We start from the raw sequence: 43,584 nt of genomic DNA on the forward strand, positions 1-43,584 counted from the left end.
CCGCGCGCCACGCGGAGGCGGCGGCGCCGTCCGGAAGCCCTCGGTCGGCACTTCCTCCGTCGGCATGGCGCGCGTGGACGTGGCCGGGCGCCAGCTCTGCCCGGCCCCCGGCTCCGGCGTCCACTTCCGTTTGCGCCCCACGCGTCAATCTTGCCTCATGACCAGGCCAGAAGGCGGCCCGATCAGGAGGTTGCCACGAATTTCACCCGGAACAGGCTCGGCCAGTACTTGCCGGTGAGCAGGAACTCGTCGGTCCCCGGCACCGCGGCGATGCCGTTGAGCACGTCGGCCTGCTGCCGCTGCGCGTCCGTGAGCAGGCCCGACGCGTCGATCAGGGCCTCGACCTCGCCGCTCGCCGCGTCGATCCGCAGGATCGTGTCGGTCTGCCACACGTTCGCGTACACGTCGCCGCCGACGCACTCCAGCTCGTTGAGCTGGTCGAACGTCTGGTTCCCCGCGTGCACGGTGACGGTGCCGAGCGGGGCGAACGTGACCGGATCGCGGAAGGTGAGCCGGCTGGAGCCGTTGCTCATCACCAGCCGGTCCCGCTGGTGGCACAGGCCCCAGCCCTCACCCTCGTACGGCACCCGCCGCAGCTCGGTGAGCGTGTGCGCGTCGCGCTCGATCGCGACGCCGTTCTGCCAGGTCAGCTGCCACAGCTTGGTGCCGACGACCGTGATCCCCTCGCCGAACAGCGGATTGGGCAGCGCGGCCCGGACGGCGGGCGCGGCGCCCGGCGGTCCGGCCCGCACCTCCGAGCTGCCGACCATCCCGGTGCCCTCGTACAGCGTGCCGCCGTCCAGTTCCAGGCCCTCCGTGAACGCGGACGTGTCGTGCGGGAGCGTCGCGAGCACGTCGGCACGCAGTCGCGGAACGGAGCCGTCCGCTCGCGGAGCGCTGGCGGCACAGGCCGTCAGAGCCGTGACCAGCGCGAGGAAGATCGAGACCAGGATGCGCACGGCCTTACCCTGACATGACGCCGGTAAATCCGCCGCTGCACAATGGCGTCATGACGCTCCTGCTCACCTTGGACGACGGTTCCGTCCAGCGGGCCCTCACCGACGCCGTCGACCTCGCTCGCGAGGCAGCGGTCGAGGAGGCCGGGCCGGAGCAGGTCGGCGCGCACACCGGCGTCCACTTCGAGGACGCGGTGTCGGCGAGCCACCTCTTCGAGGCGGCGGTGCCCGGCTACCGCGGCTGGCACTGGTCGGTGACGGTCGCGACGGCGGGCCCGGACCTGCCGGTGACCGTCAGCGAGGTCGTGCTGACCCCGGGGCCGGACGCGCTCGTCGCGCCGAAGTGGGTGCCGTGGGAGCGCCGCGTGCGCCCCGGCGACCTCGGCGTCGGCGACATCTTCCCGACCGACGCGGAGGACCCCCGGCTGGTGCCGGGCTACCTCCAGTCGGACGACCCGGCGGTCGAGGAGGTCGCGCACGAGGCCGGCCTCGGCCGGGTGCGGGTGCTGTCCCGCTACGGGCGGCTGGAGGCGGCCTCGCGGTGGCGGTCCGGCGAGTTCGGGCCGCGTTCGGACATGGCGCGCAGCGCGCCCGCTTCGTGCGGGACCTGCGGCTTCTACCTGCCGCTGGCCGGTTCGCTGCGGGCCGCGTTCGGGGTGTGCGGCAACGAGATCGCGCCTGCCGACGGGCACGTCGTGAACGTCGAGTACGGCTGCGGGGCGCATTCCGAGATCGAGGTGGAGACGACGTCGTCGGTGCCGGTCGCGGAGCTGGTCTACGACGACTCGCTGCTGGACATGGAACCGCTGCGTGAGCAGTGACCCGTTCGGCACCGAGGCCCTGCGTGCCGCGGTGCTGCGGGCCTGGGCGGATTCGCCCACTCGCCTGACCGAGGACACCAACGCCGAGCGCGATCTGCGGGTCGGCGCCTACCGGGACCGGCTGTTCGTCGAGCTGGCCCAGAACGCCGCCGACGCCGCGCTCGCCGCCGGGACGCCCGGGACGCTGCGGGTGTCCGTTGTGGACGGTGAGTTGCGGGTCGCCAACACCGGTGCGCCACTGGACGCCCGTGGGGTGGCTTCGCTGTCGTCGCTGCGGGCGTCGGCGAAGGAGGGCATGGTCGGGCAGTTCGGCGTCGGGTTCGCCGCCGTGCTCGCGGTGACCTCCGAGCCGCGGGTGATCTCGCGGACGGGCGGGGTGGCGTTTTCCGAGGCACGCACCCGGGAGGCCGTGGGGCGCGACGACGTGCCGGTGCTGCGGTTGCCGTGGCCGGTCGAGGAGCAGGTGCCCGAAGGTTTCGACACGGAGGTCCGCCTGCCGCTGCGCAAGGGTGTGGACGTCTCCGAGTTGCTGGCGCGGCTGGCGGACGAGGTCGAGGACCTGCTGCTGGTGCTGCCCTGGCTGGCGCGTGTCGAGGTCGCGGACCGCGTATGGGATCGGTCCGAAGTGGACGGTGTTGTCGAGGTTTCCGGGCGCCGGTGGCTGACGCAGGAGGCGCCGGGCGGGCTGTGGGCGGTGCCGGTCGACGGGCCGCTGACGGCTGACGTGCTGCACGCCCCGACGCCGACCGACGAGCGGATGTCTCTGCCGGCGCGGTTGATCGCACACGTGCCGTTGGAGCCTTCGCGGCGGCGCGTGCTGCCCGGCACCGAGTTGGCGGTGTTCGCCGAGTCGTACCCGGCGCTGGTACGGCAGCTGCCGCCTGAGCGGCGCTCGGAGATGGTGCCACGGCCCGGTTTCCCGTTGTCCGAAGTGGACGCCGAACTGCGGGACGCGGTGGTGCGGCAGTTGTCGGCGCAGCCGTGGTTGCCGGGGCGCGAGGAAGAACTGCCGGGCTCCGGGGCGCGCGTGCTGGACGTCGAGTCGCCGGAGCTCGTCGACCTGCTCGGGGAGGTCGTGCCGCGGCTGGTTTCGCTGTCCGGACCCGAGGTGGCGCGGGTGCTGTCGGCAGTCGGCGCCGATCCGCTCGGGGTGGCCGAGGTCGTCGAGGTCCTGACCGGGCTGGAGCGGCCGCCGTCATGGTGGCGCTCGCTGTACGACGCGCTGCTCCCGTTGCTGGAAGCGCATTCCGTGCAGGCCGACGAGCTCGGCGCGTTGCCGGTTCCGCTCGCCGACGGGCGGACGCTGCCCGGGCCGCGGGGTGCTTTCCTGTTCGGCGGTTCGGAGGAGTTGCTGGACCTGCTCGCGGAGGCCGAGGTCGTCGGGTTGCGGCTGGTGCACCCGGAGGCGGCGCACCCGCTGCTGGAGCGGCTGGGGGCGAAGCAGGCCGAGTCCGCGGATCTGCTGGAAGCGCCCGCGCTGCGTGAGGCTGTCGAGCGCAGTGTCGAAGATGCACTGTCTGGTTTGGACACTCGGCCGCTCGCGGATGCCGTGTTGCGCCTGGTTTCCGACACCTCGGCCGAGGGGCTGGGCGCGCTGGCGCTGCCGGGCGAGGACGGGTGGCGGCGGGCGGACGAGCTGTTGTTGCCCACTTCGCCGCTGCTGGACGTCTTCGACCCCGAAGTGTTCACAGAGGACGGTCCGTTTTCCTTGCTGGACGAGGATTTCGCGGCACGATGGCCTCGTGAGGCGCTTGTGGCGGTCGGTGTGGTGGACGGGTTCGTCGTGGCCGAGGACGGGATCCGGGACCTGGACCTCGTCGCGGACGACGCGTGGCCCGCGGCGCTGCGGTTGCTGGCGGCGGAGCGGGAGACGTGGCACGCGCTGGCGGGCCCGTCGGGCGAGTGGCTGGCGCGGAACGCGGTGCTGGCGGGGCGGGCGCCGGCGGAGTGGCGGCTGCCGGACGCGGACGGGCTGGCGGGGTTGTACGACCCGGTGCCGGACGTCGGGGTGCGGCCGGAGGTGCTCGCGCTGGCCGGTGTGCGGGCGGAGCTGGTGGTCGCGGACCTCGAGGACGCCGCCGACGTGCTGGACCGCCTGGGCGATCCGGAGCGGGTGATCGCGCCCGGGCTCGTGGGGCGGGCGTACCGGGCGGTGGCGGCGGCCGGGCTGGAGTGGCAGGAGCTGGACCCGCCGGAGCGCGTGCGGACGGTCGACGGTTCGGTCGTGGCGGCGGAGCAGGCGGCGGTGCTGGACCGGCCCTGGCTGGCGGCGGTGTGGCCGGCGGGGCGTTTGGTCGCGGTGCCGGAGGTGGGGTCGGTGCGGCGCGTGGGGGCGGGTCGGCCGGGGGTGGCTCTCGCGGGGTCGGCAGCGGAGGGGCTGGCGGCGGAGGAGCGCTCGGCGAGGCAGCTGGCGGGCGGAGGTCCGGCTGGGCTGGGGGCCCGACGTTCGGCGGTGCCGTTCGCGGGTGATGCGGATCTGGCTTCCCGAGGTCCGGCTGCGCCCGGGGCTGGAGGTCCGGCGGTGCCGTTCGCGGGCGATGCGGGGCTGGCGGGCGGCGGTTCGGCGGGCCGGTTCGCGGGCGATGCGGATCTGGCTTCCGGAGGTCCGGCGGCGCCGTTCGCGGGTGACGCGGATCTGGCTCCGGGAGGTCCGGCGGAGCACGCCTCAGGCGGGGAGGGGTTGCCTGGCCTGGCGGAGCGGCTGGCGGAGGTGCTGGACGTGCCGGTGCTGAGCGAGCTGGTGTCGGCGAGCCTGCCCGAGGGCGAGTACGTCCCGTGGTCCGAACTCACGGCGATCCGCCTGGTCGCGGAGCTGCTGGACATCCCGTTCCCCGACGGCGGGGTCGTGGTGCACGAGGAGTTGACGGTCGAGGTGGCCGGAGTCAAGCACGACGCGCCGTGGTGGGTCGATAGTGGCCGGTTTCACGGGGAACATCACGCGGCCGACACCCCCGAGGGCCTGGCGCGGGCCTTCGCCTGGGCGGCCGGTCGCTGGGAGGACCGGCATCTCATCGCGGCGCTGCTGGAGGAGCCGGATCCGCTGACCCTGCTGACCTGAGCCGGATGGCTGGTGGAGGCGGCGCACGAGGCCGATGTAGGCGGCCGAGCTGCTGAGGTGAGCTGGGTGGCTGCGGTCGGCAACGCGCGAGGTCGACGCAGGTGGCGGATCTGCTGACCTGAGCCGGATGGCTGCTGGCGGCGGCTCGTGCGGTGGATGCGGCGGTCGCGGGTGGCTGCTGACGTCGGCGAAGCAGTGCGGGTGATGGCAGCGGCTTGAGCCCGCAAGTCTCAGCGGACTGTGCCCGCAAGCCCCAGCAGCCCCACAAACCCCACAGGCCCCACCAGACCCGAACCTCAAAGCCCCGTCTGGGCCGCCCTCGAACCGCGCCTTGCGGCGGTTCTCTGCCAGGTCATGATGCCCATCCCGATGAGACTGATCACAACCCCCGCCCCGCACGTCCACAGCCACACCGACGCGGGCCGTCCCCCACCCCAGTCGTGCACGGCGAAAGCGACAAAACCACCCAACCAGAGCACGGTCCCGACGGTCACGAGGGGGAACATCGCCGTCAGTTGCCGAGGCAACTCGGGCACCGGGCGCAGCGAGCCTTTACCATCCCCACCGTTGTCGGTCACGCCTGGAAGGCTACCGGCCAGTTCCCGATGACCTCCACGAAGGCGGAAGCATGACCCAGCTGGGCAGCCGGTCGGCCCTCGACCGCTTCTTCAAGATCAGCGAGCGCGGCTCGACGACCGGCAGGGAAATCCGGGGCGGGCTGGTCACCTTCGTGACCATGGCGTACATCGTCGTGCTCAACCCCCTGATCATCGGCAGCTTCTCGCCCTCCGACGCCGGCGCCCACCGCGACGTGCTCGGCGGCATCCTGCCCGTCCCCGAGGTCGCGGCGGTCACCGCGCTCGTCGCCGGGGTCATGACGATCCTGATGGGCCTCGTCGCCCAGTACCCCTTCGCCATCGCGACCGGCCTCGGCATCAACAGCCTCGTCGCCGTCACCATCGCCCCGCAGGTCACCTGGCCCGAGGCGATGGGGCTGGTCGTGATCGAGGGCGTCATCATCGTCGTCCTCGTGCTCACCGGCTTCCGCACGGCCGTGTTCAACGCGGTCCCGGCCGCGCTGAAATCCGCCATCGCCGCGGGCATCGGGCTGTTCATCTGCTTCATCGGCCTCGTCGACGCCGGGTTCGTGCGACGGCTCCCGGACGCCGCCAACACCACCGTCCCCGTCGGCCTCGGCATCAGCGGCTCCATCGCCTCCTGGCCGACCGCGGTGTTCGTCGTCGGCCTGCTGATCACCGGCACGCTCGTCGCCAAGCGCGTCCGCGGCGGGATCCTGATCGGCGTGCTCGCCACGACCGTGCTGGCGATCGTCGTCGAAGCGATCGTGCACGCCGGCCCGTCGAACGGCACCAACCCCAAGGGCTGGAACCTCGGCTACCCCGCACTGCCGGACAAGGTCCTCAGCCTGCCCGACCTGTCGCTCGTCGGAGACGTCTCCTTCGGTGCCTGGACCCGGCTGCCGATCATCACCGTCATCCTGCTCGTGTTCACCCTGGTGCTGGCCGACTTCTTCGACGCCATGGGCACCATGACCGGCCTCGCCAAGGAAGCCGGGCAGCTCGGCCCCGACGGGCAGCTGCCCCGCGTCGGGCGCGCGCTGTTCGTCGAGGGGCTCGCGGGCGCCGCCGGCGGGCTCGGCTCCGCCAGCTCCAACACCGTGTTCGTCGAGTCGGCCTCGGGCATCGCCGAAGGCGCCCGCACCGGGCTGGCCAACATCGTCACCGGCGTGCTCTTCCTCGCCGCGATGTTCCTCACCCCGCTGTACCAGTCGGTGCCGGTCGAGGCCGCCGCGCCCGCGCTCGTCGTGGTCGGGGCGCTGCTCATCGCGCAGGTCCGCGACATCGACTTCACGGACTTCTCGATCGCGCTCCCGGCGTTCCTCACGATCGTGGTCATGCCGTTCACCTACTCGATCGCCAACGGCATCGGCGCCGGGTTCATCAGCTACGTCGTGATCCAGGCCGTGACCGGGAAGGCCCGGCGGATCCACCCGCTGATGTGGGCCATCGCTGTGGCGTTCGTCGCGTACTTCGCCGTCGGGCCGATCCAGGCCGCGCTGCGGTGAGCACGCACCGCCGATCGTAAGGTATGCTAACTATGTGCCCGAAATGCGTGAGCCCCAGCTGGCGAGCCGCCTCCGGCTCGCCGTCGTGCGGCTGAACCGCAAGCTCCGGGCACAGCGGACCGACCAGAACGTCTCGCTGACGCAGCTCGCCGCGCTGTCCACTTTGCACAAATGCGGGGCGCTGACGCCCGGCAAGCTGGCCGCGAAGGAGGGCGTGCAGCCGCCGTCGATGACGCGCGTCATCGCCGCGCTCGAGGACATGGGCTACGTCGAGCGCAGCGCGCACCCGACGGACGGGCGGCAGTCGATCGTCGCGCTCACGTCCAGTGGCACGGCGTTCGTCGAGGAGATGATCTCCGTGCGCGAGGCGTGGCTGGACCGCAAGCTGGCAGAACTGAGCGGCGACGAGCGGGAAGTGCTCGCCCGCGCCGCCGAGCTCATCGACAGAATGGCGGGGAACGAGTAACGGTGCGACCAGACACGGGTAGCCAGGCGAAGACTCATCCGACGACGACAGCTACCCGGGGTCAGGCTCCTCCACCGGCCGCCGAGCCGCCGAAGCCGAAGCCGGGCATGTTCGCCTCGCTGCGGGTGCGGAACTACCGGCTCTTCTTCTCCGGGCAGGTCGTCTCGAACATCGGCACCTGGATGCAGCGCATCGCGCAGGACTGGCTCGTGTTCGAGCTGTCCGGCAACAACCCGATCGCGCTGGGCATCGCGGTGGCGCTGCAGTTCACGCCGACCGTGCTGCTGTCGCTGTGGGCCGGCGTGCTGGCCGACCGGGTGGACAAGCGGAAGCTGTGCATCCTGATCCAGAGCGGGATCGGCGTGCAGGCCCTGGTGCTGGGGCTGCTGAACGTCACCGGCCTGGTGGCGCTGTGGCAGGTGTACCTGCTGTGCTTCGTGCTCGGCATCTTCAGCGCGCTCGACGTGCCCGCGCGGCAGTCGTTCGTCGCGGAGATGGTGGGGCGCAAGCAGATCCCGAACGCCGTCGCGCTGAACTCGTCGGTGTTCAACATGGCGCGCATCGTCGGCCCCGCCATCGCGGGGTTCGCGATCACGTGGGTCGGCACGGGCTGGATGTTCCTCGCCAACGCCGCCAGCACCCTCGCCGTGATCACCGGTCTCGCGCTGATGGACCCGGACAAGCTGTTCCGCGGCCCGGTCGTCGAGCGGGCGAAGGGGCAGCTGCGTGAAGGGCTCACCTACGTGCGCGGCCGCGCGGACCTGATGACCGTGATGGTGCTGGTGTTCTTCGTGAGCACGTTCGGCATCACGTTCTTCACGTCGCTGGCGATCGTGGCGGGCAACGTGTTCGGCACCGAGGCGGACGGTTACGGCCTGCTGTCGACGCTGCTCGCGGTCGGCACGTTCACCGGCTCGCTGATGGCGGCGCGGCGGATGACCAAGGGCGGGCCGCGGGTGCGGCTGCTGCTGATCTCCGCGTTCGCGCTCGGCGCGGTCGAGTTCGCGGCGGCGTTCATGCCGAGCTACCTCGCGTTCGGGATCGCGTTGATCCCGCTGGGTTTCGCGACGATCACGTTCCTCAACACGGCCAACTCGCTCGTGCAGACGGCGGTCAGCCCCGAGATGCGTGGCCGCGTGATGGGCATCTACGTGCTCGTGCTGATCGGCGGCAACCCGGTCGGCGGGCCGATGGTGGGCTGGATGGCTGACACCTTCGGCGGCCGGTCGCCGTTCTACATCGGCGGGGTGGTCTCCGCGCTGGCCGCCGTGGCGTGCGCCGCGGTGCTGGCCCGCCGCGGCGGCCTCGCGAAGGGCTACCGGCTGGCCGGGCTCCGCGTGCTGTCCCGGAAAGCGGCTTAAGCCACCACCCGGCGCAGGAACGGGAGTACGTCCGAAGCCCAGCGGGCGGCCTCCGGCGGGCTGAAGATGTGCCCGGCGCCGGGGTACTCGACCAGCTCGGCGCCGCGGATCCCCGTCGCGAACAGCCGGGCCGTGTCGGGCAGGACGATCCGGTCCTGCCCGCCGACGACGACGAGCGTCGGCACGTCGATCGCGCCGAGCAGCGGGGTGACGTCGGTCCGGGCGGCCAGTTCGGCGTGCGCCGCGCCGCCCGCCGGGTAGCCCTGGCGGATCTGCCGGACCGCCTCGGCGTGGTCGGCGGGCGAGAGCGCCGCCAGCGCCGCCGGTGAGCCGGCCGCGTGCAGCATCAACTCGGCGAGGGCGTCGAAGTCCTCGCGCTCGGCCAGCCGCCGCCAGACCGTCGCGTAGGCACGCAACTGCGCGTCGTGCCGCGCGACGCCGACGGTCAGCACCAGGCCGCTGACGTGCGAGGGGTGCCGGACGGCCGCGGTCACGGCGACAGCCGCGCCCAGGGACAGCCCGGCGACGGGGAACCGTTCGGCCCCCGTTTCCAGTGCCGCCGCGACGACCGTGTCGGCCAGGCGTTCGAGTGACAACGGCTCGGTCGCCAGTGGTGTCTTGCCCGCGCCGGGGTAGTAGGGCCCGACGAACCGGAGGTCCCCGGCCGCGGAGATGAGCGGGCCGAAGTTCTCCCGGACGCCCCCGCCCGCGCCGTGGGCGAGCGCGACGACCGGACCGGTGCCTTCGTCGACGACGTCGATGTCCTTCAGCAGTGCGGAAATCATGGCGCGAAGGTAAGCGTTGACGTCGGCGTCAAGGTCAAGGCGGAGGTGGGTGTGCGGATCGGTGAACTGGCCCGGCGGGCGGGCACGACCACGAGGGCGCTGCGGTACTACGAGGAGCAGGGGCTCCTGCGGCCGGACCGCACGGGCAACGGCTACCGCGAGTACGGCGAGGACGCGGTCGTCCGGGTGGCGCAGATCCGGGCTCTGCTGGACGCCGGGTTCAACTCGCGCACGGTGGCGCAGCTGCTGCCGTGCGCCAAGGGCAGCCGTCCGCACATCGAGCTGTGCCCCAGCGTCGTCGCGGCGATGCGCGGCACACTGGACCGCATCGAGGCCGAGCTGAAGGCGCTCGACAGCCGCCGCAGCGCCGTGACTGCGTTGCTGGGCGCGGAACCCGTCACCGGAGCCGCGCGTTGAGCCGCGCGGCCTGACGGGTGAGGTGGTCGCGCTCGGCGAGGTTCGTTGCCTTCGCTGCGGCCTCGGCGTACAGCTTCGCGGCCTTCGCCAGGTCGCCGTCGCGTTCGTGGAGGTAGGCCGCGGCGGCGGTGTGGCGGGGCAGCGAACCGTCCAGCTCGGCGAGCGCGGCCAGCCCGGCGCGGGGCCCGTCCGCCTCGCCGAGAGCGACCGCGCGGTTGAGCCGGACGACGGGGCTGTCGGTCAGGCGCACGAGCTCGTCGTACCACTCGACGATCTGCACCCAGTCGGTCTCCTCCGCGGTGGGGGCGTCGGCGTGCAGCGCGGCGATCGCGGCCTGCGCCTGGAACTCGCCCAGCTGGTCACGCGCCAGCGCCGCCTGCAGGATCCCGACGCCCTCGGCGATCAGCCGGGTGTCCCAGCGGCTCCGGTCCTGCTCGGCGAGCGGCACCAGGCTGCCGTCGGGCGCGATCCGGGTGGCCCGCCGCGCGTGGTGCAGCAGCATGAGGGCGAGCAGCCCCGCCACCTCGGGGTGGTCGACGACGGTCGCGAGCTGGCGGGTCAGCCGGATGGCCTCGGCGGCGAGGTCGACGTCACCGGAGTAGCCCTCGTTGAAGACGAGGTAGAGCACCCGCAGCACGGTTCCGACGTCGCCGGGCTGGTCGAACCGCACGCCGGAGACGGTGCGCTTGGCCCGGCTGATGCGCTGGGCCATCGTCGCTTCCGGCACCAGGTAGGCCTGCGCGATCTGGCGGGTCGTCAGCCCGCCGACGGCGCGCAGCGTGAGTGCGACTGCGGACGCCGGGGTCAGCGACGGGTGGGCGCACAGGAAGTACAGCTGCAGCGTGTCGTCCACTGTGGACACCGTCGGCGCTTCGTCCTCGACGACGTCCTCCCGGCGGCGGCGGGCGGCGTCCGCGCGGGTGGCGTCGAGGAACTTGCGCCACGCGACCGTGACCAGCCAGCCCTTCGCGTCCCGCGGCGGGTCGGCCGGCCACACGCGCAGCGCCTCGATCAGCGCTTCCTGCACGGCGTCCTCGGCCGCCGCGAAATCGGCTCCGCGGCGGACGAGGATGCCGAGCACCGCGGGCACGAGCTCCCGCAGCGAAGACTCGTTCACTCGGTCACCGTGGGCGGCTCGGTGAGGAACGGCCGCAGCTCCAGCCATTCGTGGATCGGCTTCCCGTCCTTCCCCGGCGCGGCCGACAGCTCCCCGGCGAGTTCGACGGCGCGTTCGTGGCTGTCGACGTCGATGATCATCCAGCCCGCGATGAGGTCCTTGGTCTCGGGGAACGGGCCGTCGGTCACGGGCGGCCGCCCCTCACCGTCGTACCGGACGAACACGCCGTCGGGAGCCAGCGCCTGCGCGTCCACGAACTCGCCGGTGCCCTCCAGCTTCGCCGCGAAATCACGCATGTACTGGACGTGCGCCGAGATCTCCTCCGGCGTCCACTGGTCCATCGGGACGTCGTTCTCGGGGGTGGGAGCGCCGCGGTAGTGCTTGAGCAGCAGGTACTTCGCCATCGTGTTCTCCTCGGTGCTGGTGCGGCCCATTGTGGTCGCTTTCAGCACGGGGACGGAGCGGAACACTGGATCTCGACATCAGGCGCGGAAGTTTTTCCGGAGTTCCTGATCGAGGGTCCGGAGCAGCTCACCGGCCCGGCCGCCGCCGGGCGGCGCGGGCGGGTAGCGGCGGAGCACGTCGACGACCGCGGGCGTCGCGAGCCGCAGCGCCCGTTCGAGGTGCTCCGGGGCATCACCGGCCGCTCGCGCCGCGTGGGCGGCCGCGCCGAGGATGTGTTTCACCTGGTTGGCGTCGGCCAGCGGGTGCAGGTACGCGGCGGAGGCGGCGAACATCGCGGCTCGTGCCGCGTCGCTCGCGGCCGGGGTCGCCGCTTCCTTGGCCGCCTTGAGCGCCGCCCACGCCGTGTCCCGCAGCGCCTTGCCGCGCTCGCCGCCCCGGGCGAACTCCCACGCGGTGTCGATCGCCTCGCGGGGGCGGGTGTCGGCGGGGTGCTCGGCCTCGAAGAGCGGCAGGACCTCCTGCGCGCAGGCCGCCGCGTACGCGGTGACGGCACGCAGGTCCTGCGGCTCCAGGATGATCAACGGCCCAGCAGCCGGGGCAACACGGCTTCGGCGAGGCCGCGCGGGTCCCGTGCGCCGGTGATCGTCAGCTCCTGCGTGCTGTCGTCGGTGAGTTTGATCGCCACGGTGTTGCCGGTGACCACCGCGGGCCGCCCGGCGATCTGCTCGGGGAAGACGCGCGGGGTGACCTTGTCCGTGTAGACCGCCTCGACGCCGCGCACCGTGCAGCGGCCGTCGAACCGCGGCCTGCCGGTGCCGCCCAGTGCCCGGCTCAGCTCGGCGCACAGCTGCCACGAGATCACCGGCCACGGCGCGTCCACGATCGCCACGGGAGCGGGGCGCTGCAGGGGGATCGAGCCGTCCGCGGCGCGGGCGGGCAGTGCGGGCCCGGGCGTCATCGCCGCCGACACGACCTCCCGCGCGATCGACTCGGTCAGGGTGTCGACCGCGCCGGTGCCCGACACCTCGACCCGCAGGAACGGGTGCACCTGGGCGCTGGCCGGCGCGTCGACGAGCCGGACGTCGAGCCGGGCGTTGACCTTCGGCGGCAGGTACTCCAGCTCGCCGGGGCGTCCGGCGACGTCGACCGAGGCCGGATCGCGGAGCACCGCCCCCTGCTCGTCGAGCGCGAGCAGCACCTCGCTCGTCGTCGTGAGGACGTGGCAGGCCCCGTCGCGCACCTCGCGCAGCGCCTTGCCACCGAGCAGCGCCTCCCAGCGTTCCTGGTCGAGGGTCTGGCAGAGCACCTGCCCGCCAGTCTGGGCGGGCAGCGCCGTCACCAGTTCCCCCGTCGGCAGCGGCACGGTGCGCAGCGCCTGCCCGTCCTTGCCCGGCCACTGCGCGGGCAACGCGCGCGCCGGCAGGGGCTGCTCGACGTCCGCCCGGGTCCACAGGTACCCCGCCGCGGTCGCCACCGAGGCGAACGAGCACAGCACGGCCACCACGATTCCCACGACGGCTGACGTCTTCACGCCCGGGAGGCTACAGCGGGCGCGGAGCGTGGTGATCAACGGTGGCACGGCTACGCGATCGGGTGATTACGGTCCGCACCGGAACCCGGTCTTGCGGAGACTGCTGAGGTTAGGCTAACCTCAGACGCGTCCGCTTCGTGGTGGGAGCGGCAGTCAGTTCGGGAACGGGCGAGGCCCCGCCGCCGGGAACACTCCTGGCGACGGGGCCTCGTTCACGTCGATGCCGAAGTACTCCCGGTACGCGTCCACGATCTCCCGCCCGGCCAGCACCCGCTCGACGCGTTTCCCGTCGACCTGCTCGATCAGCTTGTCCCCGGCCAGCGTGACCCGGCCGCCGGGCGTCGGCAGGGTGCACAGGAGCTGCCGCGTGAAGTGCGAGTCGGGGGAGGTCGCCTGCCACCAGCAGGTCGGCCCGAAATCGGCCAGCCGCCGCGGCCGCCGCTCCAGCCGGTACACCGGCTCGCCGTCGTGCCGCACGTCCAGATCCCCGTCCGGCGCGTCGAGCACCAGGAACTCGCCCTCGGCGTCCGGCTGCGCCTCGCACGCCGTCATCCGCAGCGGCCGCCGCGCGAACCGGCCGAACCCGACATCCGCCAGCCACGGCTCCTCCAGGTCCACCCGCAGCGCCAGGTGGTCGAACGGGGAGCCGAAGCGGCCGTCCCCGCGGTACACGCGCGCCGCGAGCAGCGAGACCGTGAAGCCCAGCTCCCGCAGGAGCGCGGCGAAGGCGCCGTTGAGCTCGTAGCAGAACCCGCCGCGCCGCTGCCGGACGATCTTGTCGACGAGCGCGTCCTCCGCCAGCACGATCGGCTCGTACCGGTGCACGCTGAGGTTCTCGAACGGCACCGACGTGGCGTGGCGCTCGTGCAGCTCGGCCAGTGCCGCCGCGGTGGGGGCGGCGGGCCGCTGTGCACCGATGCGGGCGAGGTAGGCGTCGACGTCCATGCCGCTACCGTCGCACCTCCACCACGGTCGAGGTCAACCGGAAAACGAAAACGGGGCCCTTCCGCTGTGGAAGGACCCCGGTCGCGCTACCCCGGTCAGAGGAGCAGGCCGTTGCCGCCCGAGACGGCGTTGTCGAACCGCTTGCTGATCTCGGCCCAGTTGTAGACGTTCCAGAGCGCCTTGACGTAGTCCGCCTTGACGTTCTTGTAGTCCAGGTAGAACGCGTGCTCCCACACGTCCACCAGCAGGATCGGGATCGTCGGCAGGATCAGGTTGTTGTGGTGGTCGCGCAGCTGCTGGGTGATCAGCGTCTTGCCGACCGGGTCCCACGACAGCGCGGCCCAGCCGTTGCCCTGGATCGTGGTGGCCACGGCGGTGAACTGCGCCTGGAACTTGTCCCAGGAGCCGAACGCGTCGTCGATGGCCTGCGCCAGCTCACCGGTCGGCTTGTCGCCACCCTCCGGCGAGAGGATCTTCCACCACACGACGTGGTTCGCGTGCCCCGCCAGGTTGAAGGCCAGCGTGGTCTCCAGCCCGACGATGGACCCGAAGTCACCCTTGTCGCGCGCCTCGGCGAGCTTGTCCAGGGTGTCGTTCGCGCCCTTGACGTAGGTGGCGTGGTGCTTGCTGTGGTGCAGCTCGTTGATCTGAGCCGAGATGTGCGGCGCGAGTGCGCCGTAGTCGTAGTCCAGATCCGGAAGCTCGTACCGGGCCATCAGCCCTCCTTCTTCGTGTGCGCACAATCCCTGCGCTACCAAACCTAGTAGCAACCGTATCGGGGGGCTAACCGGGATCTTGGCCGTCCAGCACCCGGGAACCCCTGTGCTGCCCAGCCTGCAAGCTCCAGCTTGCTGGAGGTCAACCGGGTGTGCCGGTGATCACGCGCGGAACGCGTCGAGCTCGCCCGCGAGGTCGGCGAAGACGGCGATGTTGCACTCGAACGCGGTCAGCGTCTCCGTGACGATCCGGCGCCGCTCGGCCTCGTCCCACGGCGCTTCGTCCAGGCAGGCGCGGTAGCGCTTGCGGAACGCGGGGACGTTGCCGATGTCGAAGGCGTAGAACAGCGCGCCGGGGCCTTCGACGCTGTAGGTGCGCTTGAGCAGGGCGCGGACGGCCTGCCCGCCGGCGAGGTCGCCGAGGTAGCGCGTGTAGTGGTGCGCGACGTAGCCGCCTGGCCAGTCGAAGGCGACGGTCCGGATGCGGCGGACGTAGTCCTCCGTGGCGGGCACCGGTTCGATGCGGTCCGCCCAGTCCTCGCCGAGGAAGAAGGCCAGGTCGGCTTCGAGCGCGGGCACGCGGCGCAGCTCGTCCACGACGAACGGCGCCGCCACGGGGTGGTCCCGCTGCGCGTCGGCGGCCTCTTCGATCGCCTGGTAGATGAAGTAGTACTGCGTGACGAGCCTGGCGTAGCCGTCCAGCGTGAGCCCGCCGTCGAAGAGCGTGCTCATGAACGCGGAGTGGTGCGCGCGCTCGTGGACGTCCCGGGTGGACTCGCGCAGTAGCGCCGAGAACGGGAGCTGTTCCGCTGTGAGGGGAGCCGCCATGTGATCGAGCGTAAGTGAGCCAGGCTATTTAGGCTAGCCTAAGTTCACAGCTCGACCGGCCAGGTGTGCACCGGCTCGTCCGTCGCGGCCAGCTCCAGGTAGCGCTCCAGCATCGTCGCCAGCGCGCTCTCGCGGTCCGCGCCGTGCTGCTGGGCCAGCTCCACCATCCGCCGCTGCCACCACGCTCCGTTGCGCTTGGCCAGGCAACGCTGCTCGATGATCCCGAGGTACCGCTCGATCGAGGCCTCCGCGACGTCGGCCGTGCGCAGCCCGTCGTAGGCCAGCGGCAGCAGCACGCGCAGGGTCAGCTCGTCGGGTGGTACCCAGCCGATGCCCGGCCAGTACAGCTGCGCCTCGAACCCGTTGCGGGCACCCGCGTACAGGTTCTCCTCGGCGGCCTGGAACGACATCCGTGTCCACAGAGGACGTTCGGCCTCGGCCAGCGCACGCTGGGCGCCGTAGAAGAACGCCGCGTTCGCCATCATGTCGACCACGGTGGGCCCGGCGGGCAGGACGCGGTTCTCCACGCGCAGGTGCGGTTTGCCGTCCACCACGTCGTACACCGGGCGGTTCCAGCGCCACACGGTCCCGTTGTGCAACCGCAGTTCCGCGAGCTTGGGCGCCTGGCCGGAGTCCAGCGCGTCGACCGGGTCCTCTTCGTCGGTCTCCGGCAGCAGGCCGGGGAAGTACCGGACGTTCTCCTCGAACAGGTCGAAGATCGACGTGATCCACCGCTCGCCGAACCACACCCGCGGCCGCACGCCCTGGTTCTTCAGCTCCTCCGGCCGGGTGTCGGTCGCCTGGAGGAACAGCGGGATGCGCGTCTCGTGCCACAGCGCCTTGCCCAGCAGGAACGGCGAGTTCGCGCCCACCGCCACCTGCACGCCCGCGAGGCACTGGGCGGCGTTCCAGTGCGCGGCGAACTCCTCCGGCGCGACCTGCAGGTGCAGCTGCAGCGACGTGCACGCCGCCTCCGGCAGGATCGACTCGGAATGCGTGCGCAGCCGCTCCGGCTCGTGCCCCGGCAGGCCCGGGCCGTCCAGCGACAGCGTCACCTGCTCGCCGCGCGCGGCGAAGATCTGGTCGTTGAGCATCGTGTACCGCGCGCTGTTGGTGATCCACTTCTGGTCGAAGTGCTCCGCGGTGAGCGTGGGCAGGATGCCGATCGCCGCCAGGCGCGCACCCGAACGCCGGGCCCGGTCGTCCGCCTCGCGGAGGTAACCGCGGAGGTCGCGTTCCATTTCGATCGCGGAGTTCCCCGCGAGCGGCCGCGGCGGCACGTTCAGCTCTATATTGTGCTGGGAGAGTTCGGTCGTGAACGACGGGTTGTCCAGCGCCTCCAGCACTTCCTGGTTGCTCATCGACGGGCGCATCTCCTCGTCGACGAGGTTCAGCTCCACCTCGAGGCCGATGTGTCTTCGGGGGAACGAGAACCCGCCGTCACCGAGCATCCTGCCGAGGGTGTCCAGACACCGCTGGACCTTCCGGCGGTACCGGGCCCGGTCGCGTGGGTTGAAGCCGTCAGCCGAAAGATCCTGGCCCATGCCTTCCCTGCTTCGTTCGTCCGGGACCATCGCGCGGTCTTGGCGGTGTTGCCCGGCGGACAACAGTCGCACAGCATCGCGTCCCCGGCTATCGGCCAAATTGGTACTGTGGCGGACTTTGCCTCCCGGGCACCGCTCCGTGACCCGTTCGTCGTAGCGGTACCCAGCTCGTTCGGAGCAATTCCCCCACCGCCAAACTCGTCCCTGTGGCGCAACGCATCTCCATCGACAAGGTCAACGACCCCCGTGTCGACGACTTCCGCGACCTGTCCACCGCCGACCGGCGGCCCGACCGTCCTGGCGGCCGTGGCCTGGTGATCGCCGAGGGGACCGTCGTCGTCCGCCGCCTGCTCGCGTCCGATTACCCCGTCCGCGCGGTTTTAGGCGTGCCGAGGCGGGTGGAGGAGCTGGCGCCGGACCTGGCCGGGGTGGACGTGCCCGCGTACACCACGTCCGCCGAGGTGATGGCCGAGATCGTCGGGTTCCACCTCAACCGCGGGGTGCTCGCCGTGGCTGACCGGGCGCCACAGCCGCGCGCCGAGGACGTCGTGGCGCGCTCACGGGTCGTGGCCGTGCTGGAAGGCGTCGGTGATCACGAGAACCTCGGCGCGTTGTTCCGCAACGCGGCGGCGCTGGGTGTGGGCGGGGTGCTGCTCGGCCCGGGTTGTTCCGATCCGCTGTACCGGCGCAGTGTGCGTGTTTCGATGGGGAACGTCCTCCGCGTGCCGTTCGCCCCGCTCGAACCGTGGCCGGCGGGCCTGACGTGGTTGCGGGAAAACGGTTTCCGCGTCGCGGCGCTGACCCCGCGGGCGGACTCGATCACGGTGCGGGAGCTGGCGGGGGACGCGGGCAAGGTGGCGTTGTTGCTGGGGTCGGAGGGCCCGGGGCTGACGGCGGAGGCGCTCGCGGCGGCCGATGTCGCGGTGCGGATCCCGATGGGCGAGGGGGTGGACTCGCTCAACGTCGCCACGGCCGCCGCGGTCGCCTTCTACGAGCTGGCCGGGCGGTAGATTGCGGGCGGTCACAGGCGCAGGACGGGGAGGCACACGCGTGGAGTTGCGCATCCGCGGGGAGCGGGCCGTGCTCAAGGGGCACGGCGAGGCGTACACGCGGGAAGTCGATCCGCACAGCCTCGCGCTCGGTGCGGAACTGGCCGACGCGTTGCACGAGTGGGCGCGCGTCGCCGCGGCCGTCCGGCGCGCGCAGGACGCCGGGGAGCCGAGCGAGGCGGCCCCGATTGTGTCGCACCGGGGGCGGCAGCTCGCCGCCCGTGTGGCGACGGTGATGGGCACGACGGTGCACTACGTCGACCCGGTGACCGACGAGGAGGTCGCGGTCCAGCCGAGCCCGGCCGACCCGGCCCGCCCGTCGCTGGGGCAGCGGCTGTTCGGCGGTGTGGAGATCGGGAACGAGCCGACGCCGTGGGGGACGGGCCTGGTGGTGGCGGGTTTCGTCGCGGCCGTCGTGATCACCGCGATGGTGGCGCTGGCGTCCGCGCTGGCCGAGGAGACGGCGGGCTGGGTGGTGGTGCTGGCGGCGGTGATCGTGACCGCGGGTCTCGCCCCGTCGCTGTGGCTGGCCCGGCGGTTGCCGATCGTGCGCTGGCTGGCCCTGGGCGCGGCGGCGGGCTGCGTGCTGGCGTGGTTCGGGGTGCTGACCGTGGCGTTGTGAGGGGTGCGGTGGGGGCGCTGGGGGCTGGGGGTGGGCGCTGTGGTGGCGGCTACCGGGCGGCCGCGAGGTGGCAGTGACGGGAGCGGGCGGTGGTCTGGGGCGCCCGAGGCGGGGCAGGAGCTGGCGGGCCGGTGGCGGCGGGCAGGTGGCGGCGGGCAGGGGTGCCCCGAGGCGGGGCGCCGGGGCGGCGAGCAATCGGGGCAGCGCGAGGTAGCGGGGCAGGCTGAGCCGGTGGCCTTGGGTGGTCCCGAGGTGGGGCGCAAGGAGCTGAAGACGGCCGGTGGCGGCTGGTTGTGGTGGCCCCACCGGCGGGCGCCTTGGTGGCGGGCTGTCGGGCCACCGCGAGGTGGCAGGAGCTGGCGGGGTCGGCCGCGGCGACTTGGAGCGCGACGTGGCGGGCTGCCGGGGCCCGAGGCGGCGGGCGCAAAGGAGCTGAAGAGGGCCGGTGGCGGCGGGTTGCGGTGGCCCGTGGCGGCGGCCGCCGTGGTGGCGGGCTGTCGGGCCACCGCGAGGTGGCAGGAGCTGGAGAGAGCCGTGGCGGAGGGCCCGAGTGGCCCTGAGTGGCGAGCCCACGGAGCTGCCCCAGTGGGTGCGCGCCGAACCGCAGCCAGCCGCTGGGCGCGGGCTGCCCCGGCAGGTGCGCGCCGGACAGCAGCTAGCCGCTGCGCAGGCCGCCCGCTGCGCGGCTGCCCGCACGGCAGCTAGCCGCTGCGCGCGGGCTGTCTGCACTGCAGTCTGCCCGCTGCGCAGCCAGCCCGCTGCGCGGGCCGCCCGCGGTCAGCCCTGCCGAGCGCCCCGCAGCCACCACCCTCACCCCACCGTGGCCGCCGCTACCCCCGCTGGGAGCGCACCCCCAGCAGCACGTCCTCCCAGGCCGGGACTGCGGGGTGGTTCTTGCGCGCCTTCGGCTTGGGCTTCGGCGCTTCGCCCTCCGGGGACTCGATCAGCGCCTGCTGCTCCGGCTCCGCTTCGGGCGGCGCCTCGGGCTCAGGCGACTGCTCCACCAGCGGCTCTGGCTCGACCGCGCGCAGCGTGCGTGGCGTGCGGTGCGGGTCGAGCAGGTCCTCGGCGTGCTCGTCCAGCGCGGCGATCGTGCCGCCGTGCGCGCCCGGTGAGAACGACCAGTGTGCCGCCATGTCCGAACGGCCCGTCTGCCAGCGCAGCGCGACCACCCACCGGCCGTCGTCGCCCTTCCAGGCGTCCCACTCCGCGTGGCCGTAGTCCTGCCCCCGCACGCCGAACGCGTAAGCCACGACCTCGCCCAACGTCCGCACGTCCGGCCCGTCCTCACGCACCGGGTGCGCGCTCTGCGCCAGCTCCGCCATCCGCGAGCGCTCCAGCAACACCGGGTAGGCGAACCGTTCGACCCGCGCCTCCGGGACACCGGCCGACTCCGCGACCTGCCGCACCGACTCGCCCGCGCGGATGCGCGCCTGGATCTCGCGTGGTCGCATCTGGTTCTCCATCTCGACCTCGAGCTGCCCGAGCCGGGTGATGTCGCCCCGCGCGGCGGCCCGCAGCCGTTCGTCCGCCGGCAGGAGGAACCGCTCGCGGCGCGCCGGGTCTTCGCACACGATGGACTTGCCGTCCTCGTGCAACCCGACAACCCTCAGCGCTCGCATCAGCCGCCTCCTCCGGACTTCACCGTTGTGGGTGTTAACGGTAAGACGGCGCGTCGGCTTGACGGGTAAGGCGCGCCGAATCCTCGTTACCCAATCGTTGATCTTCTCGCAGGTCCCGGCGCCCCGTCAGCGGGACACGCCTGCCCCCGCCGTCACGAACAGGGGATTCTCGGGGAGGATTGCGCGGTGCTGGGGCGGAAAACGCTCGCGGTCCTGTGTGCCGCGGAGCTCGTGCTGATCGCGGTCGTGCTGCTGTGGAAGCGGCTCGACGGGCTCGACCTCGACGTGTACCGGTTGGGCGCACAGGCTTTCTTCACGCACGGCGACCCGTACGGGGTGCTGCCGCCGACCCGCGACGGGACGCGGCTGCCGTTCACGTACCCGCCGTTCGCCGCGCTGGTGTTCGCGCCACTGCTGACCGTGCCGCCCCAGGTGGCGCTGATCGCGTTGACCGTGGTGTCGGTCGTCGCGCTCGGCGCGGTGCTCGCGTTGTGCCTCGGCCGGTTCGGGCCGCTGGTCCTCGTCGCGCAAGCCGTCGCGTTGTTCAGCGAACCCGTGCGCGCGACGCTCGGCTTCGGGCAGGTGAACATCCTGTTGATGCTGCTGGTCGCGGTCGACGTGCTGGCGTTCCGGCGACGCGGGTACCTCGTCGGGCTCGCCGCGGCCGTGAAGCTCACGCCACTGGCGTTCGTCCTGTTCTTCTTCGTACGCCGGGATTTCCGGGCGGCGGCAAGGGCGCTGGGCACTTTCGCCGGATGCGCGGTGCTGACGTGGCTGATCGCGCCCGACGCGTCGGAGGAGTACTGGACCAGCCTGGTTTTCCAGGGCGACCGCATCGGCGACCCCGGCTACATCGGCAACCAGTCGCTGCGCGGCCTGCTCGCCCGGCTCGACCTCGGGCAGGGCTGGTGGCTGCTCGCCGCGGTGCTGGTGCTCGCCGCGACGGCGTACGCGATCCGGCGGGCGCGCGACGAGGTCCCGGCGCTGCTGGTGTGCGCCGTGGGTGCGCTGCTGGTCTCGCCGGTTTCCTGGACGCACCACTGGGTGTGGGTCGCACCCGCGATCGCCCTGCTGTACGCGAAAAGACGATGGTGGGCGGCGGTACCGCTCACCATCGTCTTCGTCGTCAGCCCCGTCTGGGACTTCTCGTTCTGGCCGCTGCGGGAAAGCTACGTCCTCGCCGGGCTCCTACTTGCCCTGGCGCTCCACGACGTACTCGATGCACGCCGTCAGCGCGGAGACGTCGTCCGGCTCGATCGCGGGGAACATGCCGACGCGTAGCTGGTTGCGGCCCAGCTTGCGGTACGGCTCCACGTCCACGATCCCGTTGGCGCGCAACGTCTTCGCGACCTCGGCGGCATCCACCTCGTCGACGAAGTCGATCGTGCCGACGACCTGCGAGCGCAGCGCCGGGTCCTTCACGAACGGCACCGTGTAGCTGGTCTTCTCGGCCCACTCGTACAGGCGCGTCGAGGAGTCCTTCGTGCGCGACACCGCCCAGTCCAGGCCGCCGTTGGACAGCATCCACTCGATCTGGTCGGCGAGCAGGAACAACGTCGCCACGGCCGGGGTGTTGTACGTCTGGTCCTTGCGGCTGTTGTCCAGCGCCGTGGTCAGCGACAGGAACTCGGGGATCCAGCGGTCACCGCCGCCGATCTCGCCGACGCGCTCGACCGCCGCGGGCGACATCAGCGCGAGCCACAGCCCGCCGTCGGAGGCGAAGGACTTCTGCGGGGCGAAGTAGTAGACGTCGAAGTCCTCGGCCTTGACGGGCAGACCGCCCGCGCCCGACGTGGCGTCGATCGCGACGAGCGCGCCCTCGCTGCCCGCGGGGCGCCGCACCGGCACCGCGACCCCCGTCGACGTCTCGTTGTGCGCCCAGCCGACGAGGTCCGCGCCCTGCTCGTACGCGATCTCCGGCGCGCTGCCCGGCTCCGACTTGACCACGATCGAGTCGGCCAGGAACGGGGCGCCCTTGGTCACGGTGGCGAACTTCGAGGAGAACTCGCCGTACGTGAAGTGCTGGGCGCGCTCACGCACGAGCCCGAACGCGGCGGCGTCCCAGAACGCCGTCGTGCCGCCGTTGCCGAGTACGACCTCGTAGCCCTCGGGCAGGGAGAACAGCTCGGACAACCCCGCGCGCACCCGCCCGACCAGGGACTTGACCGGCTTCTGCCGGTGGGAGGTGCCCAGGTACTTCGCCCCCTCGGAGGCGAGGTTGGCGAGCTGCTCCGTCCGGACCTTCGAGGGCCCGCAGCCGAAGCGCCCGTCGGACGGCTTGAGATCAGCGGGAATCGTCAGCTCAGCGCTCATGCGCCCAGTGTCGCAGGTGCGTTTCCGCCGGTTGACGGAGGTGGCGCGGATCTCAGTGGGCGGGACGCCAGCCTTCGGCGTCCACCCCGCCGGGGACCGGCGCGGCCGGGTCGTAGGGCGTGCGGGTGAAGATGAACGTGGCCAGGTCGAGGTACGACGGCGTGCCGTCGGCGGCGCGGCCCACGCGCAGGGTCTCCCCGGCGTAGTAGCCGTCGAGGCCGAGCCACTCGTCCGGCCCGAGCGGGCGGAACCGGGAGGCACGGCCCCCGCCGCGGGCGGGCGACAGGTCGAACAGGCCGCCGGGCAGCAGGCGCAGGTGGAACGGCGTCGGGCCCCAGTGCCACAGGCCGGTGAGGTCGAGCAGCGACCGGTCCACCTCGGACGGCTGCCACTCGGCCGGCAGCTTCGGCTCCTGCTCGTCGGCCGTGGCCAGCAGGTCGATCGTCGTGGCCAGCAGCGCCGGGCCGGACGTCGTGTTGGCCAGCATGAGCGCGCCGGTGCCGGTCTTCTCGTCGACGAGCGAGCAGGCGAGGAAGCCCGGCATGGAGCCGGTGTGCCCGGCCAGGCGGCGGCCGTGGTGCCGGACGAGCTGCAGCCCGAGGCCGTAACCGCTGGTCCAGCTGTCGCCGTCCTCGACGGCCGCGACCGCGCGCATCTCCGCCATCGTGTCCGGGTTCAGCACGTCCGCGGTGTCCCCGCCGATGAAGGAGGTCCAGCGGGCGAGGTCGCGGACGGTGGACCACAGCTGCCCGGCGGGCGCCATCGCGCCGGCGTCCGGGCTGGGCTCGGGCAGCACCAGGTCGGCGAACGGGTGCACCGCGTAACCCGTCGCGTGCCTGGCCTCGGGGTGGGGCGTGGTGCGGGACAGGCCCAGCGGAGCCAGGATTTCCTCGCGCACCGCGTCGAGCCAGCTCTTGCCGCGGTGGCGGGCCACGAGCTCGCCGAGCACGCCGTAGCCCACGTTCGAGTAGTGGAAGCGGCTGCCCGGCCGGTTCTTGAGGGCGTCCCGCGCGAGGCTCGCCTGCAGCGCCGCCCAGTCACCGCCGGGGCTGCGCTCCCACCACGAGCCGGGGGACTCCGACGTGAGCCCGCCGGTGTGGGACAGCAGCTGCCCGACCGTGGTGGAGCCGAAACCGGTGCCCGGCACGTGCTTGTCGAGCGGGTCGTTGAGGTCGAGCCTGCCCTCGTCACGCAGCCGCATGACCAGCACCGCGACGAACGTCTTCGTGATCGAGCCGAGCCGGTACTGCGTGTCGTCGTCCGGTGCGGCGCCGTCGACGAACCCGCGCGCGCCGGACCACAGCAGCTCCCCGTCCCGCACGACGGCGGCGACCAGGGACGGCACCCGCGCGGCGGCCTGTTCGGTGGCGATCCGGCGGAGCAGGGCGGCTTCGGTCGAGGGCAGCATGGGGCCATTCTGCCCGTGGTCGATCACGTGAGCAGACCGCGGGCCATCGCCGTGGTCACCGCCGCCGTCCGGTCGGAGACGCCGAGCTTGCCGAACACCCGCAGCAGGTGGGTTTTCACCGTCGCTTCGCCGATGTGCAGCGCGCGGCCGATTTCGGCGTTCGTGTGCCCGCGCGCGACGAGCCGGAGCACCTCGGTCTCCCTGGCGGACAGCGGTGGCGGCGCCGGGTTGCGCACGCGCGCGACCAGCTTGCCGGCGACCGAGGGCGCGAGCACCGTCTCACCACGGGCGGCCGCCCGGATCGCACCGGCCAGTTCCGCCCGCGAGGCGTCCTTGAGCAGGTAGCCCGCGGCGCCGGCCTCGACCGCGCGCAGGATGTCCGCGTCCGTTTCGTACGTGGTGAGCACGACGACGCGGCGGTCCGGGGTGTCGGCGAGGATCCGGCGTGTCGCGCCCACGCCGTCGAGCCCGGGCATCCGCAGGTCCATCAGCACGACGTCGGGCGCGCGGGCGAGGTTGACCGCGACGGCCTCGTCGCCGGAACCCGCCTCGCCGACCACGGTCAGGTCCGGCTCGGCTTCGAGCATGCCGCGCAGCCCCTCCCTGACGACGGGGTGGTCGTCCACCAGCAGCACGGAAATCACGCGGGCACCTCCACCACCACCGTGGTTCCCCGTCCACTTCGGACGGTCAGGGAACCACCGACCTGCGCCGCCCTGGCCCGCATCCCCTCGATGCCGAAACCGCGGACCGCGCCGGGGTCGAAACCGGTGCCGTCGTCGCGGACGGTCAGGCGCACCGCCCCCGGCACCACGGCGAGTGCGACGGACACGTGCCGCGCCCCCGCGTGCTTGCGGACGTTGGCCAGCGACTCCTGCGCCGCGCGGAGGAGCACCACCTCGCTCGCCGTGCCGAGCGGGGGCAGCGCCGCCGGTACGTCGCACGACACCTCGACACCGGTCTCCTCGGCGAACCGGTCGGCCTGCCGCCGGATTGCCTCCGCGAGCGTCCCCGTCCCGAGCGCGGCCGGGGTGAGCGCGGCGACCATGGCCCGCGCCTCCGTCAGGTTCTCCCTGGCGGTGCGGGCGGCGAGCGCGAGGTGCCGCCGGGCCGCGGCCTGGTCGTCCCACTCCGACTCCACCGCCTGCAGCAGCGTCACGATGCTCGTGAAGCCCTGGGCGAGGGTGTCGTGGATCTCGCGCGCCAGCCGTTCGCGTTCGGCGGCGGTCCCGGCTTCGTGGGACAGCCGGGCCACCTCCGCCCGGCTCGCTTCGAGCTGGCCGATCAGCTCGGCGCGTTCGCGGCTCTGCCGCAGCACCCGCTCGATCCACGACCCGACGCAGACGCTGAACACCGCGAGCATCCCGGTCATCGGCAGCAGCGTGCTCAGCGACGGGTCGTCCACGCCCTGCTGCAGCAGCACGGACAGCACCGGGGACAGGATCGCCGGCACCGTCGCGACGACGGCGAGCGGCAGCGGGGCCGCCATGAACAGCATCGAGCACGCGGCGAACAACCCGAACCCGGCGGCCGCGTGCGAGACGATCGCGAGGACGGCCAGCACGAGCACGAGCCCGCAGAACAGCGCGGGCCGCCGGCCCCGCCTGCCCAGGACGAGGTAGGCCACCCCGATCGCGGTCAGCGCGCCGACCGCGACCAGCCTCCTCGCGAGCGGCCCGTCCTGCGCCAGCACCAGTGCGACCGTGACCACGTAGTCGGCCGCGTAGAAGACGTCCCACAGCCACTCGTAGCGCTGCCAGGCGTTCAGCGGCTGTTCGCCCACCGGAACGTCAGGCGGCACAGCAGGAGTCCCGCCACGCACCAGGCGCCCAGCACCAGCGCCACCGTCCCCAGTTCCCATCGCCCCGCCATCTCGTTCGCGGCCATCGCGTCCGGCAGGAACACCGAGCGGAAGCCCTGACAGATCCACTTCACCGGGAAGAACGAAGCCACCTCGACCATAACGGCGGGGAGCTGCGTGATGGGCGTGACGAACACACCCGAGACGAACTGCAACGCCACGTAGACCAGGTTCATGATCGCGGTGGCGCCGGCGACGGACCGCGCGAGCGAGCCGGCGGCGATCCCGAGCAGCGCGCAGCTGGTCACGCCGAGCACGAACACCCACGCGAAGGTGAACCACCGCTGGGGCGACGACGGCAGGTCCAGCCCGAACAGCGGGACCGCGACGAGGAGCAGCAGCACGACCTCGGCGAGGCTCGCGACCGCGACCAGCACGACCTTGCCGAGGAAGTACGCCGTCGCGGGCAACGGCGTGCCGCGCAGGCGTTTGAGCGTCCCGTCCTCGCGGTCGGAGGCGATGCCCGTGCCCATGCTGACGAAGGACGTCGACACGATGCCCGAGCCGATCATGCCCGCGGCGAACACCTGCGCCGTGCCGCCGAAGATCGAGCCGAGCAGCACCATCAGGAACGCGGGCAGGGTGAACGTGAACACCACGGCTTCCCTGAGCCGGAAGAACTGGCGCAGTTCCAGGCCACCGCGGGCGAAACCGAGCGTGATCACGCCGTCCCCCCGATCAGGTCCAGGTAGACGTCCTCCAGGCTGGGCCTGGTGACGGTGAGGTCGGTGAGTTCCCGGCCGCCGGACAGCTCCGTGACGAGCTTGGTGGGGAATGCCGTGCGCTCCTCGTGGAACCCGTTCTCGTCGCGCCACCGGACCGTCGCCTCCCCGCGCGAGCGACCGCCGAGCGCCGACGGCGTGTCCTGCGCGACGATCCGGCCGTCCGCCAGCACCGCGACGCGGTCGGCGAGCGCTTCGGCCTCGTCGAGGTAGTGCGTGGTGAGCAGGACCGTCGTGCCCTCGTCCGCGAGCGCGCGGATCAGCGCCCAGAACCGCCGCCGCGCTTCGGGGTCGAACCCGGTCGTCGGCTCGTCGAGGAACACCAGTTCCGGGCGGCCGATGATGCCGAGCGCCACGTCGAGCCTCCGCCGCTGGCCGCCGGAAAGCGCTCTCACCCGCGTGTGCGCCTTCGCCGTGAGCCCGACCTGCTCGACGACCTCCTCGGGATCACGGGGATGCGGGTAGTAGCGCGCGAAGTGCCGCACGACCTCGGCGACGGTCAGGTGGGCCGCGTCGGTCGCGGTCTGCAGGACGATGCCGAGCCGCACACGCCAGTGCCGGCCCGCCGAGCCGGGGTCCTCACCGAGGACCGAGACGTGACCCGCCGTCCGTTTCCGGTGGCCTTCGAGGATCTCCACCGTGGTCGTCTTGCCCGCGCCGTTGGGGCCGAGGAGCGCGAACACCTCGCCGTGCTCGATTTCGAGGTCCACGTCGTGCACGGCGACGTGACCCGGGTACTCCTTGCGCAGTCCGCGTGCGCTCACCACAGGGGTCATGCGGACAGACTGCGGCCCGGCCACCCCTCCGCGGGACGACCGGGCCGTGGAATCCGCTGTCCACCGTCCGGTGGACAAGCCCTACCTGCCGACGGACTCCCAGCCCTCGACCTCCTGCGGCTGACGCGGGCCGGGCCCGACGTACGACGCCGAGGGGCGGACCAGGCGGCCGGTGCGCTTCTGCTCCAGGATGTGCGCCGCCCAGCCCGCGGTGCGGGCCGAGGTGAACATCGCGGGCATCATCGACGGCGGCACCTTCGCGAAGTCCAGGATCACCGCGGCCCAGAACTCCACGTTCGTCTCGATTGGACGGTCCGGCCGGCGCTCACGCAGCTCCGCCAGCGCGGCCTGCTCCAGCGCCTCGGCGACCTCGTACCGCTCCGCGCCCAGCTCCTTGCACGTCCGGCGCAGCACGCGGGCACGCGGGTCCTCGGCCCGGTACACCCGGTGCCCGAAGCCCATCAGCCGTTCCTTGCGGTCGAGGATGCCCTTGACCATCTTGCGCGCGTCGCCGGTGCGCTCGACCTCTTCGATCATCGGCAGGACGCGCGCGGGCGCACCGCCGTGCAGCGGGCCGGACATCGCGCCGATCGCACCGGACATGGCGGCAGCGACGTCGGCACCGGTGGACGCGATGACGCGTGCGGTGAACGTCGAGGCGTTGAGACCGTGCTCGGCGGCGGACACCCAGTACGCGTCGAGGGCCTTGACGTGCGCCGGGTCGGGCTCGCCGCGCCAGCGCACCAGGAACCGCTCGGTGATCGTCTTCGCTTCGTCCACCCTGGACTCCGGTACCGCGGGCAGACCCACGCCGCGGGCGGACTGGGCGATGTAGGACAGCGTGATCACCGAGGCGCGGGCGAGGTTGTCGCGGGCCTCCTCGTCGCTGATGTCGAGCAGCGGCTTGAAGCCCCAGATCGGCGCGACCATCGCGAGCGCGGCCTGCGCGTCCACCCGGACGTCACCGGTGTGCACGGGCAGCGGGAACGGTTCGGCGGGCCGCAGCGGGTTCCGGAAGTGGCCGTCGACCAGCAGGCCCCACACGTCCCCGAAGCTGACCTTGCCGGCCAGGTCCTCGATGTCCACGCCGCGGTAACGCAGGGCGCCGCCGTCGCGGTCGGGCTCGGCGATCTCGGTGCGGAAGGCGACCACGCCCTCCAGGCCAGGTTTGAACCCGTCGTCCGGCTCGGAAGCAGGCTGGTTGCTAGCAGCAGGCGCTGAGGTAGTCACGGTAAGAAGACCTTTCGATGCGCGTTCCCCGACGTTTGCCTTGCGTCTGGCCTACTCGCACGAGCGCGGCGCGGGGACGCGCCTCGTCGCACGGATGCCCAAACCATGCACCCCCGCCGCCCGGGTGGCAATCGAAAGAAGTGGTGGTTTCGGTCACGATTACGAGAACGATTCAGTGCGGGCTGCCCCATCCGTGTAAATCCTGTGTTTCTCGGCGGCTCCTGGGTGCCTTCCCGGTGATAGACCTGACCCATGCACCTGAGCCCCCAGGAACGGGACAAACTGCTCATCCACGTCGCCGCCGACGTGGCGCGGCGGCGGCTCGAACGCGGCGTCAAGCTCAACTACCCGGAGGCCGTCGCGCTGATCACCGACTACGTGCTGGAGGGCGCGCGGGACGGGCTGAGCGTCACCGATCTGGTGGCGGGCGGCCGGAGCGTGCTCTCGCGGGACCAGGTGCTGCCCGGTATCCCGGAAATGGTCGATTCGGTGCAGGTGGAGGCCACCTTCCCGGACGGCACGAAGCTCGTGACCGTGCACGACCCGATCGTCTAGGAGGTTCCCGTGCACCCCGGCGAGATCATCCCGGCGGCCGAGCCGGTCGAGCTGAACCCCGGCCGTCCCCGGACGACCCTGCGCGTGGTCAACACCGGCGACCGGCCCGTGCAGGTCGGTTCGCACTTCCACTTCGCGCAGACGAACGCCGCGCTCGACTTCGACCGCGACGCGGCGCAGGGCAAGCGGCTCGACATCCCGGCGGGCACCTCCGTGCGTTTCGAACCCGGGGTGGACCGCGAGGTCGAGCTCGTGCCGCTGGCGGGCAACCGCGTCGTGCCGGGGCTGCAGCGGTGAGCGCCGTCGACCGCGAGCGCTACGTCGAACTGTTCGGTCCGACCGTCGGCGACCGGATCCGGCTCGCCGACACCGACCTGCTGATCGAGGTCACCGAGGACCGCAGCATGGGCCCCGCCGCGGGGGACGAGGTGATGTTCGGCGGCGGCAAGGTCATCCGCGAGTCGATGGGCCAGGGCATGGCGACGCGCGCCGAGGGCGCGCCGGACCTCATCATCACCGGCGCGGTGGTCCTCGACCACTGGGGCGTGGTGAAGGCCGACGTCGGCGTGCGGGACGGGCGGATCGTCGGCATCGGCAAGGCGGGCAACCCGGACACGATGGACGGCGTGGACCCGGCGCTGGTGATCGGGCCGTCCACGGAAGTGCTGGCGGGCAACGGGAAGATCCTCACCGCGGGTGGCATCGACTGCCATGTCCACTTCATCTGTCCACAGCTTGTGGACACCGCGCTCGCGTCCGGGCTGACGACGCTCGTCGGCGGCGGCACCGGTCCCGTCGAGGGCAGCAAGGCCACCACCGTCACGCCGGGCGCGTGGAACCTCGGCAGGATGTTGCGCGCGATGGACGCCCTGCCGGTCAACGTCCTGTTGCTGGGCAAGGGGAACACGGTCCGCCACGACGCGCTGCGCGAGCAGTTCGAGGCCGGCGCGGGCGGGCTGAAGCTGCACGAGGACTGGGGTTCCACGCCCGCCGCGATCGACGTCGCGCTCTCCGTCGCCGGCGAGTACGGCGCGCAGGTCGCCATCCACACGGACACGTTGAACGAGGCCGGGTTCGTCGAGTCCACAGTGGACGCGATCGGCGGTAGGTCGATCAACGCCTACCACACCGAGGGCGCCGGCGGCGGGCACGCGCCGGACATCATCAAGGTCGTCTCGCTGCCCAACGTGCTGCCGTCGTCGACCAACCCGACGCGCCCGCACACGGTCAACACCCTCGAAGAACACCTCGACATGCTCGTGGTGTGCCACCACCTCAACCCGTCGGTGCCCGAGGACCTCGCGTTCGCGGAAAGCCGCATCCGGCCGACGACGATCGCCGCCGAGGACGTCCTGCACGACCTGGGCGCGATCTCGATGATGAGCTCCGACTCGCAGGCGATGGGCCGCATCGGCGAGGTGATCATCCGGACCTGGCAGACGGCGCACGTGATGAAGGCCCGCCGCGGTTCGCTGCCAGGGGACGGTGCGGCCGACAACCTGCGCGCACGCCGTTACGTCGCCAAGTACACGATCAACCCGGCGATCGCGCACGGCATGGCGCACGAGATCGGCTCGGTCGAGGTCGGCAAGCTCGCCGACCTCGTGCTGTGGGAACCGAAGTTCTTCGGCGTGAAGCCACACGTGGTGCTCAAGGGCGGGTTCCCGGCGTGGGCGGCGATGGGCGACGCGAACGCCTCCATCCCGACGCCGCAGCCCGTGCTCGCGCGGCCGATGTTCGGCGCGCAGCCGTCGGTGGCCGCGGAGACGAGCCTGCACTTCGTCACCGAAGCGGCGATCAGGGCCGACGTCGCGGGCACGTTCGGGCTTCAGCGGCGGCTGGCGGCGATCCAGGACACGCGCTCGGTCGGCAAGGCGGACATGGTGCTCAACGACGCGCTGCCCGATGTCCAGGTGGACCCGGACAGCTTCGCCGTGCACGTGGACGGCGAGCTGATCGAGCCGCGGCCGGTGGCCGAACTGCCGATGGCACAACGGTACTTCCTGTTCTGATGGACGTCACCGCGCTGCTGCTGGCCGACTCCCGCTTCCCCGGCGGGGGACACGTCCATTCGGGCGGGCTGGAGGAGGTCGTCGCGCGCCGGCTCGTGACCGCGGAGCGCGACCTGCCGCCGTTCCTGTACGGCAGGCTGTGGACCGCGGGGCTGCTGGCCGCCGCATTCGCCGCTGCTTCAGCGCATGCCGTGCGCCGGAATGTCGCAAGTGGACACTGGCTGCGGCTCGACGCCGAACTCGACGCTCGCACGCCCTCGCACGCGCAGCGGGAGGCGTCGCGGGCGCAGGGCCGGGGTACCGCGCGGGCGGGCCGGATCGCCTGGCCCGCGGTCGAAACGCTGCTGGCGGTGGTGCCCCGGCCGCACCACCCGATCGTCACCGGGGCGCTGGCGGGCGCCGCCGGTGCCGCACCGCGGGAAGCCGCGCTGGCCGTCGCCTACCTGGCCGTGAGCGGGCCCGCGAGCGCAGCGGTGCGGCTGCTGGGGTTCGACCCGCTCACTGTGAACGCGATGGTCGCGCGGCTGGGCCCGGACCTGGAGGCCGTCGCCGGCCAAGCCGCCGCGACAGCGGGTGCCGACCCGGCGGAACTGCCCGCGCCCAACGCTCCCGCGCTCGATCTGTTCGCCGAAGCCCACCTTCGGCACCACGAGGAAGAGGTGCGTCTCTTTGCCAGCTGAACACGGTCACTCCCACCCGGTGAACTTCGATCCCACGGTTCCCGAACCCGATCACCACGAGGCGCAGCCGAAACAGGGCCGCGCGTTCCGCATCGGCATCGGTGGTCCCGTCGGCAGCGGGAAGACGGCGCTGGTCGCGGCGCTGTGCCGCGCGCTCGGGGACGAGATCGACCTCGCCGTGGTGACCAACGACATCTACACCACCGAGGACGCCGACTTCCTGCGCCGCGCGGGCGTGCTCGACGTCGAGCGCATCGAGGCCGTGCAGACCGGGGCGTGCCCGCACACCGCGATCCGCGACGACATCACCGCGAACCTCGACGCGGTCGAGCGGCTGGAGGAACGCTTCCCCGGCCTCGAACTGGTGATCATCGAAAGCGGCGGCGACAACCTGACGGCGGTGTTCAGCCGGGGGCTGGCCGACAGCCAGGTGTTCGTGATCGACGTCGCCGGCGGGGACAAGGTGCCGCGCAAGGGCGGTCCCGGCGTGACGACGGCGGACCTGCTGGTGATCAACAAGATCGACCTCGCCCACCTCGTCGGCGCGGACATGGACGTGATGACGTCCGACGCGCACCGCATGCGTGGCGAGCTGCCGGTGATCACACAGTCCCTTGTGGACACCCCGGACGCGCCGGAGGTCGCCGACTGGGTCCGCAAGCAACTGGTATGAGGGCCGACGCGCGGCTGGTCGCCGAGGTCCGCGACGGCCGCACGGTGCTGCGTGAGCTGCGGTCGATGGCGCCGCTGACGCTGTTGCCGAAGCGCACGCGCGGCGACGCCGTCGTGCACCTGGTGAACTCGGCGACGGCCCCGCTGGGCGGGGACGAGCTGACCCTGACCGTGCTGGTCGGTGCCGGGGCGCGGCTGCGGCTGTCGGGTGTGGCGGCGACGCTGGCGCTGCCGGGGCACCGCGAGGGCGGCAGCCGCGCGACCGTGCGGGTGGAGGTCGAGGACGGCGGGGTGTTCGAGTACCTGCCCGAACCCACGGTGGTCACCGCGCGGGCCCGGCACACGGCGGAGCTGTTCGCGACGGTGGCGGCCACGGCGAAGCTGCGCACGCGGGAGGTGCTGGTGCTGGGCCGGGCGGGGGAGCGGCCGGGGCGGTTGCGCAGCACCCAGCGCGTCGTGCGCGACGGGGCGCCCGTGCTGCACCAGACGTTGGACGTCGGGCACCTGGAACGCAGCGTGGCGCACCTCGCCGGGAGGCGGGTGCTCGCGACCGAGTTGCGGGTGGGTGAGCAGGTGGCGGCGGCGAGCGGTGAGTGGTGGTCGGTGTCCCCGCTCGCCGCGGGCGGCGCTCTCGTCACCGCGCTGGCACCCGATGCGGTGACGGCACAGCGGGATCTTGATCGAGCCAGCCGCTGCTTTTCCCCGGCGTCGTGGTAGGCGTCACCGTTCGGCGGGTTTCGCCGGGGCGGCACAGGGCCTAACGTCAACCTCCATCCATTTCTTCTACTGATGCGTTGTGCGGGCGCGGAGGTTGGCTTATGCCGGAGGTCGGCAACATCGACGACGTGGCGGTGCAGCTGCCCGGAATGCGGGTGGCCTACGAAGGGGAGTCCCTGGACGAGTCCGAACTGGCGGACAGCTGGACGGAACAGCTGCAGCGCTGGCTGAACCAGGCGATCGCCGCGGGTGTCGCCGAACCGAACGCGATGGTGCTGGCCACCGCCGACGGCGAGGGCAGGCCGTCCTCGCGGACCGTGCTGTGCAAGGGCCTCGACGAGCGCGGCGTGGTGTTCTACACGAACTACACGTCCGCGAAGAGCCACGACCTGAGCGTGACGCGGTACGCGTCGGCGACCTTCCCCTGGTACCCGCTGCACCGGCAGGTGACGGTGCGGGGCGAGGTGGAGAAGGTCGACGTCTCGGAGACGGCCGAGTACTGGGCCTCCCGCCCGCGCGGTTCGCAGCTGGGGGCGTGGGCCTCGCCGCAGTCGCAGGTGGTGCGCAGCCGGCGTGAGCTGGACAACGCGCTGGCCGCGATCGAGCGCCGCTTCGCCGACGTGGACAAGGTGCCGTTCCCGCCGCACTGGGGTGGCTGGCGGATCAAGCCGGACACCGTGGAGTTCTGGCAGGGCCAGCAGAACCGGCTGCACGACCGGCTGCGTTACGTCCGCACCCACGACGGGTGGCGGGTGGACCGCGTAGCGCCGTAGGCGTCGACAGGCAGGGGCCGGGCTGAAGTCCGGTCCCTGCCCGAGCGGGCACTTCGCGGGCCTGCGCGGGCAGCCGGGTCTTCACCCAGCGGAAATCACAACCTGCCAACTACTTAGCTCCGCTAAGCTGGCTGGTTGTGAGTGTCGAGGCGGGGTCCAGCAGGAAGCGCAAGCGGTTCGGTTCCATCGTCATCGACACCCAGCCGCTGAAGGTGCCCGCGTTCCGGCGGCTGTGGATCGGCACCGCCGTCACCGCGATCGGCTCGCAGCTGACCACCGTGGCCGTGCCGAAGCAGGTGTTCGACCTCACCGGCTCGTCCGGCTGGGTCGGGCTCACCGGCGCCGTCGCACTCGTGCCGCTGCTCGTGTTCGGTCTGTGGGGCGGGGCGATCGCCGACACCGTCGACCGGCGGAAGCTGCTGCTGTTCGGCAACACCGGCATCGCGGTCGTCTCCGCGCTGCTGTGGCTGCAGGCGTGGCTGAACATCGGCTCGGTGTGGGTCGTGCTCGTGCTGCTCGCCCTCAACCAGGCGTTCTTCGCGATCAACATGCCTACGCGCAGCGCGATCGTCGCCCGGCTCGTCGCGCCCGAACTGCTGCCCGCGGCCACCGCGCTGTCCGGCACGATGAACATGTTCGGCACGATCTTCGGCCCGATGGCGGCCGGTGCGCTGATGCCCGTGCTGGGCCTGCCGACGCTGTACCTGATCGACACCATCGCCCTGCTGCTCACGCTGTACACGGTGTGGCGCCTGCCGTCGATGCCCCCGCTGTCGGGGCAGGTCCGGCGCGCCGGGCTGCGGGACGTGATCGACGGGTTCCGCTACATGGGCACGCAGAAGGTGCTGCTCGCGAGCTTCGTCGTGGACATCATCGCGATGGTCGCCGGCATGCCGCGCGCCCTGTTCCCGGAGATGGCAGAACGCACGTTCGGCGATCCGCCCGGTGGCGGGCTCGCGCTGGGCTGGCTGTTCGCCGCGATCCCGATCGGCTCGGTCGTGATCGGCCTGTTCTCCGGCTGGCTGGGCCGGGTCCGCCGCCAGGGCGTCGCGGTCGTGATCGCGATCTGCGCGTGGGGCGTGTTCATCGTCGGCTTCGGGCTGTCGCACACGCTGTGGCTCGCGACCGCGTTCCTCATCCTCGCCGGCGCCTCGGACATGGTCAGCGCGATCTACCGGCAGTCGATCCTGCAGGCCGCCGCGACCGACGAGATGCGGGGCCGCATGCAGGGCGCCTTCACGGTGGTCGTCGCGGGCGGGCCGCGCATCGCCGACGTCACGCACGGCTGGGTCGGCGCCGCGGCGGGCACCACGGCCGCGGCGGCGGGCGGTGGCGCGCTGGTCGTCGTGCTGATCGCCGTCGCGGTCGCGATGCTGCCCGCGTTCTGGCGTTACCGCGCCGCCGCGGTGGTCGAATAACCGCGTTTCACCCCCGTGGGGCTGCCCGATGGGGCACCATGGCGGCATGGCAGAAGGGATCTCCGTCGACACCGCCGACCTGGCGCGATACCACTCGCACGCGGGTGGCCTGTCGGACGACATCGTGGGCGCGGCGAAGAACCACCTGGCGGCCAACCTGTCGCTGCCCGGCAACCTCTTCGGCGACCTCGGCGAGGAAAGCGGCCTGCACGGTTCGCTGACCGACCACCTCGACCGCATGCACACCCACGTCCACTCGGTCGCCGGCGCCGTGCACGACCTGGGGCAGTCGGTGCGCACCGCGAAGGGTGACTACGAGTCCGACGAGCAGCTGTTCGGCGACCAGTTCCGCCGGATCCTGGGCTGAGGGGGCAGGCGTGGCGATCGACCTGGCGCCGTACGAGGCGCCGATCAAGGAGGCCGCGGACAAGCTGGAGGGGGACACCGGCGCCGCCGACAAGGCGCAGGCGGACCTGAACTCGCTGTCGCAGAAGCTCGCCGAGTACGGCACGCGGCACCAGACCGAGGCGACCAGCCTGCAGGGCAACTGGGTGGGCGACCGGGGCGACATGTTCGGCGTCAAGGCCAAGGAGCACACGCAGGCGCTCGACGACGCGGCGACGTGGGCGTCGAAGACCGCGCAGACCATCGGTGACGCGACGAGCCTGGTCAAGGACGCGCAGCAGCAGTGCCAGTCGCTGCTGACGGAGTTCGACGCGGACGCCCGCACACTGGTCAGCGCGGCGGCGAGCAGCACCGACCCGGGAGCCGAGATGCAGGCCCGCGCGGTGCTCGCCGGGATGTCGGCGAAGTACGCGAAGGAGGCCGCGGACATCGTCAACGCGGCCAAGGCCCGGCTGCAGGACCTGATGAACGGCATGAACGCCACGGTCCCGGCGTCGGCGCCGCCCGCGGGTCCGCTCGGCACGCGGGCGAGCGGCTCCGGCGGTGGGGGCGGCGGAGGCGGTGGCGGGTACAGCGGCGGCGGCGGTGGTGCCGCCTCGACGGGGTCCGCGATCACGTTCCCGCCCTCGGACCAGTACGGCAGCGGCACGCAGATCAAGCTGCCCGGCGGCCAGACGGTGAACGCGCCGAACGAGCGCGCGGCGATCGCCGTGCGGGCGGCGTTGTCGCGGCTGGGCCTGCCGTACGTGTGGGGCGGCACGGACCCGAACAAGGGCATGGACTGCAGCGGGCTGACGCAGTGGGCGTACAGCCAGGCGGGCCTGAAGATCCCGCGCACGGCGGCGACGCAGACCGTGGGGCAGAAGGTCGACATCAACGACATCCAGCCCGGGGACCTGATCATCTGGAGCGGGCACGTGGCGATGTACATCGGCAACGGGCAGATGGTCGAGGAGCCGCACACCGGCTCCGTGTGCCACGTCGTGCCGCTGCGGACCAGCAACGCCGGTGAGCCGTTGCTGGGCGTGTTCAGGCCGTCGGCATGAGCGAGATCGTGGGCAAGGCCAGTGCGGACGGGGTGACCGTGGAGGTCGGCGTCGGCGGCCGGCTGCGGTCGGTGAAGCTGACGCCCCAGGCGATGCGGTACGGCGCCGCGGTGCTGGCGCAGACGGTCGTGAAAGTGGCCGCGCAGGCCACGGCGCGGGCGAACCAGCGGTACGCGCAGACGCTGGGGCGGGACGCCGAGCGGGTCGGGCAGGCGATCGGCCTGGGCTACGACCCGGAACTGGCCGCCGACGACGACTTCGACCGGGACTGGACGAGGGGATGAACGGAAGACGCACGGCCGAACGCCTCCTCGCCGACGCCGAGGAACGCCTGCGGGTGACGGAGGAGCTGCCCGCGCGGCTGGCGGAGGTGCGGGGCTGGGCCTACAACGGCGCCGAGAACGTCCGCGTGACGGTGGACGTGCACGGCGGGCTGAAGGAGCTCAACCTCGACGAATCCGCGCTGGCGCTCGGCCCGGAGGCCCTCGGCGAGGAGATCGTGGCGCTGGCGCACCGCGCGCAGCAGGCCGCGCTCGCCGAAGGCGTCAACGTCCTCGGCGACGCGCTGGGCGACGCGGCGGCGCTGGAGATGATGCGCTCGGCGGGCCTGCAGCCCGACCCGGAGCCGGAGGTGGTGCCGTACACCCCCGGCGTGGACCCGAACGCCCACCGCTGGCGGGTCATCGAAGCGGAGTGAGTCCTGGTGGCGTGGGTCGTCGGCCGGGGACGCGGCTGTGGTGGGGCGTCGGGTCGGCGGGCTCGGGTGGTGGTGGGGCTTGGTGCGTTGAGTGCGGAGAAGCCGGGTCGGTGTGGCGGGTCGTTCGGCCGGAGTGCCGGTCGGCGGGCCCGGGTGGCCGCGCCTTCGCGTTGAGGTGGCGGGGCTGTGGCCGGTCGCCCGGCGGGAGCCCAGGCCTCGGTGGCGTCAGCCGGTGAGTCGGAGCGCGCCTCGCTCGCGTCGGCCGCTGCGCTGGCGTGGTCGGTCGGCGGGGCTGGTATGGGCCGTTCAGCCGCAAGCAGGCCTCGATGGCGCCGGGGCGAGCAGTCCTCGGTCGCGTCGGCGAGCCAACCGCCCCACCATCGCCCCGCCGCCGCGAGTCGCCCGCCCCACCATGGCCCCGCCGCCGCGAGCCAACCGCCCAGCATCGCCCCGCCGTCGCGAGCCAACCGCCCCACCATCACCCCCGTTACCTTCTTCGTAGTTCCTGATCAAGGAGCTGTGGTCGCCAGGTCCGGCATGACTGATGCCCCCAGTCGAACCCATGATCCGGGGGGTGGTGTCACCGGACCTGGTGGCATCGAGGGACCGCTGAATAGGGACACGGCCACCGCTTGGTAGGTCTCGTCGTAACGTGGGTGCCGGCCATCGATGCTCGACCGGCGACCACCCGCGAACGAACGAAAGACACCGTAGATGACCAGCAGCTATGGCGTGTTCCTCGGCCTGGATGTCGGCAAGACCGGCCACCACGCGGTGGGCCTGGATCCCGCCGGGAAACGGGTGCACGACGGGCCGCTGCCCAACAGCGAACCGAAGCTGCGGGCGCTGTTGGACAAGCTCGCCGCTCACGGGCCGCTGCTGGTCGTGGTCGACCAGCCCGCCACGATCGGCGCCCTGCCGGTCGCAGTCGCACGAGCCTGCGGCCACCACGTCGCCTACCTGCCCGGCCTGGCCATGCGCCGCATCGCCGACCTCTACCCCGGCAACGCCAAAACCGACGCCCGCGACGCGTTCATCATCGCTGACGCCGCACGCTCGCTGCCCCACACCCTGCGCCAGGTCGACACCGGTGATGACACCCTCGCCGAACTCGGGGTGCTGATCGGGTTCGACGATGACCTGGCAGGTGAGGCCACCCGCCTGAGCAACCGCATCCGCGGCCTGCTCACCGGCATCCACCCGGCTCTGGAACGCGTCCTCGGGCCACGAGTGACGCATGCGGCGGTGCTGGAAATTCTCTCCCGCTGCGGCGGCCCCGCGGGCATCCGGAAGGCCGGGCGGCGCAAGGTCACCGCGATCGCGACCGCGCACGCCCCCCGCATGGGCGCCAAACTGGCGGACGCGATCTGGGCAGCGCTGGACGAGCAAAGCGTCGCCGTCCCGGGCACAACCGCGGCTGACACCGTCCTGCCTCGACTGGCCGATTCGCTGAAAACCGTGCTGCACCAACGCAAAACAGTCGCCGACGAGGTAGAGGAAATGCTTGATGCGCACCCTCTTGCCGGGGTCCTGACGTCGATGCCCGGCATCGGGGTCAGGACCGCCGCGCGCATCCTGCTGGAGATAGGCGACGCCTCCGCCTTCAAATCGTCGGCACACCTCGCTGCCTACGCCGGGATCGCCCCCGTCACACGCAGCTCCGGCACCTCGATCAAGGGCGAGCACCCTGCCCGCACCGGTAACCGCAAGCTCAAACGGGCGTTTTTCCTGGCCGCGTTCGCGGCCCTGCACGACCCACTCAGCAGGGGTTACTACGACCGGAAACGAGCCGAGGGCAAGAAGCACAACGCCGCCCTGATCTGCCTGGCCCGCCGCCGCTGCGACGTCCTGTTCGCGATGCTGCGCAACCGGACGTACTACCGGCATCCCGAACCCGCCATGACACCCGCAGCGGCTTGACAACCACATAGGGACACCCCCCGCCGCGAGTCGCCCCGCCCCCACCGTCACCCCGCCGCCCCGAGGTCCCGGAGTTCCGTCGGGCTGTGGGCCGAGAACGTGCGCACCTCGGGGTGGTCGCGCACCAGTTCCCGCAGCCGCCGCTGGTTGTGCAGCCTGGTGGGCGCCACGGTCTGCACCAGCCTCTCGAACAGCCCCAGCCCAGCCGGGATGTGGGGCGTCGCCGCGAGTTCGCCCGGGTGGAAGTAGGAGTCCCCGGCGCTGAGCAGCCAGCCGTCCCCCGTGTCGACGGCCACCCCGGCGTGCCCCCGCGTGTGGCCGGCCAGCGGGACGAGCAGGATCTCCGGCGGGAGCCCCTTCAGCTCGCGCACGGCCTCGAAGCCGTACCACGGTTCTCCACTGTCCGCATAGGACATCCATTGTGGACCGTGTGCGAACTGCGTGTGCCGGTAGCGGTGACGTTCGGCGACGTCCATCGGCGAACGCAGGGCGCGCAGCTCCTCGGCGTAGACGTGCACCGCCGCGTGCGGGAAGTCCGCCAGCCCGCCGGCGTGGTCGAAATCCAGGTGGGTCACCACGATGTGCCGCACGTCCTCGGGCCGGTGACCGAGCCGCCGCACCTCCGCCAGCGCGGTCTCCTTCAGCGACGGCCGCGCGCCGACGAGCCTGCCGAACCAGCGGCCCATCCACTCGTCCGGCTGGGACACCGCCCTGGCGCCCATCCCCGTGTCGACGAGGACCAGCTCCGTGTCCGTCTCGATGAGCAGGCAGTGGCACACCAGCTCGGCGCGCCGGAACAGACCGCCGCGCCCGTCGATCAGCCTGCCGCCGGGCGGGCGCAGGGTTCCGGCGTTGAAGTGGTGTACGCGCATCAGGTCTCCTTGGTGAAGGTGGTCCTCAGGTACTCGGCGACGGTTCGCAGCGGTGCGACGTCATGCTGGGTTTTCGCGAGCAGCAACGCGCCCTCGATCGCGCTGAGCGCCAGCACGGCCAGCGACGCGGCCCGCTGGTCCGGGAAGCCCTCGCGGACGAGGTAGTCCGCGATCACGTCGCGCCACGACGTGTACCCAGAGGCGCAGGCGTCGCGGATGACAGCGCTTTCTCCCGCGTCCACCGCGACCGTCGCGATAGGACAGCCACGGCGGAAGTCCGACTCGATCAGGTTGTGCGCCAAGGCTTCCAGTACCGAGACGATCGCCGTGCCGGGATCGGGTGCGGCGTGGAGCAGGTCGCGCAGCTGAACCGCCACGCGTTCCCCGGACAACGTGACGGCTTCCGCGGCGAGCTGCTCCTTGCCGCCGGGGAAGTGGAAGTACAGCGAACCCTTCGGCGCCCCGCCCGCGTTGACCAGCTGGTTCAGGCCCGTGGCGTGGTAGCCCTGCGTGTGGAACAGGTCGGCGGCGGAGTCGAGCATGCGCTGCCGGGTGTCGGTGCGGCGGGCCATGGGGGTTACCGTAGCGCAAAGTATGACGACCGGTCTAGTTACTTCGTGGAGCGCTAACCTCCAGTGCATGGCCAACCCCACTGGACAGCAGTTCGAGATCGTCCGCGGCAACGCTCGCGCGGTGGTCACCGAGATCGGCGCCGGGCTGCGTGCGTTCGAGATCAACGGCGTGCCCTACGTCGAGACCTTCCCCGAGGACGCGAAGCCGCCGAAGGGGGCGGGCCAGGTGCTGCTGCCGTGGCCGAACCGGACGAAGGCCGCCGAGTGGACGTATCAGGGCGAAAAGCAGCAGCTCGAGGTCACCGAGGCGGCTCGGGGCAACGCGATCCACGGGCTGACGCGGCATCGCGAGTGGACGCTCGTCGAGCACGCGGAGTCGTCGATCACCTTCGAGATCGAGGTGGAGAAGCAGCAGGGCTGGCCGGTGCCGCTGCACGCGCGCATCACCTACGCGCTCGCGCCGCGCGAGCTGACGGTCACGCATGAGATCCGCAACGAGGGAGAGTCGGCGATCGGTGTCGGCGTGGGCACGCACCCGTACTTCCGCATCGGCGACGTGCCGACGGACGACCTCACGCTGACCCTGTCCGCGACGCGCGTCCGGCCCTACATCGGGGACCAGCAGCTGCCGTACGGGCCGGAGCAGGACGTCGAGGGCACGGAGTACGACTTCCGCGGTGGGGTGCTGGTCGGTCAGGTGGACCTGGACACGGCGTTCGGCGGGCTGACCGCGGGTGCGGACGGGCGGCACCACCACGTGCTGTCGCACGGGGAGCAGAGCGTCGACGTGTGGACGGACGCGGACTTCCGGTGGGTGCAGGTGTTCACGCCGCAGGACCTGGTGGGCCGGGGCCGCGCGATCGCGATCGAGCCGATGACGTGCCCGGCGGACGCGCTGAACTCGGGCACGGACCTGATCGAGCTGGAGCCGGGCACGTCGTGGACCGGCAGCTGGGGTGTCCGAATTTCGGTCTGACCCGCGATTCGTTAGCGTGTCAAACCATGGTGAGCGCGATTGTGGGCGGTTATGTGGTGCCGGTCGACGGTGAGCCGATCGACGGGGGCACGGTCCTCATCGAGGACGGCAGGATCGCCGAGGTGGGTGCGGACGCCGACGTCGACATCCCGGAGGACGCCGAGCTGATCGACGCCGCGGGGTCGTGGGTGCTGCCGGGGTTCTTCGACGCGCACGTCCACCTCGGCGTGCACGAGGAGGGCGAGGGCTGGTCGGGCAACGACACGAACGAGATGACCGACCCGAACGGCGCCCGCTTCCGCGCGATCGACGGCATCGACCCGTACGACGTCGGTTTCGACGACGCGCTGGCGGGCGGGGTCACGAGCGTCGTCGTGAAGCCGGGCTCGGGCAACCCGATCGGGGGTCGCACGATCGGCGTCAAAACGTGGGGCCGGACGATCCTCGACATGGTCTTCGCCGACCAGGTGAGCGTGAAGAGCGCGCTGGGTGAGAACCCGAAGCGCGTGTACGGCGAGAAGAAGCAGACGCCGAGCACGAGGCTGGGCGTCGCCGCGATCATCCGCGAGGCTTTCACGAAGGCCCAGAACTACGCGGCGCAGCGGGATCACGCGCGGGACGAGGGCAAGCCGTTCGACGTCGATCTCACGCTGGAGACGCTCGCCGAGGTGCTCGACGGGGAGCTCTACTGGGACCAGCACACGCACCGGGCGGACGACATCGTCACCGCGATCCGGCTGGCGGAGGAGTTCGGGTACAAACTCGTGGTCAACCACGGCACCGAGGGGCACCTGATCGCGGACTTGCTGGCGGAGAAGGAAATCCCGGTCATCCTCGGTCCGCTGTTCACCACCCGCTCGAAGGTGGAGCTGCGGAACCGGACACTCCGCTCGGCGGGCATCCTGGCGCGGGCGGGCGTCAAACTGGCGATCACCACGGACCACCCGGTCGTCCCGATCAATTTCCTGGTGTACCAGGCCGCGCTGGCGGTCAAGGACGGCTTGGACCCGGAAGCGGCACTGCGCTCGTTGACGGTGAACCCGGCGAGCATGCTGGGCCTGGACGATCGGATCGGCTCCCTGAAGCCGGGTCTCGACGCGGATGTCGTGATCTGGTCGGGTGATCCGCTGGACGTGATGAACCGGGCGCTGAGGGTTTTCGTGCGGGGCAAGGAGGTCTACCACTTCGACGAGTCCACCGGCGACGGCGTAGTGGCAGACCGCCGATACCGGGAGTAGGGAAGCCACCGGAACGAACCTGCGAAGCCAGCACCACCACCACCCCCACACCGCACCCAGCAACGGAACGGAAGCGGCCCCACGCCCCGCTCCTCCCCCGCCTCGATCCCCAGCTGCCTTAGCGGTTGGCTCACCGTGTCAAGGGTGGGCGGAGCCCATCGCGAAGCGACGCCGTCAGGCGCCCTTGACGCGGTGAGCCAACCGTTAAACGATCAAGGGGATGGGGCGGGGGAGGGGCCGCGTGAGCAGGTCGGCTACGCCCGGTGGACCCCGGTGCCCAGGCACCCAGGTGTCCACAAAAGACAAAAGACAAAAGAAATGCCTCGCCGGCGGGCAATACCGCTAAGTTAGGCGGGGGTTGGGGTCTGACACGCGTGGCGGGGCTCCTGTGG

Annotated in this window: 46 protein-coding genes (1 of these 46 cut by a window edge); 24 read left to right on the top strand and 22 right to left on the bottom strand. The window is 72.0% G+C overall.

From position 1 onward, the window contains the following. Both ABFX51_RS01275 and ABFX51_RS01280 read right to left on the bottom strand, forming a co-directional pair. On the bottom strand, window positions 1-66 hold the start of the coding sequence (locus ABFX51_RS01275; RefSeq protein ID WP_425425878.1) for an MFS transporter. It extends 1,527 nt beyond the left edge of the window; the window shows 66 of its 1,593 coding nt (coding positions 1-66); the start codon lies at window positions 64-66; the stop codon falls past the left edge of the window. 116 nt (window positions 67-182) lie between these two features. After that, on the bottom strand, window positions 183-959 hold the full coding sequence (locus tag ABFX51_RS01280) for a glutaminyl-peptide cyclotransferase (RefSeq protein ID WP_346051522.1): 777 nt from the start codon (window positions 957-959) through the stop codon (window positions 183-185). 50 nt (window positions 960-1,009) lie between these two features. Between ABFX51_RS01280 and ABFX51_RS01285 the strand changes: the two genes are divergently transcribed. Further along, on the top strand, window positions 1,010-1,777 hold the full coding sequence (locus tag ABFX51_RS01285) for a DUF3027 domain-containing protein (protein WP_091514652.1): 768 nt from the start codon (window positions 1,010-1,012) through the stop codon (window positions 1,775-1,777). Continuing rightward, the gene (locus ABFX51_RS01290) at window positions 1,767-4,835 is read left to right on the top strand and encodes a sacsin N-terminal ATP-binding-like domain-containing protein (protein WP_346051524.1); all 3,069 of its coding nucleotides are present in this window, start codon (window positions 1,767-1,769) and stop codon (window positions 4,833-4,835) included. Before ABFX51_RS01285 ends, ABFX51_RS01290 begins: the two co-directional genes overlap by 11 nt. A gap of 296 nt (window positions 4,836-5,131) precedes the next feature. Here ABFX51_RS01290 and ABFX51_RS01295 read toward each other — a convergent pair whose 3' ends face one another. Then, window positions 5,132-5,413, bottom strand: coding sequence for a DUF2530 domain-containing protein (locus ABFX51_RS01295; RefSeq protein WP_245783345.1), 282 nt, complete (start codon window positions 5,411-5,413; stop codon window positions 5,132-5,134). A gap of 50 nt (window positions 5,414-5,463) precedes the next feature. Here ABFX51_RS01295 and ABFX51_RS01300 point away from each other — a divergent pair, with 50 nt between their 5' ends. The 3 genes from ABFX51_RS01300 (at window position 5,464) to ABFX51_RS01310 (ending at window position 8,748) form a co-directional block, all read left to right on the top strand. Beyond that, on the top strand, window positions 5,464-6,921 hold the full coding sequence (locus ABFX51_RS01300) for an NCS2 family permease (RefSeq protein WP_091514647.1): 1,458 nt from the start codon (window positions 5,464-5,466) through the stop codon (window positions 6,919-6,921). Window positions 6,922-6,964: 43 nt separating this feature from the next. Continuing rightward, complete coding sequence (locus ABFX51_RS01305; RefSeq protein ID WP_091514645.1) at window positions 6,965-7,387, top strand: MarR family winged helix-turn-helix transcriptional regulator; 423 nt, start codon at window positions 6,965-6,967, stop codon at window positions 7,385-7,387. A gap of 107 nt (window positions 7,388-7,494) precedes the next feature. Next, a complete protein-coding gene (locus ABFX51_RS01310; RefSeq protein WP_091514643.1) occupies window positions 7,495-8,748 on the top strand; it encodes an MFS transporter in 1,254 nt (417 codons plus the stop codon). Here the strand turns inward: ABFX51_RS01310 and ABFX51_RS01315 are convergent. Next, window positions 8,745-9,533 (bottom strand): alpha/beta fold hydrolase, encoded by a 789-nt coding sequence (locus ABFX51_RS01315; RefSeq protein ID WP_091514640.1) that lies wholly within the window; start codon window positions 9,531-9,533, stop codon window positions 8,745-8,747. The genes ABFX51_RS01310 and ABFX51_RS01315 overlap by 4 nt on opposite strands. Before the next feature lie 51 nt (window positions 9,534-9,584). On the opposite strand from ABFX51_RS01315, the gene ABFX51_RS01320 reads away from it, so the two are divergent. Further along, window positions 9,585-9,950, top strand: a complete 366-nt coding sequence (locus tag ABFX51_RS01320; protein WP_091514638.1) for a MerR family transcriptional regulator — start codon at window positions 9,585-9,587, stop codon at window positions 9,948-9,950. Here the strand turns inward: ABFX51_RS01320 and ABFX51_RS01325 are convergent. The 8 genes from ABFX51_RS01325 to ABFX51_RS01360 form a co-directional block, all read right to left on the bottom strand. Next, entirely contained in the window at window positions 9,931-11,067 is a 1,137-nt protein-coding gene (locus tag ABFX51_RS01325) for an RNA polymerase sigma factor (protein WP_091514635.1), read from the bottom strand. The two genes, ABFX51_RS01320 and ABFX51_RS01325, sit on opposite strands and share 20 nt — an antisense overlap. Next, window positions 11,064-11,471, bottom strand: coding sequence for a YciI family protein (locus ABFX51_RS01330; RefSeq protein WP_346051570.1), 408 nt, complete (start codon window positions 11,469-11,471; stop codon window positions 11,064-11,066). Before ABFX51_RS01330 ends, ABFX51_RS01325 begins: the two co-directional genes overlap by 4 nt. 78 nt (window positions 11,472-11,549) lie before the next feature. Then, entirely contained in the window at window positions 11,550-12,053 is a 504-nt protein-coding gene (locus ABFX51_RS01335; RefSeq protein ID WP_346051525.1) for a putative immunity protein, read from the bottom strand. Next, window positions 12,050-13,003, bottom strand: a complete 954-nt coding sequence (locus ABFX51_RS01340; protein WP_346051527.1) for a hypothetical protein — start codon at window positions 13,001-13,003, stop codon at window positions 12,050-12,052. Before ABFX51_RS01340 ends, ABFX51_RS01335 begins: the two co-directional genes overlap by 4 nt. 153 nt (window positions 13,004-13,156) lie before the next feature. Continuing rightward, a complete protein-coding gene (locus ABFX51_RS01345) occupies window positions 13,157-13,948 on the bottom strand; it encodes an arylamine N-acetyltransferase family protein (protein ID WP_346051529.1) in 792 nt (263 codons plus the stop codon). 95 nt (window positions 13,949-14,043) lie between these two features. Further along, a complete protein-coding gene (locus tag ABFX51_RS01350; protein WP_346051531.1) occupies window positions 14,044-14,664 on the bottom strand; it encodes a superoxide dismutase in 621 nt (206 codons plus the stop codon). A 162-nt stretch (window positions 14,665-14,826) separates the two neighbouring features. After that, window positions 14,827-15,492 (bottom strand): biliverdin-producing heme oxygenase, encoded by a 666-nt coding sequence (locus tag ABFX51_RS01355; RefSeq protein WP_346051533.1) that lies wholly within the window; start codon window positions 15,490-15,492, stop codon window positions 14,827-14,829. A 44-nt stretch (window positions 15,493-15,536) separates the two neighbouring features. Next, on the bottom strand, window positions 15,537-17,036 hold the full coding sequence (locus ABFX51_RS01360; protein WP_091514615.1) for a glutamate-cysteine ligase family protein: 1,500 nt from the start codon (window positions 17,034-17,036) through the stop codon (window positions 15,537-15,539). Between the two features lie 206 nt (window positions 17,037-17,242). Between ABFX51_RS01360 and ABFX51_RS01365 the strand changes: the two genes are divergently transcribed. Both ABFX51_RS01365 and ABFX51_RS01370 read left to right on the top strand, forming a co-directional pair. Next, the gene (locus ABFX51_RS01365; RefSeq protein ID WP_346051535.1) at window positions 17,243-18,046 is read left to right on the top strand and encodes a TrmH family RNA methyltransferase; all 804 of its coding nucleotides are present in this window, start codon (window positions 17,243-17,245) and stop codon (window positions 18,044-18,046) included. 40 nt (window positions 18,047-18,086) lie between these two features. Next, window positions 18,087-18,707: a DUF2537 domain-containing protein gene (locus ABFX51_RS01370; RefSeq protein ID WP_346051536.1), complete on the top strand. Its 621-nt coding sequence runs from the start codon at window positions 18,087-18,089 to the stop codon at window positions 18,705-18,707. An 830-nt stretch (window positions 18,708-19,537) separates the two neighbouring features. On the opposite strand, the gene sepH is transcribed toward ABFX51_RS01370, so the two are convergent. Further along, window positions 19,538-20,329: a septation protein SepH gene (sepH, locus tag ABFX51_RS01375; RefSeq protein WP_346051538.1), complete on the bottom strand. Its 792-nt coding sequence runs from the start codon at window positions 20,327-20,329 to the stop codon at window positions 19,538-19,540. A gap of 186 nt (window positions 20,330-20,515) precedes the next feature. On the opposite strand from sepH, the gene ABFX51_RS01380 reads away from it, so the two are divergent. After that, on the top strand, window positions 20,516-21,610 hold the full coding sequence (locus ABFX51_RS01380; RefSeq protein WP_346051540.1) for a glycosyltransferase 87 family protein: 1,095 nt from the start codon (window positions 20,516-20,518) through the stop codon (window positions 21,608-21,610). On the opposite strand, the gene serC is transcribed toward ABFX51_RS01380, so the two are convergent. From serC to ABFX51_RS01415, 7 genes are all read right to left on the bottom strand, one after another. Then, window positions 21,518-22,642, bottom strand: coding sequence for a phosphoserine transaminase (gene serC / locus ABFX51_RS01385; RefSeq protein WP_346051542.1), 1,125 nt, complete (start codon window positions 22,640-22,642; stop codon window positions 21,518-21,520). The two genes, ABFX51_RS01380 and serC, sit on opposite strands and share 93 nt — an antisense overlap. Window positions 22,643-22,694: 52 nt before the next feature. After that, window positions 22,695-24,050 carry a serine hydrolase domain-containing protein gene (locus tag ABFX51_RS01390; protein WP_346051543.1) on the bottom strand — a complete coding sequence of 452 codons (1,356 nt, stop codon included), beginning with the start codon at window positions 24,048-24,050 and terminating at the stop codon, window positions 22,695-22,697. A 23-nt stretch (window positions 24,051-24,073) separates the two neighbouring features. Next, complete coding sequence (locus ABFX51_RS01395; RefSeq protein ID WP_346051544.1) at window positions 24,074-24,694, bottom strand: response regulator transcription factor; 621 nt, start codon at window positions 24,692-24,694, stop codon at window positions 24,074-24,076. Then, window positions 24,691-25,833 carry a sensor histidine kinase gene (locus ABFX51_RS01400; RefSeq protein ID WP_346051546.1) on the bottom strand — a complete coding sequence of 381 codons (1,143 nt, stop codon included), beginning with the start codon at window positions 25,831-25,833 and terminating at the stop codon, window positions 24,691-24,693. The genes ABFX51_RS01395 and ABFX51_RS01400 overlap by 4 nt, the downstream gene beginning before the upstream one ends. After that, on the bottom strand, window positions 25,815-26,576 hold the full coding sequence (locus tag ABFX51_RS01405) for an ABC transporter permease (RefSeq protein WP_346051548.1): 762 nt from the start codon (window positions 26,574-26,576) through the stop codon (window positions 25,815-25,817). The genes ABFX51_RS01400 and ABFX51_RS01405 overlap by 19 nt, the downstream gene beginning before the upstream one ends. Beyond that, window positions 26,573-27,409 carry an ABC transporter ATP-binding protein gene (locus tag ABFX51_RS01410; RefSeq protein ID WP_346051550.1) on the bottom strand — a complete coding sequence of 279 codons (837 nt, stop codon included), beginning with the start codon at window positions 27,407-27,409 and terminating at the stop codon, window positions 26,573-26,575. The genes ABFX51_RS01405 and ABFX51_RS01410 overlap by 4 nt, the downstream gene beginning before the upstream one ends. A gap of 81 nt (window positions 27,410-27,490) precedes the next feature. Next, a complete protein-coding gene (locus ABFX51_RS01415) occupies window positions 27,491-28,639 on the bottom strand; it encodes a citrate synthase 2 (RefSeq protein WP_091514595.1) in 1,149 nt (382 codons plus the stop codon). 252 nt (window positions 28,640-28,891) lie between these two features. Between ABFX51_RS01415 and ABFX51_RS01420 the strand changes: the two genes are divergently transcribed. From ABFX51_RS01420 to ABFX51_RS01480, 13 genes are all read left to right on the top strand, one after another. Continuing rightward, window positions 28,892-29,194, top strand: a complete 303-nt coding sequence (locus ABFX51_RS01420; RefSeq protein ID WP_091514594.1) for an urease subunit gamma — start codon at window positions 28,892-28,894, stop codon at window positions 29,192-29,194. A 9-nt stretch (window positions 29,195-29,203) separates the two neighbouring features. Beyond that, window positions 29,204-29,491, top strand: coding sequence for an urease subunit beta (locus ABFX51_RS01425; RefSeq protein ID WP_346051552.1), 288 nt, complete (start codon window positions 29,204-29,206; stop codon window positions 29,489-29,491). Further along, on the top strand, window positions 29,488-31,206 hold the full coding sequence (locus ABFX51_RS01430) for an urease subunit alpha (protein ID WP_346051554.1): 1,719 nt from the start codon (window positions 29,488-29,490) through the stop codon (window positions 31,204-31,206). The genes ABFX51_RS01425 and ABFX51_RS01430 overlap by 4 nt, the downstream gene beginning before the upstream one ends. Further along, on the top strand, window positions 31,206-31,886 hold the full coding sequence (locus ABFX51_RS01435; protein ID WP_091514587.1) for an urease accessory protein UreF: 681 nt from the start codon (window positions 31,206-31,208) through the stop codon (window positions 31,884-31,886). Before ABFX51_RS01430 ends, ABFX51_RS01435 begins: the two co-directional genes overlap by 1 nt. Beyond that, entirely contained in the window at window positions 31,876-32,559 is a 684-nt protein-coding gene (ureG, locus tag ABFX51_RS01440; protein WP_091514585.1) for an urease accessory protein UreG, read from the top strand. The genes ABFX51_RS01435 and ureG overlap by 11 nt, the downstream gene beginning before the upstream one ends. Further along, the gene (locus ABFX51_RS01445; protein ID WP_091514583.1) at window positions 32,556-33,275 is read left to right on the top strand and encodes an urease accessory protein UreD; all 720 of its coding nucleotides are present in this window, start codon (window positions 32,556-32,558) and stop codon (window positions 33,273-33,275) included. The genes ureG and ABFX51_RS01445 overlap by 4 nt, the downstream gene beginning before the upstream one ends. Before the next feature lie 101 nt (window positions 33,276-33,376). Further along, complete coding sequence (gene pdxH / locus ABFX51_RS01450) at window positions 33,377-34,048, top strand: pyridoxamine 5'-phosphate oxidase (protein ID WP_091514580.1); 672 nt, start codon at window positions 33,377-33,379, stop codon at window positions 34,046-34,048. 137 nt (window positions 34,049-34,185) lie between these two features. Further along, a complete protein-coding gene (locus ABFX51_RS01455; protein WP_091514578.1) occupies window positions 34,186-35,466 on the top strand; it encodes an MFS transporter in 1,281 nt (426 codons plus the stop codon). A 46-nt stretch (window positions 35,467-35,512) separates the two neighbouring features. Next, a complete protein-coding gene (locus tag ABFX51_RS01460) occupies window positions 35,513-35,833 on the top strand; it encodes a hypothetical protein (RefSeq protein WP_091514576.1) in 321 nt (106 codons plus the stop codon). 10 nt (window positions 35,834-35,843) lie between these two features. Then, window positions 35,844-36,917 (top strand): C40 family peptidase, encoded by a 1,074-nt coding sequence (locus tag ABFX51_RS01465; RefSeq protein ID WP_091514573.1) that lies wholly within the window; start codon window positions 35,844-35,846, stop codon window positions 36,915-36,917. Then, entirely contained in the window at window positions 36,914-37,201 is a 288-nt protein-coding gene (locus ABFX51_RS01470) for a hypothetical protein (protein ID WP_346051558.1), read from the top strand. Before ABFX51_RS01465 ends, ABFX51_RS01470 begins: the two co-directional genes overlap by 4 nt. Next, window positions 37,198-37,614, top strand: a complete 417-nt coding sequence (locus ABFX51_RS01475; RefSeq protein ID WP_346051559.1) for a YbaB/EbfC family nucleoid-associated protein — start codon at window positions 37,198-37,200, stop codon at window positions 37,612-37,614. Before ABFX51_RS01470 ends, ABFX51_RS01475 begins: the two co-directional genes overlap by 4 nt. A 714-nt stretch (window positions 37,615-38,328) precedes the next feature. Further along, window positions 38,329-39,534, top strand: a complete 1,206-nt coding sequence (locus tag ABFX51_RS01480) for an IS110 family RNA-guided transposase (protein WP_346051561.1) — start codon at window positions 38,329-38,331, stop codon at window positions 39,532-39,534. Window positions 39,535-39,581: 47 nt separating this feature from the next. Here ABFX51_RS01480 and ABFX51_RS01485 read toward each other — a convergent pair whose 3' ends face one another. Beyond that, window positions 39,582-40,406 (bottom strand): MBL fold metallo-hydrolase, encoded by an 825-nt coding sequence (locus tag ABFX51_RS01485; protein WP_091517276.1) that lies wholly within the window; start codon window positions 40,404-40,406, stop codon window positions 39,582-39,584. Then, window positions 40,406-40,978, bottom strand: coding sequence for a TetR/AcrR family transcriptional regulator (locus tag ABFX51_RS01490; RefSeq protein WP_091517275.1), 573 nt, complete (start codon window positions 40,976-40,978; stop codon window positions 40,406-40,408). The genes ABFX51_RS01485 and ABFX51_RS01490 overlap by 1 nt, the downstream gene beginning before the upstream one ends. A gap of 67 nt (window positions 40,979-41,045) precedes the next feature. Here ABFX51_RS01490 and ABFX51_RS01495 point away from each other — a divergent pair, with 67 nt between their 5' ends. After that, window positions 41,046-41,954: an aldose 1-epimerase family protein gene (locus tag ABFX51_RS01495; protein WP_091517274.1), complete on the top strand. Its 909-nt coding sequence runs from the start codon at window positions 41,046-41,048 to the stop codon at window positions 41,952-41,954. A gap of 26 nt (window positions 41,955-41,980) precedes the next feature. Then, complete coding sequence (locus ABFX51_RS01500) at window positions 41,981-43,192, top strand: amidohydrolase (RefSeq protein WP_346051564.1); 1,212 nt, start codon at window positions 41,981-41,983, stop codon at window positions 43,190-43,192. Window positions 43,193-43,584 lie beyond the last annotated feature (392 nt).

It is taken from the genome of Amycolatopsis dongchuanensis (assembly GCF_039542405.1).
GTDB lineage: Bacteria > Actinomycetota > Actinomycetes > Mycobacteriales > Pseudonocardiaceae > Amycolatopsis_E > Amycolatopsis_E sacchari.

What these genes read in the sequence shown, in the direction of transcription:
- ABFX51_RS01305 (WP_091514645.1), top strand. Translation starts at nt 6,965, where the DNA reads ATGCGTGAGCCCCAGCTGGCGAGCCGCCTCCGGCTCGCCGTCGTGCGG.
- ABFX51_RS01285 (WP_091514652.1), top strand. Translation starts at nt 1,010, where the DNA reads ATGACGCTCCTGCTCACCTTGGACGACGGTTCCGTCCAGCGGGCCCTC.
- ABFX51_RS01355 (WP_346051533.1), bottom strand. Translation starts at nt 15,492, where the DNA reads ATGGCGGCTCCCCTCACAGCGGAACAGCTCCCGTTCTCGGCGCTACTG.
- ABFX51_RS01480 (WP_346051561.1), top strand. Translation starts at nt 38,329, where the DNA reads ATGACCAGCAGCTATGGCGTGTTCCTCGGCCTGGATGTCGGCAAGACC.
- ABFX51_RS01310 (WP_091514643.1), top strand. Translation starts at nt 7,495, where the DNA reads ATGTTCGCCTCGCTGCGGGTGCGGAACTACCGGCTCTTCTTCTCCGGG.
- ABFX51_RS01420 (WP_091514594.1), top strand. Translation starts at nt 28,892, where the DNA reads ATGCACCTGAGCCCCCAGGAACGGGACAAACTGCTCATCCACGTCGCC.
- ABFX51_RS01495 (WP_091517274.1), top strand. Translation starts at nt 41,046, where the DNA reads ATGGCCAACCCCACTGGACAGCAGTTCGAGATCGTCCGCGGCAACGCT.
- ABFX51_RS01490 (WP_091517275.1), bottom strand. Translation starts at nt 40,978, where the DNA reads ATGGCCCGCCGCACCGACACCCGGCAGCGCATGCTCGACTCCGCCGCC.
- ABFX51_RS01410 (WP_346051550.1), bottom strand. Translation starts at nt 27,409, where the DNA reads ATGACCCCTGTGGTGAGCGCACGCGGACTGCGCAAGGAGTACCCGGGT.
- ABFX51_RS01300 (WP_091514647.1), top strand. Translation starts at nt 5,464, where the DNA reads ATGACCCAGCTGGGCAGCCGGTCGGCCCTCGACCGCTTCTTCAAGATC.
- ABFX51_RS01360 (WP_091514615.1), bottom strand. Translation starts at nt 17,036, where the DNA reads ATGGGCCAGGATCTTTCGGCTGACGGCTTCAACCCACGCGACCGGGCC.
- ABFX51_RS01315 (WP_091514640.1), bottom strand. Translation starts at nt 9,533, where the DNA reads ATGATTTCCGCACTGCTGAAGGACATCGACGTCGTCGACGAAGGCACC.
- pdxH (WP_091514580.1), top strand. Translation starts at nt 33,377, where the DNA reads ATGCCGGAGGTCGGCAACATCGACGACGTGGCGGTGCAGCTGCCCGGA.
- ABFX51_RS01445 (WP_091514583.1), top strand. Translation starts at nt 32,556, where the DNA reads ATGAGGGCCGACGCGCGGCTGGTCGCCGAGGTCCGCGACGGCCGCACG.
- ABFX51_RS01460 (WP_091514576.1), top strand. Translation starts at nt 35,513, where the DNA reads ATGGCAGAAGGGATCTCCGTCGACACCGCCGACCTGGCGCGATACCAC.
- ABFX51_RS01475 (WP_346051559.1), top strand. Translation starts at nt 37,198, where the DNA reads ATGAACGGAAGACGCACGGCCGAACGCCTCCTCGCCGACGCCGAGGAA.
- ABFX51_RS01500 (WP_346051564.1), top strand. Translation starts at nt 41,981, where the DNA reads ATGGTGAGCGCGATTGTGGGCGGTTATGTGGTGCCGGTCGACGGTGAG.
- ABFX51_RS01390 (WP_346051543.1), bottom strand. Translation starts at nt 24,050, where the DNA reads ATGCTGCCCTCGACCGAAGCCGCCCTGCTCCGCCGGATCGCCACCGAA.
- ABFX51_RS01435 (WP_091514587.1), top strand. Translation starts at nt 31,206, where the DNA reads ATGGACGTCACCGCGCTGCTGCTGGCCGACTCCCGCTTCCCCGGCGGG.
- ABFX51_RS01345 (WP_346051529.1), bottom strand. Translation starts at nt 13,948, where the DNA reads ATGGACGTCGACGCCTACCTCGCCCGCATCGGTGCACAGCGGCCCGCC.
- sepH (WP_346051538.1), bottom strand. Translation starts at nt 20,329, where the DNA reads ATGCGAGCGCTGAGGGTTGTCGGGTTGCACGAGGACGGCAAGTCCATC.
- ABFX51_RS01485 (WP_091517276.1), bottom strand. Translation starts at nt 40,406, where the DNA reads ATGCGCGTACACCACTTCAACGCCGGAACCCTGCGCCCGCCCGGCGGC.
- serC (WP_346051542.1), bottom strand. Translation starts at nt 22,642, where the DNA reads ATGAGCGCTGAGCTGACGATTCCCGCTGATCTCAAGCCGTCCGACGGG.
- ABFX51_RS01330 (WP_346051570.1), bottom strand. Translation starts at nt 11,471, where the DNA reads ATGGCGAAGTACCTGCTGCTCAAGCACTACCGCGGCGCTCCCACCCCC.
- ABFX51_RS01350 (WP_346051531.1), bottom strand. Translation starts at nt 14,664, where the DNA reads ATGGCCCGGTACGAGCTTCCGGATCTGGACTACGACTACGGCGCACTC.
- ABFX51_RS01470 (WP_346051558.1), top strand. Translation starts at nt 36,914, where the DNA reads ATGAGCGAGATCGTGGGCAAGGCCAGTGCGGACGGGGTGACCGTGGAG.